The organism is Amycolatopsis sp. NPDC005232 (genome assembly GCF_040607795.1).
Classification (GTDB): Bacteria; Actinomycetota; Actinomycetes; order Mycobacteriales; family Pseudonocardiaceae; genus Amycolatopsis.
Window position 1 is genome coordinate 1 of sequence record NZ_JBEXHL010000038.1, and the last position, 55,678, is coordinate 55,678.

General features: G+C 69.8%; 55 protein-coding genes (1 of these 55 cut by a window edge). 29 read left to right on the forward strand and 26 right to left on the reverse strand.

All coding sequences use genetic code 11. The features are described 5' to 3' along the window. A partial coding sequence (locus ABZU76_RS42830; RefSeq protein ID WP_354881448.1) for an MFS transporter occupies positions 1-1,260 on the reverse strand: 1,260 nt, incomplete at its 3' end. 172 nt (positions 1,261-1,432) lie between these two features. On the opposite strand from ABZU76_RS42830, the gene ABZU76_RS42835 reads away from it, so the two are divergent. Continuing rightward, entirely contained in the window at positions 1,433-2,929 is a 1,497-nt protein-coding gene (locus ABZU76_RS42835; protein WP_354881451.1) for a serine/threonine-protein kinase, read from the forward strand. Positions 2,930-2,933: 4 nt separating this feature from the next. On the opposite strand, the gene ABZU76_RS42840 is transcribed toward ABZU76_RS42835, so the two are convergent. Both ABZU76_RS42840 and ABZU76_RS42845 read right to left on the reverse strand, forming a co-directional pair. Continuing rightward, positions 2,934-3,575, reverse strand: coding sequence for an HAD family hydrolase (locus ABZU76_RS42840; protein WP_354881454.1), 642 nt, complete (start codon positions 3,573-3,575; stop codon positions 2,934-2,936). An 82-nt stretch (positions 3,576-3,657) separates the two neighbouring features. Continuing rightward, positions 3,658-4,578 (reverse strand): SDR family NAD(P)-dependent oxidoreductase, encoded by a 921-nt coding sequence (locus ABZU76_RS42845; RefSeq protein ID WP_354881456.1) that lies wholly within the window; start codon positions 4,576-4,578, stop codon positions 3,658-3,660. Between the two features lie 126 nt (positions 4,579-4,704). On the opposite strand from ABZU76_RS42845, the gene ABZU76_RS42850 reads away from it, so the two are divergent. From ABZU76_RS42850 to ABZU76_RS42870, 5 genes are all read left to right on the forward strand, one after another. Next, positions 4,705-5,265, forward strand: a complete 561-nt coding sequence (locus ABZU76_RS42850; protein WP_354881459.1) for a helix-turn-helix domain-containing protein — start codon at positions 4,705-4,707, stop codon at positions 5,263-5,265. A gap of 231 nt (positions 5,266-5,496) precedes the next feature. Beyond that, on the forward strand, positions 5,497-6,183 hold the full coding sequence (locus ABZU76_RS42855) for a HEAT repeat domain-containing protein (protein WP_354881684.1): 687 nt from the start codon (positions 5,497-5,499) through the stop codon (positions 6,181-6,183). Beyond that, positions 6,170-7,165 (forward strand): HEAT repeat domain-containing protein, encoded by a 996-nt coding sequence (locus tag ABZU76_RS42860; RefSeq protein ID WP_354881462.1) that lies wholly within the window; start codon positions 6,170-6,172, stop codon positions 7,163-7,165. The genes ABZU76_RS42855 and ABZU76_RS42860 overlap by 14 nt, the downstream gene beginning before the upstream one ends. Before the next feature lie 56 nt (positions 7,166-7,221). Further along, entirely contained in the window at positions 7,222-8,418 is a 1,197-nt protein-coding gene (dinB, locus tag ABZU76_RS42865) for a DNA polymerase IV (RefSeq protein WP_354881465.1), read from the forward strand. A gap of 216 nt (positions 8,419-8,634) precedes the next feature. After that, a complete protein-coding gene (locus tag ABZU76_RS42870; RefSeq protein WP_354881468.1) occupies positions 8,635-9,447 on the forward strand; it encodes a hypothetical protein in 813 nt (270 codons plus the stop codon). Between the two features lie 252 nt (positions 9,448-9,699). Here ABZU76_RS42870 and ABZU76_RS42875 read toward each other — a convergent pair whose 3' ends face one another. The 4 genes from ABZU76_RS42875 to ABZU76_RS42890 form a co-directional block, all read right to left on the reverse strand. Then, on the reverse strand, positions 9,700-12,327 hold the full coding sequence (locus ABZU76_RS42875; RefSeq protein WP_354881471.1) for a choice-of-anchor P family protein: 2,628 nt from the start codon (positions 12,325-12,327) through the stop codon (positions 9,700-9,702). Positions 12,328-12,444: 117 nt separating this feature from the next. Beyond that, a complete protein-coding gene (locus ABZU76_RS42880; RefSeq protein ID WP_354881474.1) occupies positions 12,445-13,656 on the reverse strand; it encodes a monodechloroaminopyrrolnitrin synthase PrnB family protein in 1,212 nt (403 codons plus the stop codon). A gap of 22 nt (positions 13,657-13,678) precedes the next feature. Next, positions 13,679-14,089: a DUF742 domain-containing protein gene (locus ABZU76_RS42885; protein ID WP_354881476.1), complete on the reverse strand. Its 411-nt coding sequence runs from the start codon at positions 14,087-14,089 to the stop codon at positions 13,679-13,681. Positions 14,090-14,252: 163 nt separating this feature from the next. Further along, on the reverse strand, positions 14,253-15,653 hold the full coding sequence (locus ABZU76_RS42890) for a sugar porter family MFS transporter (protein WP_354881478.1): 1,401 nt from the start codon (positions 15,651-15,653) through the stop codon (positions 14,253-14,255). Positions 15,654-16,102: 449 nt separating this feature from the next. Between ABZU76_RS42890 and ABZU76_RS42895 the strand changes: the two genes are divergently transcribed. From ABZU76_RS42895 to ABZU76_RS42905, 3 genes are read left to right on the forward strand one after another with little or no spacing between them, the layout of a single operon-like run. Beyond that, positions 16,103-16,402, forward strand: a complete 300-nt coding sequence (locus ABZU76_RS42895) for a type VII secretion target (RefSeq protein WP_354881481.1) — start codon at positions 16,103-16,105, stop codon at positions 16,400-16,402. Continuing rightward, positions 16,399-17,967: an alpha/beta hydrolase gene (locus tag ABZU76_RS42900; protein WP_354881484.1), complete on the forward strand. Its 1,569-nt coding sequence runs from the start codon at positions 16,399-16,401 to the stop codon at positions 17,965-17,967. Before ABZU76_RS42895 ends, ABZU76_RS42900 begins: the two co-directional genes overlap by 4 nt. Then, positions 17,964-18,593 carry a hypothetical protein gene (locus tag ABZU76_RS42905; RefSeq protein ID WP_354881487.1) on the forward strand — a complete coding sequence of 210 codons (630 nt, stop codon included), beginning with the start codon at positions 17,964-17,966 and terminating at the stop codon, positions 18,591-18,593. Before ABZU76_RS42900 ends, ABZU76_RS42905 begins: the two co-directional genes overlap by 4 nt. A 1-nt stretch (position 18,594) precedes the next feature. On the opposite strand, the gene ABZU76_RS42910 is transcribed toward ABZU76_RS42905, so the two are convergent. Beyond that, a complete protein-coding gene (locus tag ABZU76_RS42910; RefSeq protein ID WP_354881490.1) occupies positions 18,595-19,365 on the reverse strand; it encodes an SDR family oxidoreductase in 771 nt (256 codons plus the stop codon). Positions 19,366-19,450: 85 nt separating this feature from the next. Between ABZU76_RS42910 and ABZU76_RS42915 the strand changes: the two genes are divergently transcribed. The 3 genes from ABZU76_RS42915 (at position 19,451) to ABZU76_RS42925 (ending at position 21,354) form a co-directional block, all read left to right on the forward strand. Next, positions 19,451-20,044: a TetR/AcrR family transcriptional regulator gene (locus tag ABZU76_RS42915; protein WP_354881493.1), complete on the forward strand. Its 594-nt coding sequence runs from the start codon at positions 19,451-19,453 to the stop codon at positions 20,042-20,044. A gap of 43 nt (positions 20,045-20,087) precedes the next feature. Continuing rightward, the gene (locus tag ABZU76_RS42920) at positions 20,088-20,402 is read left to right on the forward strand and encodes a metalloregulator ArsR/SmtB family transcription factor (RefSeq protein WP_354881496.1); all 315 of its coding nucleotides are present in this window, start codon (positions 20,088-20,090) and stop codon (positions 20,400-20,402) included. An 85-nt stretch (positions 20,403-20,487) separates the two neighbouring features. Then, positions 20,488-21,354: a TIGR03620 family F420-dependent LLM class oxidoreductase gene (locus ABZU76_RS42925; RefSeq protein ID WP_354881499.1), complete on the forward strand. Its 867-nt coding sequence runs from the start codon at positions 20,488-20,490 to the stop codon at positions 21,352-21,354. Between the two features lie 88 nt (positions 21,355-21,442). On the opposite strand, the gene ABZU76_RS42930 is transcribed toward ABZU76_RS42925, so the two are convergent. Next, the gene (locus tag ABZU76_RS42930) at positions 21,443-22,003 is read right to left on the reverse strand and encodes a YceI family protein (protein WP_354881502.1); all 561 of its coding nucleotides are present in this window, start codon (positions 22,001-22,003) and stop codon (positions 21,443-21,445) included. A 110-nt stretch (positions 22,004-22,113) separates the two neighbouring features. On the opposite strand from ABZU76_RS42930, the gene ABZU76_RS42935 reads away from it, so the two are divergent. The 3 genes from ABZU76_RS42935 (at position 22,114) to ABZU76_RS42945 (ending at position 24,637) form a co-directional block, all read left to right on the forward strand. Further along, on the forward strand, positions 22,114-22,593 hold the full coding sequence (locus ABZU76_RS42935) for a MarR family transcriptional regulator (protein ID WP_354881505.1): 480 nt from the start codon (positions 22,114-22,116) through the stop codon (positions 22,591-22,593). Between the two features lie 28 nt (positions 22,594-22,621). After that, entirely contained in the window at positions 22,622-23,614 is a 993-nt protein-coding gene (locus ABZU76_RS42940) for a glutathione S-transferase C-terminal domain-containing protein (protein WP_354881508.1), read from the forward strand. Positions 23,615-23,722: 108 nt separating this feature from the next. Then, positions 23,723-24,637 carry a DJ-1/PfpI family protein gene (locus ABZU76_RS42945; RefSeq protein ID WP_354881511.1) on the forward strand — a complete coding sequence of 305 codons (915 nt, stop codon included), beginning with the start codon at positions 23,723-23,725 and terminating at the stop codon, positions 24,635-24,637. 70 nt (positions 24,638-24,707) lie between these two features. Here the strand turns inward: ABZU76_RS42945 and ABZU76_RS42950 are convergent, their stop codons facing one another. The 3 genes from ABZU76_RS42950 to ABZU76_RS42960 form a co-directional block, all read right to left on the reverse strand. Continuing rightward, entirely contained in the window at positions 24,708-25,454 is a 747-nt protein-coding gene (locus ABZU76_RS42950; protein ID WP_354881514.1) for an SDR family oxidoreductase, read from the reverse strand. Between the two features lie 108 nt (positions 25,455-25,562). Next, positions 25,563-26,447 (reverse strand): LysR family transcriptional regulator, encoded by an 885-nt coding sequence (locus ABZU76_RS42955; RefSeq protein ID WP_354881517.1) that lies wholly within the window; start codon positions 26,445-26,447, stop codon positions 25,563-25,565. Between the two features lie 394 nt (positions 26,448-26,841). Further along, complete coding sequence (locus ABZU76_RS42960) at positions 26,842-29,934, reverse strand: BTAD domain-containing putative transcriptional regulator (protein WP_354881520.1); 3,093 nt, start codon at positions 29,932-29,934, stop codon at positions 26,842-26,844. A 436-nt stretch (positions 29,935-30,370) separates the two neighbouring features. Between ABZU76_RS42960 and ABZU76_RS42965 the strand changes: the two genes are divergently transcribed. From ABZU76_RS42965 to ABZU76_RS42975, 3 genes are all read left to right on the forward strand, one after another. Continuing rightward, positions 30,371-30,922 carry a hypothetical protein gene (locus ABZU76_RS42965; RefSeq protein ID WP_354881523.1) on the forward strand — a complete coding sequence of 184 codons (552 nt, stop codon included), beginning with the start codon at positions 30,371-30,373 and terminating at the stop codon, positions 30,920-30,922. A 71-nt stretch (positions 30,923-30,993) separates the two neighbouring features. Continuing rightward, positions 30,994-31,551 carry a hypothetical protein gene (locus ABZU76_RS42970; protein ID WP_354881526.1) on the forward strand — a complete coding sequence of 186 codons (558 nt, stop codon included), beginning with the start codon at positions 30,994-30,996 and terminating at the stop codon, positions 31,549-31,551. After that, positions 31,548-32,534: a hypothetical protein gene (locus ABZU76_RS42975; protein WP_354881529.1), complete on the forward strand. Its 987-nt coding sequence runs from the start codon at positions 31,548-31,550 to the stop codon at positions 32,532-32,534. The genes ABZU76_RS42970 and ABZU76_RS42975 overlap by 4 nt, the downstream gene beginning before the upstream one ends. A 10-nt stretch (positions 32,535-32,544) precedes the next feature. Here the strand turns inward: ABZU76_RS42975 and ABZU76_RS42980 are convergent, their stop codons facing one another. The 3 genes from ABZU76_RS42980 to ABZU76_RS42990 are packed head-to-tail and all read right to left on the reverse strand — an operon-like array spanning position 32,545 to position 33,949. After that, complete coding sequence (locus ABZU76_RS42980; RefSeq protein ID WP_220246681.1) at positions 32,545-32,949, reverse strand: VOC family protein; 405 nt, start codon at positions 32,947-32,949, stop codon at positions 32,545-32,547. A gap of 9 nt (positions 32,950-32,958) precedes the next feature. Continuing rightward, complete coding sequence (locus tag ABZU76_RS42985) at positions 32,959-33,408, reverse strand: helix-turn-helix transcriptional regulator (RefSeq protein WP_354881531.1); 450 nt, start codon at positions 33,406-33,408, stop codon at positions 32,959-32,961. A 19-nt stretch (positions 33,409-33,427) separates the two neighbouring features. Beyond that, positions 33,428-33,949 (reverse strand): N-acetyltransferase family protein, encoded by a 522-nt coding sequence (locus ABZU76_RS42990; RefSeq protein WP_354881534.1) that lies wholly within the window; start codon positions 33,947-33,949, stop codon positions 33,428-33,430. 43 nt (positions 33,950-33,992) lie between these two features. On the opposite strand from ABZU76_RS42990, the gene ABZU76_RS42995 reads away from it, so the two are divergent. Beyond that, positions 33,993-34,547 carry an XRE family transcriptional regulator gene (locus tag ABZU76_RS42995; RefSeq protein WP_354881537.1) on the forward strand — a complete coding sequence of 185 codons (555 nt, stop codon included), beginning with the start codon at positions 33,993-33,995 and terminating at the stop codon, positions 34,545-34,547. 45 nt (positions 34,548-34,592) lie between these two features. After that, entirely contained in the window at positions 34,593-35,213 is a 621-nt protein-coding gene (locus ABZU76_RS43000) for a hypothetical protein (protein ID WP_354881540.1), read from the forward strand. 69 nt (positions 35,214-35,282) lie between these two features. Here the strand turns inward: ABZU76_RS43000 and ABZU76_RS43005 are convergent, their stop codons facing one another. From ABZU76_RS43005 to ABZU76_RS43020, 4 genes are all read right to left on the reverse strand, one after another. After that, positions 35,283-36,269, reverse strand: a complete 987-nt coding sequence (locus ABZU76_RS43005) for an LLM class F420-dependent oxidoreductase (protein ID WP_354881543.1) — start codon at positions 36,267-36,269, stop codon at positions 35,283-35,285. Positions 36,270-36,323: 54 nt separating this feature from the next. Further along, on the reverse strand, positions 36,324-37,910 hold the full coding sequence (ligD, locus tag ABZU76_RS43010; protein WP_354881546.1) for a non-homologous end-joining DNA ligase: 1,587 nt from the start codon (positions 37,908-37,910) through the stop codon (positions 36,324-36,326). 37 nt (positions 37,911-37,947) lie between these two features. Then, on the reverse strand, positions 37,948-39,684 hold the full coding sequence (ctaD, locus tag ABZU76_RS43015; RefSeq protein ID WP_354881549.1) for a cytochrome c oxidase subunit I: 1,737 nt from the start codon (positions 39,682-39,684) through the stop codon (positions 37,948-37,950). A gap of 91 nt (positions 39,685-39,775) precedes the next feature. Next, on the reverse strand, positions 39,776-40,300 hold the full coding sequence (locus tag ABZU76_RS43020; RefSeq protein WP_354881552.1) for a MarR family winged helix-turn-helix transcriptional regulator: 525 nt from the start codon (positions 40,298-40,300) through the stop codon (positions 39,776-39,778). A gap of 84 nt (positions 40,301-40,384) precedes the next feature. Between ABZU76_RS43020 and ABZU76_RS43025 the strand changes: the two genes are divergently transcribed. Further along, complete coding sequence (locus tag ABZU76_RS43025; protein WP_354881555.1) at positions 40,385-41,026, forward strand: NAD(P)H-dependent oxidoreductase; 642 nt, start codon at positions 40,385-40,387, stop codon at positions 41,024-41,026. Between the two features lie 142 nt (positions 41,027-41,168). Further along, on the forward strand, positions 41,169-41,645 hold the full coding sequence (locus ABZU76_RS43030) for an MEKHLA domain-containing protein (RefSeq protein WP_354881558.1): 477 nt from the start codon (positions 41,169-41,171) through the stop codon (positions 41,643-41,645). Positions 41,646-41,922: 277 nt separating this feature from the next. Here the strand turns inward: ABZU76_RS43030 and ABZU76_RS43035 are convergent, their stop codons facing one another. After that, entirely contained in the window at positions 41,923-42,453 is a 531-nt protein-coding gene (locus tag ABZU76_RS43035) for a GNAT family N-acetyltransferase (RefSeq protein ID WP_220246692.1), read from the reverse strand. A gap of 152 nt (positions 42,454-42,605) precedes the next feature. Between ABZU76_RS43035 and ABZU76_RS43040 the strand changes: the two genes are divergently transcribed. Both ABZU76_RS43040 and ABZU76_RS43045 read left to right on the forward strand, forming a co-directional pair. Then, on the forward strand, positions 42,606-43,202 hold the full coding sequence (locus tag ABZU76_RS43040; protein WP_354881562.1) for a hypothetical protein: 597 nt from the start codon (positions 42,606-42,608) through the stop codon (positions 43,200-43,202). Positions 43,203-43,221: 19 nt separating this feature from the next. Beyond that, a complete protein-coding gene (locus tag ABZU76_RS43045; RefSeq protein ID WP_354881687.1) occupies positions 43,222-43,578 on the forward strand; it encodes an arsenate reductase family protein in 357 nt (118 codons plus the stop codon). A 220-nt stretch (positions 43,579-43,798) separates the two neighbouring features. Here ABZU76_RS43045 and ABZU76_RS43050 read toward each other — a convergent pair whose 3' ends face one another. Then, the gene (locus ABZU76_RS43050; RefSeq protein WP_354881565.1) at positions 43,799-44,500 is read right to left on the reverse strand and encodes a TetR family transcriptional regulator; all 702 of its coding nucleotides are present in this window, start codon (positions 44,498-44,500) and stop codon (positions 43,799-43,801) included. 98 nt (positions 44,501-44,598) lie between these two features. Between ABZU76_RS43050 and ABZU76_RS43055 the strand changes: the two genes are divergently transcribed. Continuing rightward, positions 44,599-45,741, forward strand: coding sequence for an FAD-dependent monooxygenase (locus ABZU76_RS43055; RefSeq protein WP_354881568.1), 1,143 nt, complete (start codon positions 44,599-44,601; stop codon positions 45,739-45,741). 278 nt (positions 45,742-46,019) lie between these two features. Here the strand turns inward: ABZU76_RS43055 and ABZU76_RS43060 are convergent, their stop codons facing one another. From ABZU76_RS43060 to ABZU76_RS43080, 5 genes are all read right to left on the reverse strand, one after another. Then, a complete protein-coding gene (locus ABZU76_RS43060; protein WP_354881571.1) occupies positions 46,020-47,768 on the reverse strand; it encodes a glycosyltransferase family 2 protein in 1,749 nt (582 codons plus the stop codon). After that, a complete protein-coding gene (locus ABZU76_RS43065; RefSeq protein WP_354881574.1) occupies positions 47,765-48,730 on the reverse strand; it encodes a glycosyl hydrolase family 18 protein in 966 nt (321 codons plus the stop codon). Before ABZU76_RS43065 ends, ABZU76_RS43060 begins: the two co-directional genes overlap by 4 nt. 107 nt (positions 48,731-48,837) lie before the next feature. Beyond that, the gene (locus ABZU76_RS43070) at positions 48,838-49,821 is read right to left on the reverse strand and encodes an NAD-dependent epimerase/dehydratase family protein (protein WP_354881577.1); all 984 of its coding nucleotides are present in this window, start codon (positions 49,819-49,821) and stop codon (positions 48,838-48,840) included. Between the two features lie 29 nt (positions 49,822-49,850). Beyond that, entirely contained in the window at positions 49,851-51,134 is a 1,284-nt protein-coding gene (locus ABZU76_RS43075; protein ID WP_354881580.1) for a nucleotide sugar dehydrogenase, read from the reverse strand. 5 nt (positions 51,135-51,139) lie between these two features. Further along, complete coding sequence (locus ABZU76_RS43080) at positions 51,140-51,832, reverse strand: response regulator transcription factor (protein ID WP_354881583.1); 693 nt, start codon at positions 51,830-51,832, stop codon at positions 51,140-51,142. Positions 51,833-52,012: 180 nt separating this feature from the next. Here ABZU76_RS43080 and ABZU76_RS43085 point away from each other — a divergent pair, with 180 nt between their 5' ends. The 4 genes from ABZU76_RS43085 to ABZU76_RS43100 form a co-directional block, all read left to right on the forward strand. Beyond that, complete coding sequence (locus ABZU76_RS43085) at positions 52,013-53,533, forward strand: polysaccharide deacetylase family protein (RefSeq protein ID WP_354881586.1); 1,521 nt, start codon at positions 52,013-52,015, stop codon at positions 53,531-53,533. Beyond that, entirely contained in the window at positions 53,526-54,377 is an 852-nt protein-coding gene (locus ABZU76_RS43090) for a hypothetical protein (protein ID WP_354881589.1), read from the forward strand. Before ABZU76_RS43085 ends, ABZU76_RS43090 begins: the two co-directional genes overlap by 8 nt. A 103-nt stretch (positions 54,378-54,480) precedes the next feature. Beyond that, on the forward strand, positions 54,481-55,113 hold the full coding sequence (locus ABZU76_RS43095; protein WP_354881592.1) for a HAMP domain-containing sensor histidine kinase: 633 nt from the start codon (positions 54,481-54,483) through the stop codon (positions 55,111-55,113). Next, positions 55,110-55,678 carry the 5' portion of a response regulator transcription factor gene (locus tag ABZU76_RS43100; protein WP_354881595.1) on the forward strand. Its footprint extends 100 nt past the window's final position, so 569 of the gene's 669 nt are visible here — the first part of the coding sequence; it begins with the start codon at positions 55,110-55,112; its stop codon lies beyond the right edge, outside the window. The genes ABZU76_RS43095 and ABZU76_RS43100 overlap by 4 nt, the downstream gene beginning before the upstream one ends.

Consider the following 55,678-nt stretch of genomic DNA (forward strand, 5'->3'; position numbering starts at 1 on the left):
ACGCCGTACGCCGCCCCGGCGCGGGGGGGGGGGCGGGGCGGCGGGGCGGCGTGGGGTACGGCGCGGGGCGGGGCGCGCGCCCCGCCGCTGCCCCCGGGGCGGCCCCCACGCCGCGCGCAGCCACGCCGTGGCGGCGAGGGCGGCGACCGTCGCACCGGCGACGGCCGCGACGGCCACCACGGTCGTGGGCGCGAGCACTTGCGCGAGCGCCCCGGCGGCCGCGATGGCGAGGCCCTGCGACGCCCGCAGCGCTGCGATCGCGACGCCGATCACCTGGCCGCGCTGCTCGGGCGGGGCGGCCAGGCTGTACTGCACCTGCGTGATCAAGTCGTGCGCGGAGAACATTCCGGACAAGGTCCACAAAATCACGATCATGACGAGCCCGGGTGTCCAGGCCGTCGGCAGCAGCACCAGGCTGGTCGCCACGGCGAGCGGCCCCAGTAGCCGTGCCTGACGCACGCGTGGCAGCCGGCTGAGCAGCACCGCGCCGAGCAGCGACCCGACGGGGTTGGCGATGAGCAGCCACGGCAGCACCCCCGTGCCGCCGAGCTGCGCGGCGATCGGCACGGCCAGGCCTTCGGGCACCACGTAGAACCCGCTGCAGCACGCGATCGCCAGCAACGACCGCAGCCGCCGGTCTCGCCCGACCAGCCGGCAGCCCGCGACGAGCGAAGCCCACTGGGAGGCCGCCGCGGGACCCCGCTCGACGACGTCGACCGGGTGCGGCCGCAACCCGCAGCGCAAGGCGAGCGCCGACACCGCGAACGTCACCGCGTCCACCGCCAGCGCGCCCGTCACCCCGAGCCACGCGACCACCGCCGCGCCGGCGCCGAAGCCGATCACGAGCGCCGCCTGGTACGTCGAGGACAACATCGCCTGGCCGACGGGCAACCGGTCCGGCCCGAGGATGTCCGGCAGCACGGCCTGCCGCGCCGCCTGGAACGGCCCCGCCGCCAGCTGCACGACCACCAGCAACGCCGCCGCGACCGGCCACGGCAGCCCGGGAATCGCCATCACGGCCACGAGCACGGCGCGCAGCACGTCGGCCACCACGAGCACCGTGCGGCGCGGGAACCGGTCGGCAAGGCCGCCGAGCGCGCCGCCGAGCAGATCGGGCAGGTAAGTCAACGCGTACGTGAGCGCCGCCCAGCCCGCGGATTCGGTACGGTCGAACACGAGAACCGTGAGCGCGACGCGAGCCAGTTGATCACCGGCGACCGACAGCACGTGCGCGAGCCACAGGGCCCGGAATTCGGTCACGCCGAACACGTTTCGGAATGACGGGGCCTCGGCGCTCATATGATCAGAGTGTCCCGGGTCGGCCACGCGGAGCAACCCCCGCACCCACCGGTGGGTCGTAGGGACGCCCGGGCGAGCGCCGTGAAAAACTTGGCGATCGCCGTCCGTGAACGTCGCACTGAGGGGTTTTTCGTTGACCGAGGAGAGCCGGCAGATCGCCGGTCGCTACCAGCTCGTCGAGCTCATCGGCAGCGGAGCCATGGGCATGGTCTGGCGCGGCGAGGACAAGATCCTCGGCCGCGTCGTCGCGGTGAAAGAACTCCTCATGCCGATGAACCAGGGCGAGGAGAAGGTCGCCGAGGCGAAGAGTCGCGCCATGCGCGAGGCTCGCATCGCCGCACGCCTGCAGCACCCCAACGCCATCTCCGTGTTCAACGTGGTCGAGTACGAAGACCGCCCGTGGCTGATCATGGAGTACCTCCCCTCGCGCAGCCTCTCGGCGAAGCTGCACGACGACGGCCCGCTGACCGTCGACGAGGTCATCCCCATCGCCGTGCAGCTGGCCGGCGTGCTCACCGCCGCGCATCGCGCCGGCATCGTGCACCGCGACGTGAAGCCGGGCAACGTCCTGCTCGGCGAAGACGGCACCGTCAAGGTCACCGACTTCGGCATCTCCCGCGCGGTCGGCGACGTCACGCTGACGGCGACGGGCGAAATCTCCGGTACGCCCGCGTTCCTCGCGCCCGAAGTCGCGCGCGGCGAAGAAGCCATGTTCGCTTCCGACGTCTTCGCCCTCGGCGCCACGCTTTACATGGCGGTGGAGGGCGCGCCGCCGTTCGGCACGGCGGACAACGCGATCGCGTTGCTGTACCGCGTGTCCAGCGGTTCGATCACCCCGCCGAAGCAGGCGGGGAAACTGGAGCCGCTGCTGCTGAAGCTGCTGGAGCTCAAGCCCGAAGACCGGCCGTCGATGGCCGAGGTGCTCACCGAGCTGCGGGAGCTCGACGGCGGCGTCACGCCCGTCGCGTCGGTGCCGATCCCGCTGACGGTGCCCGCGCCGCTCCCGGCCGCTCCGGCTCCGGCCGTCGCTCCGACGACTCCCGCCCCGGCACCCGTCGATCGAAGACGGCGCTCGATGGTCCTCGCCGGCGTCGGCGCGGTGCTCGTGGTGGTCGTCGTCGTGGTGATCGTGCTGGTGAACCGCAACAGCGGCACGACCCCGACCGCCGGTGGCGCGTCGCCGGTGGTCAACTCGTCGTCCGCGAACTCCCCGGCTCCGACCACGAACCCGCCGACGACACCGACAACGCCGACGACACCGCCGCCGAGCAAGCCGTCGCTGCCCAGCACCCCACCGTCTTCGCCGTCGAGCAGTTCGGTCAGCTCGCCGCAGGACATGGTCGCCGCGGTGCAGAACTACTTCAACGTGCTGCCGGGCAACATCGATCAGGGCTACTCGTTGCTGGCCAAGTCGTTCGAGTCGCACGGCAGCACCCAGTCGATCGCGAGCTACAAGTCTTTCTGGGGCGGCATCGCCAGTGTCAGCGTCAGTGACGTGAAACAGGCCGGGCAGAACCAAGTGAGCGCGGTGGTGCACTACGTCAAGAAGTCGGGCCTGACGTCCACTGAAGCCCACACCTACACGATGGTCGACGAGGGCGGCGTCTGGAAGATCGCCCGCGAGGGCTGAGGCCTCACTCCAGCAGCAGCTCGATGGCCCCGGCCGCGTCGGCAACGATGTGGTCCGGGGCCTTTTCGTCCCCACCCCACGCGCGCCCGCGATCGACCCACACCGTGTGCAGCCCCGCGGCCCGGCCGCCGGCGACGTCGGTCTCCTCGCCGTCGCCGACCATCCAGCCGTCGCGCAACGGCGCCTCGCAGCGTGCAGCCGCGATCTCGAACAGCCGTCGGTCCGGCTTGCCGACGCCTTCGTGCTCCGAGATCGCCCACCCGTCCACGAGCCCCGCGACGCCCGCGCACAGCAGGGTGGCGAGCTGCTGTTCGGCGTTGCCGTTGGTCACCACGCCGATCCGCCAGCCCGCCCCCCGCAACCGCGGCAGGCCGGCCAGTACGCCCGGCGCGGCGGGGATCAAGGCCGGGTGCCGCTGCCGGTACGACTCGAGCAGCTCCGCCGCGGTGTCCCGCAAGGCGAACCGGTCGCGCACGTCCTTGAAGAAGACGTCGCGCGGGGCGAGCCCGTCCTGGTCGGCGGATGCGAGCCAGGCGGCGTCGTCGGGCGTCAGGCGGTGTTCCGCGCAGAACTCCCAAGCCCAGCGCCGGAAACCCTCCGCCCGGTCGACGAGGGTGTTGTCGAGGTCGAACAGCACGAGCCGCACCGAACGACCCTAAGCAGACATCGCGCGCACCCGCACGCTGATCCGGCCCGAACGACCCGAGCGGCGCAGGCCGACCGTCGGGTCAGCGCGCGAGCAGCTCCAGCGAGACTTCCCACAGCAGCGTCGCGGCTTCAGGGTTGAGCGCGTGGGCCGCGACGCCGTCGTGTGACGGCGGGACGTGGGGCTCGGCTTCGTTGTTGTCCTCGAAGTAGCGGCCGCCGACGCCGGCCAGCAGGGGAGACGCGGCGAGCAGCACCGAGGTCGACGCGCCCTGCTCGGTGGTCTTCCACGCGTAGGTCCTGGCGATCTCGGCGAATTCGGGGTCGTCGGCCTGGTGGCGCTGCAGGTTGGTGCGGATGCCGCCGGGCATGAGGGCGTTGGCGGTGATCCCGTCGGTGGCCCAGCGCCGCGTGGCCTCGACGGCGAAGAGCACGTTCGCGGACTTCGACTGGCCGTAGGAGGACCACGGGTCGTACTCGCGGCGCTCGAAGTGGATGTCGTCGAAGACGATGCCCGAGCGCAGGTGGGCGCTGGAGCTCACGGACACGATGCGCGCGTCGCCGGCTTGGGCGAGGGCGTCGTGCAGGCCGAGCGCGAGGCCGAAGTGGCCGAGGTGGTTGGTGGCGAACTGGTGCTCCCAGCCTTCCGGCGTCCGGTTGAGTGGTTCGGCCATCACGCCGGCGTTGTTCACGAGGATGTGGAGCGGGCCCTGCCAGTCGCTCGCCAGCTTGGCGACGGAGTCGCGGTCGGCCAGCTCGAGGTGCTTGACGTCGACCGCCGCGTTGCCCGTGGCCGCCGTGATCGCCGCGGCCGTGTGGTGCCCGGCCTCGGTGTTGCGGACGGCCAGCGTGACCCCGGCCCCGGCCTGCGCGAGCGCGCGGGCCGTCTCGACGCCGATGCCGGACGCGCCCCCGGTGACGATCGCGCGGCGGCCGGTGAGGTCGACGCCCGCGCTGACGTCGGCGGCGGTGGATTCCCTGGTGAACGGGGTGGTGATGCGCATGGCGTTCCTGTTCTGGACTCGATTCGGAGGAGCCTCCGCTTGAGTCCGACATTAACCGGAGGACCCTCCGTTCGCAAGTATGCTTGAGTTGACGGGAAGGAAAAGGGGAGAGGTGACCAAGCCGCTGTGACGAAACCACAACGTGCGGACGCACGGCGCAACCGCGACCTCCTGCTCGCGTCCGCGGTGCGGCTGTTCTCCGAGAAGGGCCTCGACGCCACGCTCGACGCGATCGCCAAGGACGCCGGCGTCGGCATCGGCACGCTGTACCGCCACTTCCCGACGCGCGAGGCCCTGATCGAGGCCGCGTACCGCAACGAGCTGGACCAGCTGTGCGACGCCGGCCCCGCGCTCCTGCAGGAGCTGCCGCACTACGAGGCATTGCGCACGTGGATGGACCGCTTCGTGGACTACATGACCACGAAGATCGGCATGTCCGACGCCCTGCGCGCCGTCATCGCCTCCGGTGGCAACCCCTACGCCCACAGCCGCGACCGCCTGAACTCGACCATCGAGCAGCTGGTCTCCCCGTTGATCGCCGCCGGCACCCTCCGCGACGACGTCCTCGTGGACGACGTCCTCATCGGACTCAGCGGCATCGCCCTGGCGGCCGGCCGGCCTTCGCAACGCGAGCAAGCCGGGCGGCTGCTCGACCTGCTGCTGGACGGGCTGCGCTTCCGCGGCTGAGCGGCCGGGCCACGGCACGGTCAGGGGCCGGAGCCGGCTGCCGGCACGCGCTGAGACTGAGCGCGCTCGTGAGGCTGATCGCCGCGAAGATCGCCGATCGGCCGGCCCGATTCCTCGGCTGACCCGGCATGCGCTCACGGTGTTCGGCGCGAGGGGACCGGTCCCGATGGTGAAGTCGCGGGCCGAACTTGACCTTGACATCGTGACAAGGTCTTCACTGGGTTGCAGGAGGTGGTCCCGATCAACACGCCACACAAGAACCCCAACCTGCTCGAAGCACTCAGCGCCGCCAACTCGTCGGTGCGGCTGCAGGCGGCTCTGGCGACCGGCACCGACGCCGACCCCGGGCTCCTCGAGACGCTCGTGGCGCGGTGCGCGGTGGAGCCGGACTTCTTCGTGCGCGACATGCTCACGTGGGCGTTGACGCGGCTGCCGGCGGAGCTCACCGTGCCCAGGCTCGTCGTGGAGCTGCGGTCCGGGCGTGCCCAGGCCCGGAGCCAGGCGCTGCACACCTTGTCCAAGATCGGCGACGCGAGTGTCTGGCCCGAGATCAGCCGGTCGTTGCTGCGCGACGCCGACGACGAGGTCGCGCGGAGTGCGTGGCGGGCGGCCGTCGTGCTCGTGCCCGAGGTGGAAAAACCCGCGCTGGCCGAGGACCTGGCGGCGCAGCTCGGACGCGGGGACCGGAACGTGAAGCTGAGCCTGAGCCGGGCGCTCGTCGCGCTCGGGGACGTGATCGAGCCGATGCTGTTGACGGCGCTGGCGAGTGCCGACCCGGTGGTGCGGGCGCACGCCCGCGCGACGGAGCGGCTGCTGCGCGACCCGGAGGCGGCGTTCGACCCGGCCGTCGACGAGGCTAAGCGGATCGCCGCGCTCGGACCGGAACGTGCGGCGGAGGTGGCCGGTGCTGATCGGTGAGGTGGCGCGCCGCTCGGGGGTGAGTGCCCGGATGCTCCGGCACTACGACACCCTCGGGCTGGTGCGTCCCACCGGCCGCACCGTCGGCGGCTACCGCGAGTACTCCGCCGAGGACATCCGGCGGATCTTCCACGTGGAAAGCCTGCGGTCGCTGGGGTTGTCACTGCGCGAGATCGGCCGAGCGCTGGAGGATCCGGCTTTCGCACCGTCCACATTGGTCGGTGAGCTGATCCGGCGGACCGAAGACCGGCTGAAGCGCGAGCAGGAGCTACTGGAGCGGCTGCGCCGGGTCGACGCGTCGGCGCCGCCGGCCTGGCAGGACGTGTTGCGCCTGGTCGAGCTGCTGCACGGGCTCGACTCGCCGGATGCCGCGCGCCGGCAGCAGGCCGCGCTGGCCCCGGTGGAGGAGATGCCGGCGGAGCTGCTGGCGGAGGCGGTGCTCGCCGAACCCGACCAGAACGTCGCGGGTGCCCTGAGGTGGGCGCTCGCGCGGGCCGGCGGCGACGGGCTGGCGAGCCTGGCGACGGGTGTGCGTTCCGACGACGTCGAAGTCCGGCGGCGCGCCGTCCGGGCGATCGCCTCGCTGCCGGGGGAGGACGCGACGGCGGTGCTTCGTGAAGCGCTCGGGGACTCGGACCCGACGGTGCGCACGCGGGCAGCTTTGGCGTTGGGCGGCCGCGGTTTTCCCGAGGCCGTGCCGACGCTCGTCGCCATGGTGGTGGACGGGCCCAACGACGTCGAGGCGGCCGAGGTCCTGGGCGCGCTGTCTCTGGACGCCTCGTGCGCCGGCCCGATCAAGGCCGCGCTGGCCGACGAGCTCGCCGCCCACACGTCGGATTCGGCCGTGCGGATCCGGCTGACGCAGGCGCTCGCCGAGCTGCCGGCAGCCGAAGATCTCCTTCAGCAGCTGACCAAGGACGGCGACCCGGCCGTCGCCCTCGTCGCCTCGGCACTCGCGCGAATGCAGCGGTCCGACGGCTGATATTAGGCCATTCAGGTGACAAAGGCACCGCTTTTGTCGGTGTTCGATGCGAACATGTGTTCGTGTCGACTGAAGGCCCCATCCTCCACGCCGACCTCGACGCGTTCTACGCGTCGGTCGAGCAGCGCGACGATCCGCGCCTGCGCGGCCGGCCCGTGATCGTCGGGGGCGGGGTGGTGCTGGCGGCGAGTTACGAGGCGAAGCGGCTGGGCGTGCGCACGGCCATGGGCGGTGCGCAGGCTCTGCGGCTGTGCCCGCACGCGGTGGTGGTGCCGCCGCGGATGGCGGCGTACAGCGCGGCGAGCAAGGCCGTGTTCGAGGTCTTTCGCGACACGACGCCGGTCGTGGAGGGACTGTCGATCGACGAGGCGTTCCTCGACGTGGGCGGGCTGCGGCGCATCGCGGGCAGTCCGTCGGAGATCGCGCGGCGGCTGCGGGCCGAGGTGCTGGCGCGCGTCGGGCTGCCGATCACGGTGGGGGTGGCGCGTACGAAGTTCCTCGCGAAGGTGGCCAGTGCGGTGGCGAAACCGGACGGGTTGCTGGTCGTGCCGCCCGACGGGGAGCTGGAGTTCCTGCACCCGCTGCCGGTGGAGCGGCTGTGGGGCGTGGGAAAGGTGACGTCGGAAAAGCTGCACTCACGCGGGATCCGCACCGTGCGGCAGGTGGCGCAGCTGCCGGAGGTGGACCTGGTGTCGATGCTCGGGCGGGGAGCCGGGCACCACCTCCACGCGCTGTCGCACGGTCTGGACCCGCGCCCGGTGCAGGTCGGGCGGCGTCGGCGGTCCATGGGTTCGCAGCGGGCCCTGGGGCGCCGGCGGCGGTCGATGGCGGAGCTGGACGAGCTTCTTGTGTCCATTGTGGACCGTCTGGCCCGGCGGCTGCGGTCGGCGTCGCGGCTCACGCGCACGGTGGTGCTGCGCATGCGGTTCGCCGACTTCACGCGGGCCACGCGGTCGCGGACGCTGGTCGAGGCGACCGACCACACCGAGACGTTGCTGGCCGCGGCGCGGAAGTTGTTGGTGGAGGCCCAATCGCTGGTCTACGACCGGGGGCTCACGCTGCTGGGGATCTCGTTCTCGAACCTGACGCCGCACGGGTCGGTGCAGCTCGTGCTGCCGTTCGAGATCGAGGACGGGGTGGTCCTCGACTCGGCCGTGGACGGGATCCGCGACCGGTTCGGGAGCGCGGCGATCACGCGCGGGTCGTTGCTGGGGCACGACCCCGGGATGTCGGTGCCGCTGTTGCCTGACTGATCTTCACCTGGATTTGCCTGCATCAGGTGAAAAACTCACTGTGGATCAGCGGCGGATGCTCTGAATGGCGCTGTAACGAACGAAGGGCTTCGGGCGACGGAGGGGCAGCTACGTTTTCCCGAGTCTTCCCGAAAATGCCAGAGCGGTACCCCTCGGACGAAATAGTGAGAAAGCATGGACAAGCAAAGACGTCGGCGTGGTATCACCATTCTCTCGATGGTGGCGGCCTCCGCCGCAATGCTGTTCGTGGCGCCCGGCGCGGCGCTCGCGGCCCCGCCCAGCAGCGCGATCGACGTGAGCCCCACGAGCCTGCAGCGCGGTGAGACCTTCACGGTCACCGAGACGCTGTACAACCCGCAGGACTTCGTCGTCACCGGCGCCAAGGCCGCGCTGTACGGCAAAGAGGCGCCGATCACCGACGTCGCCGACGTGGTGTCCTGCAACGTCGCGTGCGGCGTGCTCGGCAGCAGCCTCCGCGCGACCGTCGGCGACCTCGCGCCGAGCCAGAGCGCCACGGTCACCTTCACTCTCAAGGTCAAGGACACCGCTCCGACCGGCTCGATCACCCTGCAGGACCAGTTCGTGGGCGACAACTTCGCCTTCGAAACCCTCGACGGCCCGGCCATCACCGTCACCCCGGCCACCGACTCCGCCGACGTCGCCGTGTCCCTGACCGCCGCCCCCGCGGGCGTCCTCAGCTCGGAGATCACGTACACGATCACCGCCAAGAACGCCGGCCCCGCCACCGCCACCGGCGTCAAGCTCCAGGCGACGCTGGCCAACGGCCTTCAGTACTCGAAGTCCTCCAACTGCACGGCTTCCGGCCGCACTGTCACCTGCAACATCGCGTCCCTGCCCTCGGGCTCCTCGGCCAAGGCGAGCTTCACGGCCCGCGCCGGCCTCCTGACCCTCGGCACGCTCACCACCACGGCCCAGCGCCAGGCGAGCTCCCCGACGGACCCCAACTCGGCCAACGACAAGGCGTCGCGCTCCTGCCACGCCGTCACCAGCTTGCTCATCAGCTGCTGACCGTTCCCCGCGAACCGGCCCGGCACCCTCTTGACGGGTGCCGGGCCGATTCACGTTCTCTGCCTCCTCGCCTAATGCGCCGGTGGACTTTTTTCCTTACTCACCCGATCGGGTTGACAAGACATTTTCCAAGCGGTCTGTCCACCCTGCCGGGATAACAATTCATCCCCGGCCCTATTTCCCTTGTCACGTACGTCCGAATCGGCCGAACGGGTTCCGGGGACCATCAACGACCGCCGGAACCCCTCGCCGTCAGAAGCCCATCCGGCAACCCGACAGCACGACCTCCTGGCCGAGCAGCGTCACCACCCGCACGGCGTACTGCGCGAGCTGGCCGTTCGGTCCAGTGACCGTCTCGTTGAGGTGAACGGTCGCCACGCCGGGGATGCCGATGGTGACCGGCTCGGTGCCGATCGGCTGGCCGTTCAGCGTGCCCACGCGGGAAGACCCGTGCAGGCCCGACTCGTCGGCGACGCAGGACGACTGGATGTCCGTCAGCGAGATCACGCCACCCAGCAGCGACGCGCCCGAGACGAGAGCGCCCGCGTTGGTGCGGCCGGTGGCGGCGTCGAGGGTGCAGTCGGCGTGGAGGGCCTCGACGGAGGCCAGCCCGAGCACGTTCAGCGAAGCCGTGGTGTGGTCGCTGTTCGGCGGGCAGCCGGCGAGCGGCGTCTTGCTGACGTTGATCAGGCCGCTCGCGCTGAGCGACCACGCCTCGGCCCGCACGTACGACACGATCTTGACCACGGCGGTGGCCGCGCCACCGTCGTCGTCGGTCACGGTGACCAGCACGTTGTGCGCGCCGACGCCGGTGAAGGCGTGCGAAGCGGTGCAGGTGCCCGAACCCGGCGTCTCGGCGACGGCGCCCGTGGCCACCGGCGAACCGTCACCGAAGTCGACCGTGCAGGTGTGCGTGTCGTGCCGGCCGATGTCGGTGAACGGCGCGGTGACGCCGATGGACGCGTTGCGCAGCACAAGCTGCCCGTCGGGCGGCGACGAGATGCTCACGTGCGGCGCGACATTCGTCAGCGTCAGCGTGGTGGTCTTCAGCACGGCCGGGTGCAGGCTGTCGTCGGCCGAGAGCGTCAGCGTCCACACACCGTCGTCGTCACAGGTCACCGTGGTGGACAACGCGGCGGGATCCCTGAAGGCACAGGAAGTTCCACTGTCCACACCGGACTGTGGAGCCGCGCTCCAGTGCGTGGCGAGCGTGGGACCGTCCGGATCGGACACCGAACCGACCAGCGAAACCGCCGTGCCCTCCTGACCCGCGTACGGGCCGCCGGCCACCACCACCGGCGGATCGTTCACGATGATCCGCACGATCGCGGTCGCCGCACCACCGTCGTCGTCGGTCACGCGCACGAGCACGTTGTACGTGCCCGAAACCGTGTATGCGTGCGAAGCCGCGCAGGTGCCCGAGCCCGGGGTCTCCGAGACCGAACCCGTGACAAGCGGCGAACCGTCCGCGTAGTCGACGGTGCACGTGTGCGTGTCGTGCTTGCCGACGTCGGTGAACGGTGCGGTCACCGCCACCGCCGCCCCGTGGTTGAACACCGCGTCCGTGGCCGGCGCGGTGACGCTCACGTGCGGGGCCACGTTCGACACGGTCAGGTTCGTCGTGCGCGAGACCGGTGGGTTCACGCCGTCGTCGGCGGTCAGCGTGAGGGTCCACACCCCGTCGTCGTCACACGTCACGGTGGTGCTCGGCGCTGCCGCGTCGCCGAAGGAGCACGTCGCACCGGCGTCGACGCCCGAGCCCGGCGCGACGCTCCAGTGCCGCGTGCCGGCGGGCCCGTCCGGATCGGTGACCGTGCCGGCCAGCGAGATCGCCGTGCCCTCCTGACCCGCGTACGGACCGCCCGGCGCGACGACCGGCGGCGCGTTCACGATCACGTGCGTGCAGTCGGCCACGGTGCCCGGGCCGCCGCCGTCGGTGCCGTGCGCGGTCACGCACAGCTCGTGGCGCCCCGGCGCGAGGTCGCCGGTGGCCACGGAATACGTGACGGACGCCGGACCCGTGCGGGGCAGCCCGGGGTTCACGTTCGTCACGGGGGTCGCGCCGCCGCCGTCGACCGACAGCGTCAGCGCGCTGAGCTGCGAGTCGATCACGCCCGGGAGCACGTTGGGCAGGTTCGCGGGGTCGGGCACGGCGGTGCAGGTGCCGCCGGTGAGGTCGGCGATGGCCTGCAAGCTCGCCGCGTACGAGGTCCCGGCGCAGCTCGCACCCGCGCCGACGGCGAACGTGTAGTACGTAACGCTCGCGGGCACCGAGCTCAGCGGCGGCCGCACGTCACCGCCCGCGATGCCGTCGGAGAGGAAGACCACGACCTTGCGGTTCTCGGTCTGCGCGTTCGTCACGGTCTTCGCGGCGTTGATCCCGGCGACGTAGTCCGTGCCGCTCGGGAAGCTCTTCGCGGTGAACTTGCCGACGCCGCCGATCACGGCCGAGTCGAGCACCTCGTTGATGTCCCGGGTGCCGTTGCCGTTGTCGTCGGCGGTCGGGGTGGTCAGGGGCTGGTCGCCGGCCGCGGGGCGCACGTCGGCCGCCTCGCCGCCGCTGCCGAACACGGCCGCGCCGACGCTGCCGATCACGGTGTTCGGGGCCGCCGCGTCGTTGTTGAGCGCCTTGGCCGCGGCGATCTCGCAGCCCAGCACGGTGGTGTTCGCGCAGCCGGAGCCGGTGCTGCCGGACACGTCGAGCACGTAGGTGAGCCCGGTGTCCTTCACCGCCGCGCCGGTGCCCACCGACGCGGTGCCGGTGACGGTCGCGGGTCCCTGGGGGATCACGGTGTCCTCGGCCGGCCCGGTCACGGTGACCGCGATGCTCGATCCACCCGGCAGGTTCCCGGTCACGGCCGCGGCCGGTATCGCACTCATGGCAAGAGCCGTCACGGCCAGCGTTGCGGCGCCGGCCCACATTCTCGGTCTCAAGGCTTCACTTCCCTTTCGTCGATCGGAATCAACGGTGGGAAAGTCGCCGCCGGACCCGCGTAGTTACTGGGCCGATGCGGTGAGTGACGCAGGGTGGCCGTCACCGGTTCCGGGCGAAACCAGTTCCCGGAGCCGGTCGAGGTCTTTTCGAGCCGACGGTTTTCCGGGCCGGTCGCGGGCCGAACGCAGATCCGCCAGGTACGAAAGACCGGAAACCACGACCTCCAACGGCGGACCGCTCGCGGTGAGTTCCGAAAGCCGTTCCGGTGGCGCCGTTTTCGCGGGTTCGACGAGGAACGGCAAAACAAGCTTGTGGTGGTGGTAGGTGTACGCGGCACCATGGGCGCGGCACAGGGCGATGAACAGTTCCGCGTTGCGGCTCAGGTGCGGGCCGGGTGAACTCTCGGCTTCCCTCAGGAATCGCGTGAGCAGTGATTCCTCGTCACCGATCGCCCGCAGTCGCACCTGGTCCTCCGGGGTCACGTACGGGTACTTCTCCACCACCACGTTCTGGTAGAACGGATCCCGCGTGGTCGCCAGTCCCAGCAGGACGTCGAGTTCATTGATCGCGGAGAAGTCGCCGGCGTTCGCGCCACGGTATTCGGCGTTGCCCACGCGATAGGTTTTGAAGTACGGCCGCACGTTGAAGAAGAATCGCTCCACATCCAACGTCTTCGACAGCGTCCGGTTGAACTGCAGCACGTCTTCCAGCGCCGCCCGCGCCGTCTCCAGCAAATACGCCGAAAGCGGGCTCGACACCCCGATCGGAACAATCCGTCGGATGGCCTCGGCCGCGCGTTGGTAAGCGAAGACGGCCAGCCCGTTGTTGGTCAGGAAAACAGCCTCGTCTTCGAGTGAAGTGAAGGTCTGGAACTGCCCGCCGCTGGCCGGGTTGTACATCGCCTGGTGCGCGAAAACGAACCGCGGCGCCACACCCAGCGAGGACCCGAGCAACGATGCCAGCGACCAGGCGGACGACAGCTCCTCGGCACCCGGCGCAACCGATTCGTGCCTCCGGCAGGCAGCGAGGTGGTAGCCCACCATTCCGAGAAGTTGGTACTTCTCCCGCTCTACCACGGGTAGCGCGCCCTCGTCGAGGATGCGGCCGATCAGGTGGTGGCCTTCGGCGACGATGGCGCGCTTGAGCTCGTCCAGGTCGGGACGGCCGTCGAGGACCTCGCGCCGCTCGGCGAAGTACGCCTCTTCCAGCGCGGTGTTGTACTCGACGAACTCGTTCCTGATCCACCGGTCGAACCGGGCCACGGAAGTCGTCACCGCGCCGAGGATATCCGCGGTGCTACAGCCGGTCGAGCCCGCCGAGCATGCGGTCGAGCGTCTGCGCGCGGGCCTGGGCGTCGTACGCGCCGACCGGCGGGTGGGCGTGGAGCAGCTCCTCGTTGAGCAGTTCGTCCACCAGTTCGCGGGCGGTGCCGATCGAGAGATTGAGGTACGCCGACAGTTCGGCGACCGACACCGTGGACACGCACAGCTCGCACGCGCTGCCGTAGGGCTCCCGCAGCAGGCGGCTCAGCCGGCGGCCCAGCTCAGTGGTCGAGACCAGTGTCTCGAGCGCGAGGTCGTGGCTGACGTGCACGGGCGTGCGGGTGCGCGCGTACGGCCGCACGAGCGACAGGTCGTCGGGTTCGCCGGTGCCTTCGGCGGGATCGGACACGCGGTGCCGGCCCGGTGTCCCGTCCGGCTCGGTCATGCCGCCACCTCCTCGCGCTCTGGTGGCAGTACAGCACCGTGATCACCGCTGTGCCAACTCCGCGCGGCAAATTCTGTCCGAAGTGGACCTGACGCGGACCTGAAAACGACGGCAGCCGGGGTGCGGCGCGAACGCCGCACCCCGGCCGTCCGGGCGGAGGTGATCAGGCCGCTTCGGCCTTGGCGCGCGCCTTGTGGCGCCCGCGCAGGTCGAGCTCGATCTGCTCGAGCGTGCGGCCCTTGGTCTCGGGGACCAGCCACTTGGTGAGACCGAACAGCACGACGTTGATCCCCGCGAACAGGAACATCGAACCGCCGAGCCCCAGCGCTCCCGGATCGGAGATGATCGGGAAGATCGCGCTGATGATGCCGGTGGCGGCCCACAGCACCACGCTGCTGATGCCCATGCCCGCCGCGCGGGCCTTGAGCGGGAACACCTCGGCCATCATGACCCACACGACCGCGCCCCAGCCGAGCTCGTAGCCCACCAGGTAGAGCACCATCGCGACGAGCATCAGGATGCCCTTGGTGGTCACGTCGTGCACCTCGATCACGATGAACCCGGCCGCGACGAGCGTGATAACCATGAGCACGTTGCCGATCAACAGCAGCGGCTTGCGGCCCCAGCGGTCGACGACGAACACCACCCACGCGGTGAACAGGAACTTCGTGATACCCAGCAGCACACCGGACAGCAGCGCCGCCTGCGTGGCGAAGCCGAGGCCGATCAGCATCGTCGGGAAGTACGCGTTGACCGCGTTGACACCGCTGAACTGCTGGCCGACGGCGAGCAGCAGAGCCACGATCAGCATCGGGCGCACCATCGGCGCCCACAGGTCGCGGAAGCGCGTCTTGGCCGATTCCGTGTCGAGGCGGATGACCTCGCGGATGGTGCTGATCTCCTCGTCGACGTTCACCGAGTTGCCGTGCGAGCTCTTGAGCACCGAGCGCGCCTGCTCCTCCTGGCCGTTGGCGAGCAGCCACCGCGGCGTCTCGGGCAGGAAGATCAGGCCCACGAGCAGGATCACGGCCGGCACGACGGCACCGGCGAACATCAGCCGCCAGTTGCCGGACGGGCCGAGGCCGTAGCTCACGAGGAACGCGATCAGGATGCCGAGCACGATGAAGATCTGGTTGAGCGCGCCCATGGCGCCGCGCTGGCGGGCCGGGGCCAGCTCGGACAGGTAGGTCGGCACCGTGGACGAGGAAAATCCGATGCCGACGCCGATCACGAGCCGCGAGATGATCAGCAGCGCGAAGCTCAGCGAGACGCTCGCCGCGATCGTGCCGATGATGACGATGACCGCGGCCACCATGATCGTGCGGCGCCGGCCCAATTTCTCGTTCATCCGCGAGGAGAAGAGAGCACCGACGATCGCGCCGACCGACAGGCTGGCGGTGATCACGCCCTTGTCCCACCCGGTCAGGTTCCAGGTCTTGCCGATGAACGGCAGCACACCCGAAATGACACCGAGGTCGTAACCGAACAGGATGCCGCCGAGGGCACCGAAGAAGTACAACGTGGTCCTGTTGATGGGCCGCCGCGCCGCGGCTGTCTGTGTCATTGCCGAGCCGTCTCTTTCTGGGGCTGGCCGGCCGGTCCGGTTCGCTGGGGGGTGGCCAGCGCCGTCGGGCCGAGCATGGTGGGTCTCGAATAGCCGGGTTTCCTGGCTGGGCGCGCCGGAGTTTCACAGCGCAGGGCTGTGAAACGGCTGGTTCCCCCGCCCGCGACGCCTTTCCTCGTCACGGAACGTTCAGCCGCCAAATCCGCCGGCGCGTTCCGACGAACTTCGCCGTACACATTCACACGCAGCTCATCCGTGGGCAATACACCGGCTGATAACTATTCAGTCACGTGACTGGTGTTCACATATGTGGACGGGGTAAGGGCGAGAGTGCCCAGGTCAGGCGCGGTGGTACAGACAATCCGGATTTCCGGTGTCGTCTCGGAACCGCGCGCATACGCCGTTCGTCGTACGGTGTCGTCTGGTCATCTGGGGAAGACGAGGTACGCATGGGCGCGGGGTTCGAAGTCGTTCCGGCGACGGTGAGTGAGGCGGCGGGCCACGCCCACCGCGCGGCCGCGACCGTGCGTCCGGTGGACCTCGCCGGCCCGCTCAGTGGGATCGCGACCGGGATGCCGGGTGGGACAAGCGCGACCGCGGCGGCGCAGCTGAGCGATGTCTGGCACGAGGCCGTGCCGCAGTGGGCGACCGACGCGGACGCGTACGGCGAACAGCTCGACGACGCCGCGCGCGGTTACCGCGGCACCGAGCAGCAGGCCGCGGACGACGTGAACGGGGCGGGCCGGTGATCACCTGGGGCGATGTGCGGAGCTGGAACGCCGGGGCGATCGGCACGGTGGCCGATCTGCTGAACCAACGCTGCGAGCAACTCCTGGCCGCCGACGGCGACGTCGAAGGCATGTCGCGCCTCGACGGCTGGACCGGTGACGCCGCGACGGCCGCGCGGGCTCGCGGCACCGCGTTGACCACGAGACTCGAACAGCTCGTGGCCGAGGCTTCGGCCGTGCGGCGTGGCGCGCACGAGACGCAGCTGGCCGTGGAACGGATCACCGCCGACGTGCGCGATACCGACGATTTGGCTTCGCACAACGGGTTCGCCATCGACGACGGCGGCTGGGTCACCCCCGTGCCGGGCCCGGGAGCGGCACCCGACGAGCGGATCCGCGTCGAGCTCTCCGACCGGATCGAGCAGATCCTGCGCCAGGCCACCGATGTCGACGCCGATTTCGCGGCCATCCTCACACGCGCAGCGCGCGGCGAGATCACCGACCAAGGCGCCACAACCCTTGCGCAGGCGGCCGACGCCGGCGCCGCGCAGAGCGGCCTGTCCACCATCGGCCCGCCGCAGGGCGGCACGCCCGGCGACAACCGCGCGTGGTGGGACAGCCTGTCGACCACCTCGCAGGGCACGATCCTGCGCGACAACCCGGACCTCGTGCGCAACCTCGACGGCGTCCCCGTCAAGGACCGTGACGCCGCCAACCGCCTTGTCCTGCAACGGGAAATGACCCGTCTCCGCAACGATCCGAGCGACGACGCGAAGGCGAAGCTGCGCGGGCTCACCGACATCGACAATCGCCTGAACGGCACCGGTCCCGGCAAGCCGCAGGCGTACCTGGTCCAGCTCGACACCAGCGGCGACGGCAAAGCCGTGGTCGCCGCGGGAAACCCCGACACCGCAACGGATGTCGCCACGTACGTGCCCGGCACCGGCAGTGAGCTCTCGAAGATCGGCGGCGACCTCGGGCGCTCGGACAAGATGTGGCAGTCGGCGACGATGGCGGGTTCGCCCTCGCCGTCCGTGATCACGTGGGTCGGATACGACGCGCCGGACGAACTGTGGGACGCGGCCGGCGAAAGCTATGCGGACCACGGAAAAGCCGACCTCTCGAACTTCGAGGAAGGCCTGCGCGCCTCGCACGACGGCACGCCGTCGCACAACACCGTGCTCGGCCACAGCTACGGCACCACGGTAGTCGGCCACGCCGCGCGCGACGGTGGCCTCGACGCCGACGAGATCGTGTTCGTCGCGAGCCCGGGCGTCGGCGTCGACCACGCGAACCAGCTGCACCTCGACGGCGTGCCGCAGGACCAGGTGGCGCAGCACGTGCACTCCACCGTCGCCGAGCACGACATGATCAAGATCACCAACGTCGGCGTCGCCGGCCACGACCCGCTGGGCCCGAACCCGGCGGGCTCGGGCTTCGGCGGCCAGGTCTTCGACTCCGCGCCCGGCACCAAGGGGCCGTGGTACGAGGGCGGGCTTTCCGGTGCGGCGCACAGCCAGTACTGGGAGGACAACAACCCCTCGCTGCGCAGCTTCGGCCGCATCATCGCGGGGAAGCCGGGGTGAGCGCCCGCCGCGCGCTCGCCACGCTGACCGTCCTGCTGACCTGTGTCGCCTGCTCCCCCGGAGGTGGGGCCATGGAAACCACGATGACCGAGAAACAAGCCCACGACCGGGTCGAGGACTACGTGCGCGCCGCGTTCGAGGCGTTGCCGGGCACCGCGTCGCGCACCTTGTTCTCGCAGAACCGGTCCGAGTGCACGGACCCGACCGACGACGGCCCGCCAGGGCGCTTCGAGATCTCGGTGACCTACGAGATCACCGGCGTGCAGGTGGCGGCGTTCGGCGAGCACTTCGACGCCGTCGTCACCTGGTGGCGGGCGCATGGCTTCACCGTCGTCACCGATCGGCGGCCGACCGACCAATACGTGTTCGTGCGCAACGCTTCCGACAGCTTCGACATGTCGATCCAGGCCAACGACCTCGGCAAGCTGTACCTCGGGGCGACCTCGCCGTGCGTGTGGCCGAACGGGGTGCCGGAAGCCGCGGGGGAGCCCGCCGAAACCGCCGCGGCCTCGGCGCCGGAGCCCCCCGAACCGGCTCCGAAACCGCAGCCGCGTCCTCGTCGTGCGGCGGTGGACGACGAGGACTTCGGCGAGACGAGCTGGTCGGACGGCGGCACGGCCTTCTGACTCAGGCCGACCGCACGGCCGAGTAGCCGCCGTCGACGCTGAGCGTGGTGCCGTGGATGTTCAGCGCGTCGTCGCCCGCCAGGAACAGCACGGCGTTCGCGATCTCCTCCGGCGTGCTCGCGCGCCGCGACGGGATGGTCGCGAGCATCGGCTGCACGCGCTCCAGCGCCTGATCGGACCCGGCGATGCGCTCGGTGAACGTGGGCCCGGGCGCGACGGTGTTCACGCGCACGCCCGACGGCCCGTACTCGGCGGCCCACGACTTGGTCAGCGAGTGCACTGCGGCTTTAGTGGTGCTGTAAAGCGCCGAGCCGGCCATCCCGTCGAGGCCGTTGATGGAGCCGAGGTTCACGATCGCGCCGCTGCCGCGCGCGGCCATGCCCGGCGCGAGCAGGCCGGTGAGCAGCATCGGCGCCTTGATGTTCACGGCGAGCGCGGCGTCGATGAGCTCTTCGGCCAGATCCGTGGTGGGCGACGGGAAGATCAGCAGGGCGGCGTTGTTGACGAGGATGTCGAGCGCGCCGCCGGCTGCCCGTTCGGCGGCTTCGACGAGCTCGCGCACGGCGGCGCCGGTGGTGAGGTCGGCGCGCAGGAACGTGGCGCGGCCGCCTTCTTCGGCGATGCCGGCGGTCACCTTCTCGCCGCGTTCGGCGTCGCGGCCGCTCACCAGTACGTGGGCGCCCTCGGCGGCGAACGCGCGCGCGATGGCGACGCCGATCCCGCCCGTCGACCCGGTGACGAGTGCGGTGCGGCCTTCGAAACGTGAGGTCACGGTGGAGCTTCCTTTCGTGGAATGGACTGGCGGGTTCAACCGTGCCCGCGCTAGATTGGACCGGCAAGTCCAGAAAGGTGTGCTCGTGACCCAGACACTCACCGCCAAGGGCGCCGCGACCCGGCAGCGCATTGTCGAGGGCGCCGCCGCGGAGATCCGCGAGCGCGGTGTGTTCGACACCACGCTCGACGACGTCCGTGCGCGCACCGGCACCAGCAAAAGCCAGCTGTTCCACTACTTTCCCGAGGGCAAGGAGCAGCTGCTGCTGGCCGTCGCGGAGTTCGAGGCCGAGCAGGTGCTCGGTTCGCAGGAGCCCTACCTCAGTGCCCTGCGCACGTGGGACGCGTGGCAGTCGTGGCGCGACACCGTGGTGGCGCACTACACCGAGCAGGGACAGCTCTGCCCGCTCAACGTCGTGATGTCGCAGATGGGCCGCAACACCCCGGGCGCGCAGGCGGTGTCGACGCAGCTGGTGGAGCGCTGGCTCGCCGAGCTCGCGGCCGGCATCCGCCACCTGCAGGCGGCCGGCGAGGTGGGATCGTCGGTCGACCCTTCGCGTGCGGCGTCGGCTTTGCTGTCCGGGCTGCAGGGCGGGGTGGTAATGCTGCTGTCCACGGGGTCGGCGGAGCATCTGGAGAACGCGCTGGACGTGGCGATCGAGAACCTGCGGCGGAGCTAGTTCGGATCGGGATACCGCGAAACGTGCGCGGTATCCTGGCGGTGTGGAAACAGTCGCGGATCCCGAGGTCGTCCGGGCGTTGCGCGCGCTGGCCAACCCCGTGCGGCTGCAGCTGCTCGCGTGGCTGCGTGAGCCCGCGCAGCACTTCCCGCTGGACGGTGGAGTCCTCGACGTCGGCGTCTGCGTGAGCCACATCCAGGCGAAGGCGGGCTTGGCGCAGTCGACGGTGTCGGCGTACCTCGCGGAGCTGGAGCGCGCGGGCCTGGTGCGGTCCACGCGGGTGGGGAAGTGGACGCACTACCGGCGCGACGAGGAGCGGATCGCTTCGCTGGTTTCGGTGCTGGGTCAGACGTTGTAGGTCTCTGTGGTTCTGGCTCGGGCTTCGTGGTTGCGCTTCATATCGTAATTCTGCGATACTTCGATGTGTGACTCGAGGAGATGGCATGGACGGGCTGGGGAAGTTCGGGATCTGGACGTTCGACTTCGAACACCAGCCCGCCGCATTGATGCGTGATTCGGTGCAGGAGCTGGAAGAGCAGGGCTGGCGCGCGATCTGGGTGCCGGAGCTGCTGGGCCGCGAAGCCCTGACGCACGCGGGTTTCCTGCTCGCTGCGACCCAGTGGATGCACGTCGTCAACGGCATCGCGCAGATCTGGTCCCGCGAGGCCCGCTGGACACAAGGCGCCGCCCACCTGCTCGCCGACGCCTACCCTGGCCGCCACGTCCTCGGCCTCGGCTACGGCGGCGCTCGTTCCGACGTCAAACCGCTGGCCGCCATGGCCGCGTACCTGGACGAGATGGACGCGGTGCAGAGCCCGAACCCTGCTCCCGCGTCGCCGATCCGCCGCATCCTGGCCGCCTACGGACCCAAGATGCTGCAATTGGCGCGCGACCGCGCTTCCGGCGCTCACGCGTACCACGTCACCGTCGACCACACCGCCCAAGCACGCGAGATCCTCGGCCCGGACGCCTTCCTGGGCGTCGAGCACGCCGTCCTCTTCGAACCCGACCCGGCCGTTGCCCGCGCCACCGCGCGCGAACATCTGGCGCGCTACCTGACGTCGACGTACAACGTCGCCAAATTCCGCCGCCTCGGCTACACCGAAGCCGAAATCTCGAACGGCGGCTCCGACCGCCTCATCGACGCCCTCGTCTTCTGGGGCGACGTCGATACGGTCGTGGAGAAGCTCCGCGGCCACCTCGCAGCGGGTGCGGACCACGTCGGGATCCAGGTCATCGGCACCCCGCCGGGCACGTCGGCCATGCCCCACTGGCGCCGCCTCGGCGAAGCCCTGCTGCCGGACAACTGACCCCCAGAAACGCCGACAGGCCGGCTCATCGACCGAAGTCGGTGAGCCGGCCCTGCGCGACCCGGTTACCCGGGGTCTGAGGCGAGGTTCAGGCGTTCTTGATCGCCGAGACCTCGAACTCGAGGGTGACCTTGTCGGACACCAGCACGCCGCCGGTCTCGAGCGCGGCGTTCCAGGTGATGCCGTAGTCCTTGCGGGAGATCGTGGTGGAGCCCTCGAAGCCCACGCGGTCGTTGCCGAACGGGTCCTTCGCCGAGCCCTCGAACTCGAAGGGGATGGTGATGGACTTGGCAACGCCCTTGATGGTGAGGTCGCCGGTCACGTCGAAGCTGGTGTCGCCGGTCTGGGTGATGCCGGTGGACACGAAGGTGATCTGCGGGTACTCGTCCATCGAGAGGAAGTCGTTGCTGCGGATGTGACCGTCGCGGTCGGCGTTGCGGGTGTCGATGCTGTGCGCCTGGATGGTGACCTTGGCGCTCGAGTTCGCCGGGTTCTCACCATCGACGGTGAAGGTGCCGTCGAACTCGTTGAACGCGCCGCGGACCTTCGTCACCATCGCGTGGCGGGCGACGAAGCCGATGCGGCTGTGGGCGGCGTCGATCGTGTATTCGCCGGTCAGCTGGGGGTAAGTGGTGGTCGCGCTGGTCATGAGATCTCTTCCTTCGGGGTTCGCTCCCCCAACCGCTTGGTTGAGGGCTCAACAAGACTCTAGCCCACATAACCTGATTGCGCGAGCAAGTATTCCGGTAGACTGCCCATATGGTGGACAGAGTGCCGTTGAGCAGGGAAGAAGAGGCCGTGTGGCGGCCGTTGACGCGGATCATCACCGTGTTGCCGCGCGTGCTGGAAGACCATTTCGTGAACGAGACCGGCATCTCGATGACCGACTACACCGTGCTCGTGTCCCTGTCCGAGGCCGAGGAGGGGTGGCTGCGGCTGTCCGACCTGGCCAAGGCCACGGCGCTCTCGCTCAGCCGCATCAGCCGCGTCGTCGACAGCCTGGTCAAGCGCGGCCTGGTGGAGAAGGTCAAGTGCGAGAGCGACGGCCGCGCGGCCAACGCGTCGCTCACCGAATCGGGTCGGGCGAAGCTCGCGGGCGCCTACCCCGGGCACCTCGCGCGCGTACGGTCGCACCTGTTCGACCACCTGACCCCCGATGAGATCCGCGGCGCGGGCCCGATCCTCGCGCGGGTCGCCGCGGCGCTGGAGCCGGACGGCGCCCAGCCGTGTCCCGAGTGACCTGCAACCCTTCGACGAAAGTGGTGTCATGACCGCCGACAAGGGCGAGTTCAAGCGCGACCAGAACTACATCCCCGACCGCATCACCGCCGACGGCCGCGACGGCTGGCCTGTGGAGCCCGGCCGCTACCGCCTCGTGATCGCCCGCGCGTGCCCGTGGGCCAACCGCGCGTCGATCGTGCGCCGGCTGCTGGGCCTGGAAGACGTGCTGTCCATGGGCATCTGCGGGCCGACGCACGACCAGCGCAGCTGGACGTTCGACCTCGACCCGGGCGGGCGCGACCCCGTGCTGGGCATCGAGCGCCTGCAGGAGGCTTTCTTCAAGCGCGACCCGCAGTACCCGCGTGGCATCACCGTGCCGGCGATCGTCGACGTGCCGACCGGCCAGGTCGTGACCAACGACTTCAAGCAGATGACGCTCGACCTCTCCCTGGAGTGGCGCGCGTACCACCGCGAAGGCGCGCCGGACCTGTACCCGGAACCCCTGCGCGACGAGATCGACGACGTCGCCGACAAGGTGTTCCGCGACGTGAACAACGGCGTGTACCAGGCCGGTTTCGCCAGTTCCCAGGAGGCGTACGAGAAGGCGTACAACGCGCTCTTCGCCCGTCTCGACTGGCTCTCCGAGCGCCTCGCGAACCAGCGCTACCTCGTCGGTGACACCATCACCGAGGCCGACGTGCGGCTGTTCACCACGCTCGTCCGCTTCGACCCGGTGTACCACGGCCACTTCAAGTGCAACCGCGAGAAGCTCACCGAGATGCCGGTGCTGTGGGCCTACACGCGCGACCTGTTCCAGACCCCCGGTTTCGGTGACACGATCGACTTCGACCAGGTCAAGGAGCACTACTACGTGGTGCACCGCTCCATCAACCCGACGGGCGTCATCCCCGCCGGACCCGACCTGTCGGGCTGGCTGACTCCGCACGGCCGCGAAGAGCTGGGCGGCCGTCCGTTCGGCGACGGCACCCCGCCGGGGCCGCCGATCGAAGGCGAGCAGGTGCCTTCGCTGGCGGCGTGACGAGTTTCGTCATTGCCGGGCCCACGAGGGCAGCACCCTTACCCGAGGTCTCCCGGACCTGCGCCGATGCCGCCGGTCCGGGGGACGCTCGCGGGTAGCGTCGCGCTCATGACGAGGGTGGTGTTCCTGCTCGCACCTCAGGCGTACCTGCTGGACATCGCGGGCGCGGCCGACGTGTTCCTCGCCGCGCGTTCGCTGGGCCTGCCCTACGAGCTGGCCTACTTCGCCGAAGAACCCGACGTGCCCACCGCCGAGGGTCTGCCAGTGCGCGCCTCGACCCGCGTCCCCGTCCTCAGCCGCGACGACATCCTCGTGGTCCCCGGCGGCGCCGGCTTCACTCCGGGCGTCGCCCCGGCCATGCCACGCGGGCTCGACCTGCTGCGCGTCCACCACTCCGCGGGCGGCCTCGTCGCGAGCGTCTGCGCGGGCACCGTCGCCCTCGCCGAGGCGGGCCTGCTCGACGGTCACCGCTGCACCACCCACCACGACCTCCAAGACGACCTCGCCCTGCACTACCCGGCCACCACCGTGGTCCGCGACGTGCTCTACGTCGTCGACGGCCGCGTCGCCTCCTCCGCCGGCATGGCCAGCGGCATCGACCTGGCGCTGCACCTCGTCGCCACCGCCCACGGCCCCGGCGTCGCAGGCCGCATCGCGCGTTCGCTCGTCTTCTACGCACGCCGCAACGGCCAGCAGTCCGTCACCGGCCTGCTCCGCCACCGCAACCACCTGTCCGACCTGGTGCATCGCGTGCAGGACCTGATCGAGACGCGCTACGCGGAACCCCTGCGCCTTTCGTCCCTGGCGCGGGAACTGGGCTGCAGCGAGCGGACCGTGACGCGGCACTTCGTCGACGCGGTGGGGATGACTCCGTTGCGCTATCAGCAAACGCTGCGGTTGGAACACGCCGAGCACTTGCTGGCGGACGGGTCGACTCTCGAGGCTGCAGCTCGCAGTGCCGGCTTTGCGGACTCGCGGTCGCTGCGGTTGTTGCGGAAGTCGAAGGAACTGCAGCACCAGTAGGTTTTGTCCACAACGGAGCTATGGGTGAGCCGTCGCCCGACAAGCGCCAGCTCACCCACCCGAGAAATCCTTACACCGCAACCCGTCCGCCATCCACCGGCAGCACCGCGCCGTGGATGAAGCTCGCGCCGCCGGTCACCAGGAACACGATCGCCGCCGCGATCTCGTCCGGGCCGGCGGGGCGGCCGGCAGGGGCGAGCGACGCGAGCTGATCCAGGCTTTCGCCCATCACGGCCGTGCCTTCGGTGCGTGTCGGGCCCGGGCTGACGGCGTTCACGCGCACGCCGCGCGGGCCGAATTCCGCGGACCACGACTTCGTCAGCAGCTCGAGCGCCGCCTTGCTGGAGCCGTAGAGGCCCATGCCCGCGGCACCGAACTCGGCGACCATGGTGGACACGTTCACGATCGACCCCGCGCCGCGCGTGGCCATCGCCGGCGCGAGGGCCGCGACGAGGAAGTACGGCGCCTTCACGTTCAGCGCGTACACCGCGTCGAAGTCCTGCTCCGACGTGTCCTCGGTGGGGCCGAAGGGGAACACGCCGGCGCTGTTCACCAGCACGTCGACGCGTCCCGTCACCGCGAGGGCGCGAGAAGCGAGGTCCTGCGCCGAGGCCGCGTCGGCGAGGTCGGAAGCCAGGAACGCGGCCTGCCCGCCCTCGGTGACGATCTCCTTCACCACCTGCTCACCACGGCCGGCGTCGCGACCGCTCACCAGCACGTGGGCGCCGAGCTTCGCCAGCGCCACCGCCGTCGCGCGCCCGATGCCGCTCGTCGCGCCCGTGACCAGAGCGGTGGTTCCCGACAGTTCTGCCGTCATTTCAGTCACTTCTCCCGAGTCCGGCCGCGCTGTGGTGCGCAGCCGCCTCGTTCAAGCGAAACAGCCCGGTCAGCCTTCCGACCTGGCGATACAGCTCGCTTATGACCCCTATAAGACGTCCAGTGCCGCCACCAGATGCCCGAGGTCACGCCGGTGCGACGACGCCGCCCACACCGCCCACGTCCGCCGCACGAGTGGAGACCCGATCAGCGGACACCACGCCAGGTGCTCGGGGATGGGCTGCGTCCAGTTCGGCGGCGCGAGCGTGAACGTGCCACCCGCGCTCACGGCTGCGAACTTGAGCTCGGAGATCAGCGAGTGCCCTGCCGTCGGATCGGGGCCGATTTCGAGACCGTGCGAACGGAAGATCGCGGTCACCTCGTCGTACCACGCCGGACTGCCCTCCCTCGGGAACCCGATCCACTCCAGCCCGACCAGCGCGTCGAGCCGGATTCCGTCGGGCCCCGCGAGCTTGCCGGCCTGCTCCTTCGACAGCAGCACCCCGAGCTTCTCCTCCAGCACCGGCATCGCGTCGAGCTCCGGCCCCACCGGTCGCTCGCGCACGAGGCCCAACTCGAGCTCGCCCTTCTGCAACAGCCCGAACTGCCCGGTCGTCGACGCGTGCACCACCTGCACCCTCGTGTCCGGAAACGCGGCGGCCAGATCGGCCAACGCCCGCGCCATCAAATCCGGCGGCAACTCCAACGGCATCCCGACGCGCAACAGAATCCCCGACGCATGCCGCGTCACCGCCGCCACCGCCTGGTCATGCCTCGCCAGCACCGCGCGAGCCTCACCCGCCAACGTCATCCCGGCCTCCGTGGGCTGCACACCCGCGTTGCTGCGGACCAGCAACTGCACCCCCAGCTGCCGCTCCAGCGCCTGCACCGTCTGCGACACCGCCGGCTGGCTCACGTGCAACCGCCGCGCCGCCGCCGACAGCCCACCCTCCTCGACCACGGCGACGAAGGCGCGCATTTCTCGGATCTCCATGGGGTTCATCGCACCATGGGTGTCTATGAGGGGGTGGGTGGCGGTGTCTCGGCGTCCGGGCGTGGTGGGGGTGGTGGAGGATCGTGCCGTCCTTGTGGGACCCCTTGGTGACCCATCTGTCCAACTGTCACATTCCGACCGTCACGCGGCTCAGCCACTTTTGGAACGCGCCGGGTCAGCGGGCCAGCCATCTTCGAAATGGTCACTGATCGGCAGAAGCCGTGTGGTTTCACCTTCATCGGGGGCCGGCCGGGGAAAGGTCGGGGGATTGGTTGAGGAGATCTTGGGTTGGGTAGACCCGCCATCTTCCGGGTAGATGGCGTATCTGGCGGAAAGTGGGTGCTTGGCCGTCGGTGGAGGGCCTACTGCAGGTTCGTGTGGCGACCGGTGAACCTTAGTGTTGCTCGAGAACCCCTGTGACCATGGTGCCCAAGGTATCCATGCTCATCGGTTCCGCATCATCCACATTGATCAAGTGGCCCAACCGCACTGCGTCGGGTGAGCTGTGGTCTGGGCCGCCGCTCAGTTCGTAGGCTGTCTTCAGTAGGTGTGTCGCGTTTTCCGCTTGGCCGATGCGAAGGGCGTGATCTGCAATCCCCACGACCACTTGTGACAAATACATCGCGTCGCCGGCTGTGGTGGTCAGGTCGAAGGCGGCGCGCCGTCGGGCTGCGGCCTTGGCGAGGTTTCCATTGTCCGCGTCCACGAATGCGCGGGACTGAGTCATCATTGCTTGGAACAGGGGATGCAAGGGCAGGTGCTGGACCAAGCTGTCGGCCCGGTCAAAGAACCTGACCGCAGAGCCGGCGTCTCCGCGCCACCGGGCCAGGTCGCCCTTGGCCTGAGCGAGGCCGGCGAGTGCGTCCGGGGAAACTACTACCGCCGCGTCACGGTCGGCGGCGGCGAGGGCGGCGTCGGCGGAAGCGGGATCGCCCATCAGCCAGAAGAGTTGGGCTTGGCGGCCCCAGATGTACAGGACGTCTTCCAGCGTGCCGATTTCCGTGACGACGTCGATGGCTTCGGAGTAGTGGTCGACGGCTCGGTGGAGTTCGCCGTTGCGGGCGATGAGTTCGGCGAGGCTGCTCAGGGCCAGGGAGCGGCCCCAGCGTTCGCCGGTGAGGCGGAACAAGCGCACGGATTCTTCGAGGTCGGCTTCGGTGGCGGCGCGGCCGTGGCTGGTGTTGAACTGCAGGCGGGCGCGGGTGAGGCGGGCGTGGGCGCGGAGCCAGGGGTCTTCGTCGGCCAGGAGGGTGTCCAAAGTGTCCAGACGTGGGGGTGCGCCGGTTGGGGTGCCGGACAACAGTTGTTCGAGCGGGGCCATGAAGCGGAGGGCCGGGTGGGCGCGCGGGCCGCCTTCCGTCAGTTCCATGGCGGTGTGGATCCAGGACTCGGCGGAGCGGTCGTCGGCCAAGCCGGCGGTGGAGAAGAGGACGCAGAGGGCATTGGCGGAGGCGCGGTCTTCGTTGTCCACCTCGCCGGGGACGGCGAGGGCGGCGACGATCAGTTCCATGCCTTCGGCGCGGTGACCGCCCAGGAGCCAGTACCAGCCGGAGGCGACGACGAGGCGGATCGCCGTGGCCGCGTCGCCTGCGGTGATGGCGGAGCGGACGGCGGAGGTGAGGTTGCCGTGGTCAGCGGTGAGGCGGGCGAGCCATTCGAGCTGTTCGGCGCGGCGCAGGTGGGGATCGGCGGCTTCGGCGAGCTGGGCGAACCAGGTGGCGTGGGCGCGTCGCAACAGCTCGGGTTCGGCAGCTTCGGTGAGGCGCTCCAGGGCGTAGGCCTTGATGGTTTCGAGCATGGTGTAGCGCGGTTCGGGCGTGTCCGAAACGACGAGGAGAGACTTGTCGACAAGGGCTGTGAGCAGGTCAGGAGCGTCCTCGGTGCCACAGACCGCAACGGCTGCTTCGGAGGTGGCGCCGCCGGAGAAGACGGCGAGGCGGCGCAGCAGGGTGCGCTCGGCGTCGGACAGGAGTTCCCAGCTCCAGTCGACCACGGCGCGCAAGGTGCGGTGCCGGGGGAGCGCGGTGCGGCTGCCGGCGGTCAGGAGACGGAAGCGGTCGTCGAGGCGGGCGGCCAGTTGGGCGATGGTGAGGGAGCGCAGGCGCGCGGCGGCCAGTTCGACGGCGAGGGGCATGCCGTCGAGGGCGCGGCAGATGCTGGTGACGGCGTCGACGGTCGACGCGTTCACCTCGAAGCCCGGGCGTACCGCCGCGGCGCGGTCCGCGAGGAGGCGCACGGAAGCGCAGGCCATGGCGTCGGCGACGCTCGCGTCCTGCGGTGGCAGGGCAAGCGGCTCCACCGGCCACAACGCTTCCCCCGTGACGGCGAGCGGTTCGCGGCTCGTCGCGACGATGCGCAAGCGGGGGCATTCGCCGAGGAGCCGTTCGGCCAGCTCGGCGGCGGCGTCGATGACGTGCTCGCAGTTGTCGAGCACCAGCAGCGCTTCGCGGTCGCGCAGGGCGCCGACGGCCCGGTCGACGGGCGTGCCGCCGGCGGTCAGGCCGAGCTGGCCCTGTTCGCGCAGGCCGAGAGTGGTCAGGACGGTCTGCGCGACGTCGGCGCCGTCGGCGATGGGGGCGAGCTCGACGAGCCAGACGTCGCCGCGCGTGCGATCGAGGAGCGTGCGGGCGGTTTCGGTGGCCAGGCGCGTTTTCCCGGCGCCGCCCGGGCCGGTCAGCGTGGTGAGGCGGTATTCGGCGACGAGCTTGGCAACCTGGGCGACGTCGGCGTCGCGGCCGACGAAGCTCGTGAGGCCGGCGCGCAGGTTGTTGCGCTGCTCGTCGTGACTGTCCACAGGGGAATCGCGCAGGATTGCCGTGTGCAGCGCGGAAAGCTGCGCCGACGGGTCCGTGCCGAGCTCTTCCGCGAGGGCTTTGCGGACGCGTTCGTAGGCCGTCAGCGCGTCGGCAGGCCGCCCGGCGGCGCACAGGGCGCGCATGAGCGCGGCCGCGAGGCGTTCGCGTAACGGGTGTTCCGACAGGAGCGTGGTGAGCTCCGCGACCAGCTCCTCGCCGCCGCCCAACCGCAACGCTGCCTCGGCGTGGTCCTCCGCCGCGCCCAACCGCAGCTCGGTGAGCCGGGCGAGCGGGGCTTGGAAATAGGTGCTGTCGGCTTGACCGGGACCCCGCCACAGATCCAGCGCCTCCCGCAGCAACGTGACGGTCTCCGCATCGCCCACCTGCCGCGCCTTCGCGACCAGCTCCTCGAACCGCGTCGCGTCCACACTCACCGACAGCCGGTACCCCGTGGGCGTCGACTCCAGCGTCACCCCGGCCTTGCGCAGCCGCGAAACGAGCGCCTGCAACGCGTTGGCAGTCGCCGGCGGGTGCTCACCCCACACCGCGTCGACCAGCCGGGCCGCCGACACCTCCCGGCCGGGCTCCAGCGCCAGCGCACTGAGCAGCGCCCGCAGCCGCGCGCCCGCGACCTCGACGGGCGCGCCGTCGTCCGTCCGGACCTCCAGAGGGCCGAGCAAGCTGATCCGCACCGCTCGATTCTGCCCGGTCCACGGCGGCGGCACCTCGGGGAGATCCCCGGAGTTCAACCGCGCGTTGCGCCTTGCCGCGCGGAATCGCTCGGACGGTGGTGATCGGCTGTCGATGGGCGGGATCCGTGGCTGATTCGGCTCTTGGAGAACTCGCCCAGTAGCCCCGGTTTCGCCGCTCAACGGCGACTGAACCGAAGTTGTCCACATCCACCCCGAGTTGTGGACAACTTCGCCCTCCGACTGGGTTGACCACGGGTTTTGTCGGGGGTGGCCGATAGACTGGACAAGGGCACGCCCCCCAGGGAGGGCGGGGGTCTGTCTGGCGGTGGAGGGGGCCAAGGGCGCACAGTTCGGCGGCTGGGTGCTGCGCCAGCCTCGGCGAGAATTACGCTCGCGATGTGGGTAACTTACGTTCGGTGAGCTTTCGAGGACGACGATGAGTTACCCGCCGCAGCCGGGTGGGCAGTGGCCCCAGCAGCCATACCCCCAGCAGCCGTACCCGCAGCAACAGCGGGCCCAACCCGGCTACCCACCACCCGGCTACCCGCAGCAGCCCAAGAAGCGGAGCCTCCTCTGGCTCTGGATCACCCTTGGCGTCGTCGTGGTGCTGGCGGCCGGCGTTGCGCTCACGGGCTTCGTCGCGCCCGGGTTCTTCCTGAACAAGAACCACCCGGTCGGCGCCGCTCGCACTCTGCCTGAGCCGCAGTTCATGAACGAGCTTCTCGGCAAGCTCAACGCCCACGACCTCGCCGGAGCCGCCGCGTATGTGTGCGAGTCGGCGGACGAGAGTCCGGCCTCGCTGGTGCACGGGCATTTCGCGGACCCGAACGTGGGGCACTACCGCGTCCGGGAGGTCGAGCCGCTGCACGAGATCACGCAGTTCGTGGGCGTCGACTCGGACTTCCCGGGAAACCCGACGCCCTACCGCGCCACGTTCATGCTGCGGCAGGGGCCCGACGGCGGGTTCTGCCTCTTCGGCGTCATCTGACCGGCGGCGACACTCCACGGCAAGCCGCGTCGTTCCCGGAGGTTGGCGCGGTTCGTACCTACAGTGGCCGGGTGACTACGCCAGCGCAGCACAAGCGCGAGCAGGCGACGGCGCGCGTCGCCCGGGTGCAGGAGACCATCCGGGCGCGGCTGGGTGCCCTGCCGGAAGCCGGGGATGAGCGGACGCGTGCCCTCGACAGCCTGGTCGACGCTGCGGAGGACCTGCTGCGCACGGAGCACGAGGTGGAGATCGCGACCGAGCAGGTGCGCGCGGCGAAGCTGGAGGCGCAGCGGGCCGGCGCGCAGCGGCTGTCGCTGTACCTGGCGGCGGCGCCTGTCGCGGTGGGGATGGTCGCCGGCGCGCTGATGCTGTTCGGCGGCATCAGCGCGGTGTGGATCCTGTTTGCGCTGCCGCTGCTCGGCGCCGGGCTGCGGATCGCGCTCGGGCCGCTCGGGCCGACGCCGCTGATGGTCGGCCGGCGGCTGCGCGCCGCGTACACGGGGGCGGCCGCGGCGGGGCTCACGGCCGCGTCGCTGCTGGTCCCGGGCGCCGTGCAGACGATCCTGGTGGTGCTCGCCGCGGTCGCGACCGCGGGCACTGTCGTGTTCCTGGTGCAGGAGGTCCGATGACCTACTCCGAGTACTACCCCGACACCGAGTACTACCCCGAAGGCGAGGAGGAAACGGACAGCGAGTTCGACGCGCTGTCCGAAACCGTCGACGGCATGCAGGAAACCGTCGTCGACCTCGAGTCGCGCACCGGGCGCGAGCTGACCGAGCTGCGCGAGACGTTCGAGTCCTTCTCCGACGCCCAGGTCCGCCACGAGTCCCGCCTCGACCTCGCCACGCGCCAGCTCGAACGGCTGCGCCAGCGCCTGCAGCTGCTCGAACGCGCGGTGCGCGTGTCGGAGAAGGTGCCGGTGGTGGACCTCGACGACGTCGGGCCCGCGTTGCGCAAGCTCGCCGCCGATGCCGAACGTCGCCACGCGCTGGCCGCGCAGCTGATGACGGCCAACCAGCGCCGGCCGTACGAAGAGGACATTGCGCGGCTGCCGCAGGCACGCGAAGCGTTGGCAGAGAGCGAAAACGCGCTCATCAACGTGCTCGCCATCCTCTCGGCCACCCAGCACGGCGACGAAAATCGTGGCAGCGCCGAGTCACGACTGTCCGAAGTGGTCGCCCGTCGCCGCGGTGTCCTCGATCGTCAGCTGCCCGCCGCGGTCAAGGACGTCGAAGCCGCGAAGCAGGTGCTCGACGCCGACGACGTCACGCGCACCCGCGTGCTGCCGCAGATCGAGAAGTCCGAACGCGACTGGGAAGAGCTGCACTCCAAGCTGCGCGAACGCATCACCGACGCGATCGGCTCCAGCGCACTGCTGCCCGTGTGGTTCACGCACGCGTTCGGCGTCGCCCCGCCGTCCGGTGCGGCGGGGGACCGGTGGATCCGCGCGGCGACGTCGGCGCTGGCCTACCGCGTGACCCACGGCGTAGCCGACCAGGCGCTGCCGCTGGGCGAGCCCCCGGCCGACGACACCGACTGGACCCAGCCCCAGTGGTCCTGGCGCGCCCGGCTCGAGCAGGACATCGAGGACCTCGACATCAGTGGAGACTGATCGGGTCTGACTAGGCCTGGGCGATCCGCACGAGGTTCCCCGCCGGGTCGCGCACGGCGGCGTCGCGCACGCCCCAGAACTGGTCGGCCGGCTCCTGCAGCACCTCGGCGCCGGGCGCGGCGGCGACCTTGGCGAACGTCTCGTCGAGGTTGTCCGTGCGCAGGTTGATCGCGCCGAGCTCCCCCTTGGCGAGCAACGCGGCCACGGTGTCGCCGTCGGCCTTGGACCGGCCGGCGTGCGGCTGCGACAGCACGATCTCGATCTCGGGCTGGGTGTCGGTGGTGAGGGTGACCCAGCGGAAGCCGTCGTTGGCGACCTCGTTGCGCACCTTGAACCCCAGCGTGTCTCTGTAGAACGCGACGGCCGCGTCGGGATCGTCGACGATCACGTGCACGGCGGCGATGGAAACAGTCATGCCGTGAGGTTATGCGGGCGCGCCGACGGACGCTTCTCCAAAACTGCTCTGCTGCGGCGCGCCGCCGGTCTTGCGCGGCCGCGTCGCCACCATCGTCTGGCACGGCGGCACCGCGGCTACGTGCTCGTGGTCGCGCGCGCGGTAGGCCGAGGGCGTGTCGCCGACTAGCTCCGTGAACCGCGCGGAAAACGACCCGAGGCTGGTACACCCGACGGCGAAGCACGCTTCGGTGACGGTGAGACCGTTGCGCAGCAGCGTCTTGGCGCGTTCGATGCGGCGGGTCATCAGGTAGGAGTACGGCGTCTCCGAGTACGCCTCGCGGAAGCGGCGGCTGAAGTGCGCCGTCGACATCAGCGCCGTGCGGGCGAGCGCGGGCACGTCGAGGGGTTCGGCGTACTCGCGGTCCATCCGGTCACGGGCCCGGCGCAATCTGCGCAGCTCGTCGAGGTCGGCGCTCATGGGCTCCATTCTGCACTGCTCAGCGTGGTTCCTCCGGCGATTGGTCCGAATCGGGCACGAGCGAGCGCTGCGCCCACGCCACGTCCCGCCATGCTCCGTGTTTCCACCCGATGCGCCGGTACGTGCCCACGGGCTCGAACCCCAGCGCCGTGTGCAGGCCGACGCTGGGCTCGTTCGGCAGCGTCATCCCCGCGACGGCCGTCCGGAACCCGCGCTCGGCGAGGCGTGCGAAGAGCGCTTCGTACAGCGCGCGGCCGCCACCCGTGCGTCGTCGCCCCAGCTCCAGGTACACGCTCACCTCGCACGACCAGCGGTACGCGGCGCGCTCCTTGAACGTCCCGCCGTACGCGTACCCGGTCACGCGTCCGTCGATCTCCAGCACCAACCACGCGTGCGTCTTCGCGACGCGCCTGATGCGCTCCGCCATTTCCACGCTGGTCGGCGGCTCCGTCTCGAACGTGATCGTCGTGTCGAGCACGTATGGCGCGTAGATCTCCGCGCACGCTTCGGCGTCGCGCTCGTCGGCGTCTCGGATCAGCATGGTTCACTATAGTAGCGGTTATTGGCTGTTATAGTGTCACCTTGTGACGGACCCCCTGTCAGCCTCCCTGGCCTCGACCCTGCGCGACGCCCGCCTCGCCCACGACCTCTCCGCCGGCACGCTGGCAGAACGCTCGGGCGTCTCGCGCGCCATGATCGGCAAAATCGAACGCGGTGAAGCCCAGCCCACGGCCGTGTTGCTCAGCCGCCTCGCGTCCGCTCTCGGCCTGACCTTGTCGGAACTCATCGCCCGCGCCGAGACCAGCTCCGACCGTCGCCTCATGCGCTTCTCCGAGCAGCCGACGTGGACTGATCCGGTCACGGGGTACGTGCGCCGCGCCGTCTCACCGCCGGGCTCCACGGAACTCGTCGAGGTCTCTCTCCCGGCCGGCGCTTCGGTCGGCTTCCCGGAGGATTCGTACGCGTTCGCGGACCACCGGATCTGGGTCTTGTCGGGCCACCTCCGCTTCGTCGAAGGCACCACCGTGCACGAACTCGACGCGGGGGATTGTCTGCACCTCGGCCGCCCGGTGCCGTGCACCTACGTGAACCCGACTGCGGACGTTTGCCGATATCTGGTGGTGCTGACGAAACGGTGACCGCGGACGTCTCGCCCGATAAGGTCTGCGTTCTTGGGGGGAAACATGACCGATGTGAAGATCCGCCGGCCCATCGGCGCGGGCGAAGCCCTAGCCGTCGCCGGCGGCCTGCTTTCCGGCGCTTTCGCGGCGTTCGCCTACTACAACGAAGTCCTCCGCCTCCTCGCCCACGCCTTCGTGCTGTGGATCGCGCTGGTGGTCGCCGTCTCCGCAGGCCGCGGCCCGCGCCGCGCGTACGTGCGCACCGTCGCCGCCCTCCTGCCCGCCGTGGTGGCGTTCTACGTCGGCAAGAAAGTCATGTACGGCCTCAAATACCCGGGCATGCCGTACGCGATCGACACCCAGACCCTGCTGCTGTGGTGCTTCCTGGCCGTCCTCGCGGGCACCCTCGGCCTGGCCTTCCGCTTCGTCGGCGCCCCCACCCGCGCCGGCACCCTCGCCACGGCGGCCGCCGTCGGCCTCCTCTTCGCGGACGCCGTCCGCGAATGGTCTCGCCTCGGCTCCCCCGCCCTGGCCGCGGCGACCCTGCTCGCTCTCGGCGTGGTGCTGGGCCTGGGGGTGCGTTCGCGGCGGCAGCTGGGGTTCGTGGCGTTGTGGGTGGTGCCGTTTGCCTTGGCTGCCACGGTGTTGGTGGCACTGCCCGACGTTCTCGAATCGTTGGTCTGACTGTCCCGTGTCCGGCGGCCACAAAACCGGCCGGCACCCGAAAGGGCACCGGCCGGCAATCGAAAACCCTCAGACCAACTCCGGAATCACCTTCGACGCGAAAAGCTCGAGGCCCGACCGGTCGTACGCCGCCTCCACGAAGTAGGAGATCGCGTACGTCATCCCGAGATCTTCCATCTCCTTCAGCCGCTCCACGATCTGCTCCGGCGTGCCCACCAGCGGGCCGTTCTCGAAGCTGGTGACGGTGGACTCCAGCACATCCGCCGGCAGATACCGCTCGTAGTGCGAACGGATCCACGCCAGCCGGTCCTGCACGTCCTTCTCGGTTTCGCCGATCACGACGTTGTAGTTGGCCGAGCGGACGATCGAACCGAAGTCCGTGCCGAGGTCCTTGCAGTGGCCCTCCAGCACCGACGACTTGTGCTTGAAGCCCTCGACGTCGCCGACGAAGTTGGTGTACTGGGCGTACTTCGCGGCCGTGCGGAGGGTCTTCTTCTCGCCGCCGCCGGCGATCCACAGGGGGATTCCGCCGTCCTGCAAGGGAAGGGGGCGGGAGATGGCGCCGTCGACCTGGTAGTGCTTGCCGTCGAGGGTGGCTTTGCCCTCGGTCCACAGCTGGCGCATGATCTCGACGCCCTCGTCGAGCATGCCGAGGCGCTCACCGGCGCTGGGGAAGCCGTAGCCGTACGCGCGCCACTCGTGCTCGTACCAGCCGCCGCCGATGCCCATCTCCACGCGGCCGCCGGAGATCACGTCGATGGTGGCCGCGACCTTCGCGAGGTACGCGGGGTTGCGGTACGCCATGCAGGTGCACATCTGCCCCAGCCGCACGCGCGAAGTCGCGGCGCCGTAGGCCGCCATGAGGCTCCACGCCTCGTGGGTGGCTTCGTCGCTCGGCACGGGCACGGTGTGGAAGTGGTCGTAGACCCAGATCGACTCGAACGGTCCCGCGTCGGCGAAGCGGGCGAGGTCGAGCATGGTGGTCCAGTGGTCGGCCGGGTCGATATCGACGAGGTCGTGACGCCAGCCCTGGGGAACGAACATTCCGAATCGCATGGGCCCGACCCTAGGCCTGGAGCGCACTCCAGGTCCTGCTGAACCGGTGATAACTCACAGTTTCGGCAGCTGCTGCTCCACACCCAGCAACGTCGCGAACGGATCACCGACGGTCTCGACTCGTTCGAGGACTGTCCGAATCGTCCAGTGGTCGGGAGTGAGAACCGGATCGTCGAGCTCTTCCCACCGCAGCGGCACGGAAACCGGCGCACCCGGCCGCGGGCGGACGCTGTAGGGCGCGACGAGCGTTTTGTTCAGCACGTTCTGCGTGTAGTCCAGCCGCGCCTTGCCCCCGCGGCGGTCCTTGTGCCACGCCCAGCTCACCAAATCGGGCAGCGTGCGCCCGATCGTCTTCGACACGGTCTCGGCCCACTTGCGCGTTTCCGCATACGTGTAGCGCGGTTCCACCGGCACCCACACCTGGATCCCGCGCTGTCCCGTGACTTTCGGCAGCCCGACGAGCCCGAGGTGCTCCAAAGCGGTGCGGTGCAAGCGCGCGAGGGCGAGCACGTCGTCGAACGACGTCTCCGGGCCGGGGTCGATGTCGAACAACGTCCACGTGGGGTGCTCGACGTCCTCGATCCGCGACGTCCACGCGTGCAGCTCGAGCGCGCCGAAGTTCGCCAGCCACGCCAGGTCGGCGACGCCTTCGGGCACGAGGTACTGCTGCACGTCGTCGGGATCGGCCTCCTCGTAGTGCCAGCGGTGCAGCCACTTCGGCGCGTGGTCGGGCACTTCCTTGTGCCAGAACCCGGGTTTCTCGATGCCGCCGGGGAACCGGTGTGTGTTGAGCGCACGGTTGGCGAGGTAGGGCAGCATCGTCGGGCCGATGCGCGTGTAGTACCGGATGAGGTCGCGTTTGGTGATCGGGTCCTCGCCGTCACGGCCGGGGACGAGCACCTTGTCGAGGTTGGTCAGCGCCAGCTTCTGCCCGGCGACCGCCCAGCTGCCGCGCGCGTCCAGCTCGTCGAGCGCTTTCAACTCCGAGGAAGACGCGGGGGTGAACTCGGGCGTGAGCCGCACCTCCGCCTCGGCCGCGGGAAGGTCGCTGCGCCAGAGTGCCGGGGGAGCGGCCTTGATCTCGTCGTTGGTGAGGCCGCTCTTCACGGACTGCGGGTGGTCTTCGGCGTCCCAGCCGGCGGTGGCGTGGTCGTCCTGCTTGTGCAGCAGCAGCCACTGCTTCCCGTCGCCGTCGCGGCTGGGGTGGATGAGCACGAAGCGGCCGGCGAGCTTCTCGCCGAACAGGTCGAAGTGCAGGTTGCCGTCGGCGAGCGCCTGCTCGGGATCGTCGGTGTCGACGGGCTCCCAGGTGCCGCGGTCCCACACGATCACGTCGCCGCCGCCGTACTCGCCGTGCGGGATCACGCCCTCGAAATCGGCGTATTCGAGCGGGTGGTCCTCCACGTGCACGGCCATGCGCCGCACCTTCGGGTCGAGCGTCGGGCCCTTCGGCACGGCCCAGCTGATGAGCACGCCGCCCAGCTCCAGGCGCAGGTCGTAGTGCCGGCGGCGGGCACGGTGGCGCTGCACGACGAAGCGGTTTCCCGGCGTGGTGGCCGCGTCGCCGCCCGCGGGCTCGGCGGTGCGCTGGAAGTCGCGCATCTCGCGGTACTTCTTGAGCCGCTCCGCCGCAGAGTCCATGGTCCGCCCTCCTCAAGGCAGCGTAGGACACTTTCGATCAGCGGTCCTCCTCGTTCTCCGCCGCGGACTCGCTCGCGAGCGCCCGGTGGCGCCCGCCGCGGCGGACGTGGCCCTCCTCGCGCAGGCGCTCCACCATGTGCGGGTAGTGCAGCTCGAACGCCGGCCGTTCGGAGCGGATGCGGGGCAGCTCGAGGAAGTTGTGCCGCGGCGGCGGGCAGGTCGTCGCCCATTCCAGGGAGTTGCCGTAGCCCCACGGGTCGTCGGTGTCGACGCGAGCGCCGAAGCGGTAGCTCTTCACCACGTTCCAAATGAACGGCAGCACCGACGCCCCCAGGATGAACGACCCGATCGTGGAGATGGTCTGCATGAGGGTGAACCCGTCGGTGGGCAGGTAGTCGGCGTAGCGGCGGGGCATGCCGGCGTCGCCGAGCCAGTGCTGGATGAGGAACGTGGTGTGGAAGCCGATGAAGGTCGTCCAGAAGTGCCACTTGGCCAGCGGCTCGTCGAGCATGCGGCCGGTGATCTTGGGGAACCAGAAGTAGATGCCGGCGAACGTGGCGAACACGATCGTCCCGAACAGCACGTAGTGGAAGTGGGCGACGACGAAGTAGCTGTCGTGCACGTGGAAATCGAGCGGGGGCGCGGCGAGGATGACGCCGGTGAGCCCGCCGAGCAGGAACGTGACGAGGAAACCGATCGACCACAGCATCGGCGACTCGAACGTCAGCTGCCCCTTCCACATCGTGCCGATCCAGTTGAAGAACTTGATCCCCGTGGGCACGGCGATGAGGAACGTCATGAACGAGAAGAACGGCAGCAGCACGGCGCCGGTCGCGAACATGTGGTGTGCCCAGACGGTCGCGGACAGGCCGGTGATCGCGATCGTCGCGAACACCATCGTCCGGTAGCCGAAGAGCGGTTTCCGGCTGAAGACGGGAATGATCTCCGTGACGATGCCGAAGTACGGCAGCGCGACGATGTAGACCTCCGGGTGGCCGAAGAACCAGAACAAGTGCTGCCACAGGATCGCGCCGCCGTTGGCCGGGTCGAAGACGTGCGCACCGATGTGTCTGTCGGCGAGCAGCCCGAACAGCGCGGCCGTGAGGATCGGGAACGCGAGCAGGATCAGCACGCCGGTGAGCAGGATGTTCCAGGTGAAGATGGGCATCCGCCACATCGTCATGCCGGGGCAGCGCAACGTGACGATCGTCGTCACCATGTTCACCGCGCCCAGGATCGTGCCGAGCCCCGAGATGATCAGCCCGGTGATCCACAGGTCGCCGCCGATGCCCGGCGAGTGGATGGCGTTGGACAGCGGCGTGTACGCGGTCCAACCGAATTCGGGCGGGCCGCCGGGTGTGAGGTAGCTGCTGATCACGATCAGCCCGCCGAACAAGTACAGCCAGTAGGAGAACGCGTTCAGCCGCGGGAACGCCACGTCGGGCGACCCGATGTGCAGCGGCACGATGAAATTGGCGAAGCCGAAGAGGTTCGGGGTCGCGTACAGCAGCAGCATGATCGTGCCGTGCATGGTGAACAGCTGGTTGTACTGCTCGGGTGACAGGAACTGCATGCCGGGCTGAGCGAGTTCCGTGCGCATCAGCAGCGCGGTGAGGCCGCCGATGAGGAAGAACGCGAACGAAGTCGAGAGGTAGAGGACACCGATCGTCTTGTGGTCCGTCGTGCGGGCGATCTTCAGGATCTGCCCGCCCTTCGGCCCGCGCCACGCCGGTCGTAGCGGAACCGGAACGGGCCTGGTCACGGTGTCGGCCATCGATCCTCCCCTCAGGGCGTACCCATTGTGGGCGAGATCACGAGGAGGGGGTGGGGCCGGTTTTTCAACGCGCTTTCCGGTGCGCCGAGGGCTAGCTCTGCAGCGGCTGGTCGTCGTCCGCGACGCAGGCCTGCACGTGGGTGCGGACGGAATCGTCGGCGGCGACGCAGGCTTCGGTCTCCGTGGTGGCGGTGGCCTGCTGGAGGAGGCTGTAGAGCTGTTCGCGCTGCTCGACGCTCAGGGCGCAGAGCACCTCGTCCTCGACGGTGGCCATGGCGAACTCGGCCTTGGCCAGCTTCTTCGCCCCGACGTCGGTGAGCTCCACCACGTGCCGGCGGCGGTCCTCGGGGGAGCGGCGGCGCTCGATGAGGTTGTCGGCCTCGAGGTCGTTGAGCAGGCCGACGAGGTTGGTGCTGTCGATGCCGAGGGTGGCGGCCAGGGCCTGCTGGGTGCTGCTGCCGTGGTCACGCAGCACGGTGAGCGTGAGCAGGTGGCGGGGGCGCAGGTTCATGGGCGTCAGCACCGATTCCGCCCGCGTCCGCACGCGCCGCGAGAGGTGGTCGAGCAGTGCGCCGCACCGGTGGGGCGGCTGGTTCACGACCGGGAGCGAGGCCATGAGTCCAGTATACGAGAACTCACGAGTCGTCCATGTGCTATAAATGGTTTGTCCTACACAAACGATCTATGGACGGCGAACGAGATGCCTCACCTTCTCCACATCGACTCCAGCATCAACGGCGACCGCTCGGTCAGCCGAGCGCTCAGCGCCCGCGCTGCCGCCGCGTGGCGGGCCGCCCACCCCGACGGCACCGTCACCTACCGCGACCTGGGCGCCAACCCGGTCCCGCACCTCGACGCCGCGTCAGGTCTTGCCCGCGTCGTGCCTGCCGAGCAGCGCACGCCGGATCAGAACGAGTCGTGGAAGCTCACCGAGGAGCTCGTCGGCGAGGTCCGCGAGGCGTCCACGGTGCTGCTCGGCCTGCCCCTGTACAACTACGGCGCCCCGAGCGTCGTGAAGGCCTGGGTCGACCACCTGATCGCCCCCGGTCTCGCCTTCGACCCGGCCACGGGCACCGGCCTGCTCGACGGCCGCGAGTTCCTCGTCCTCGCCTCCCGCGGCGGTGGCTACGGCGAGGGCACCCCGCGCTTCGGCTGGGACCACGCCGAGTCCTGGCTCCCGCACGGTCTGGCGATCACCGGCATCGAGCCGCGGTTCATCGCCGCGGAGCTGACGCTGGCGGACACCAACCCGGCGATGGCCAACCTGCGTGATCTGGCGGCCGAGAGCATGGCGGCGGCGGAGCGGGAGATCGACGAGCTCTGGACTCCGGTGAACGCGTAGTCCATCGGACTCTTGGGTCGGACGGCTCGCCACGGTCCCGAGGGGGAGGCCGTGGCGAGTTTTTCTTCGGCCCGGAGTCCATAGTGGACCTGGCGATCACCCGTGGTGCGACGGTCTTTGGCGGCAGGCGTACCTTGACGCCATGTCGCAGGGTGCTGGGTTGTCCGACTCCGGGTCGTCACCGCTGGACGCCGCTTTCGCCCGGCTGCTCGTGGACAGCTACCGCCGCGTAGTCGGCAAACCACTGATCGACGCCAGGTCGGACGCCGCCCGCCACCTCTACGAGGACGCCCCCTTCGGCCTCCTGGCCCACGACTCCGCCGACGACCCCCGCTTCACCTACGCCAACCTCGTCGCCCAGCACGCGTTCGAACTCGGCTGGACCGAGTTCCGCGGCATGCCCTCACGCCTCTCAGCCGAGCAGGACCGGCAGGAGGACCGTGAGGCCCTCGTTGAGGCCGTCACCACCCACGGCTTCGTCAGCGGCTACCGCGGTCGGCGCATCGCCAAGTCGGGCCGTCGCTTCTGGATCGAAGACGTGACGATGTGGAACCTCGTCGACGACACCGGTGTGAAACAGGGACAGGCCGCCATTTTCGCGCGCTACACGGCCGGCTGACCCTGCTTCGCGGTCCGTCCTATCCGCCCGCTCGTGGACGCTTTTTCCTTGCTGTTCGCCCGGAATTCACCGGCGCGAGCGGGGGAGGGCACGCCCCGGCGGTTGGCGCGCGGGAATGCCGCCGCGCTGTTCGGCTGGCGCGCGGGAACGCCGCCGCGCTGTCGGGCCGGCATGCGGGAGCACTGTCGCCCCTTCGGCGTGGCGCCGGCACATGAGCGCGTTGCCACTCTGTCTGGTGGGCGCGTCTGTCGGGTGGGCGCGCGCGAGCGCCGGCCCGCTAGATGATGTCGCTGTGGCGGATGCGGTACACCTGCAGCCGCAGGTCGTAGTACTTCGACGTTTCGCCGACCCACTGCATGCCGAGACGCTTGGCCGTCGCGATGGCGCGCGTGTTGGAGGGCCGCGCCACGGCGAAGAGCTCCTCGGTGTCCTGCGTGAACGCCCACTCGATCAGCGCCCGCGCCGATTCCGTCGCGTAACCCTTGCCCCAGGCGTCCGGGTGCAGCTGCCAGCTCAGCTCCAGGTCCTCCTGGAACGGCGGCAGCAGCCGGATCCCGAGCCCGCCCACGACAGCACCGTCCGACGTGCGCGCCACCGCCCAGCGCCCGCGCGGCGGGGCCAGGTTCGGCTGGGCTTCCTGCCACGCTTGCAGCACCGAGCGCATCGCCGCGACGTCGGTGACGCGGTCCATCGCGGGCGTCAGCCAGTGAGTGACCTCGTCCGTGCCGTAGATGCGGAACGCGGCGTCGGCGTCGTCGATCGACCAGTCCCGGATCACGAGGCGGTCGGTGGCCAGAGGCATGTCCATGGATGAACGGTACGCCGAAACGACCCTCCACCGGCGGGTGATCCGTGGCACCCGTCGCGACCCGTGGGGCATTGGCCCTCGGGACTTCGTCCTAGTGGCCTCCTGACTCCATCGTCATAGCTTCCTCACAACCTCCTGCCACGCTCACAAACGTGCGTTCATCCATCTCCTTCTTCGTCGCCGGCGCCGCGTTCGTCCTGCTCAGCGCCTGCTCCGGCTCGCCCGCCGCCCCGCAGGTCGCCACGCTCGACACGGGCAGCGCGTCCGCAGGCTCCCCCGCCTCGTCGGCCACCACGACCGACTCCGACGCCGGCCGCCCGCAACTGCGCCTCGACAGCTCCACTGAGGAGACACAGTCCTACTGGGACGCCTACGACTCCTGCCTCCGCACCAACGGCCACGCCGTCCTCGATGGACGACACTCCGGCCCGGTCGGCGACCCGAACAGCCCGCCCGCCCTCGACATGAACGACGACAGCCCACAGTCGAAGAAAGCCGAGGAGGCCTGCAAAGCAAAGCTGCCGCTGCAGCCGCCCGAGCTTTCCCCGCGGACCAACCCGAAGTTCAACGACCAGTTCCACGACATGGTCAAGTGCATGACCGACAAGGGCGCCCACGTGCACGTGGCCCCCGACACCAGCGTCGACGCCGACGGCCTCACCTGGCAGATCGACGACGGCTCGTCCGACACCTACGACAACCTCGACAAGCTCGCCGACCAGTGCCAGAAGCAGGCGTTCGCGAAGTAGGCCGCGTACGGTGACCCTCGTGGAAATCTGGGTCAACCCGCGTTGCTCGAAGTGCCGCGCCGCCGTGTCGCTGCTCGACGAGGCAGGCGCCACCTACACCGTGCGCCGGTACCTCGAGGACCCGCCGACGCCGGCAGAGCTCGAGGCCGTGCTGGACCGGCTCGGGCTCGACCCGTGGGACATCACACGCACCGGCGAGAAGGTCGCGATCGAACTCGGCCTGAAGTCGTGGCCGCGCACGCCCGCCGACCGCGCCCGCTGGATCGAGGCGCTGGCGGCGAACCCGGCGCTCATCCAGCGCCCGATTATCACGGCCGACGACGGCACCACAGTCGTCGCCCGTGACGAGGAGACGGTCCGGTCCGTCCTGGGCTGACGCCTCGCCCCGCGTGGGTGTCGGTGGTCTGCTTCGTCCATTCGCCTCCTGGTGTGTTCGGGGTGCGGTTTTCGCGGTGCTGTTCTCTCGAAGCTGCTGTCCCAGAGCTGTCGTGCCGGTGCCGTCGTGTGCCGTGCTGTCTCGTGCTCGTGGATGTGTGTTCGTTGATATCTGCTGCGTCGCTGGTGTCTCAAAAGTATCTTAAAGCGTCTCAATATTGCTAGACCTTCAGGTGGCGGTAGACCGTCGCCCGGGAAACGCCCAGCTCGTCGGCGATCTTCGTGGCCGGGAAGCCCTGGTCGTGCAGCTTGCGGCACATCACGAGCAGGTTGCCGGTCATCACGGTCGGCCGGCCCCGCCCGACGTGGCGTTGTGAGTCGCCGAAGAGGCGGTGGACGCCGTCGAGCACGGCGGCGCGCAACTCGTCGACACGGTGGTCGGCGTAGAGGACCACCGGGTCGCTCAGCATGGCGATGGCCTGCGCGGCGCGGACGTTGGCGGCGAAGTCCGGGTCAGGGCCGGCCACGATCAGGTTCGCCCGCAGCATGCCGTCGCGGAAGCGGTCGAACACCGACTGGGACGCGGTCAGCCCCAGATCACGCAGGTTGAGCCGCAGCAGGTAGCGGTGGCGCAGCCAGACGTCGAGCAGGCCTTCGACCATCGCGTCGCGGGCGGTGTCGGCATCCGTCGTCAGGGCCTGAGCCGCGTCGACGGTGGCTTCCAGGTCGACCAGCATCGGCTCGGCCATCGCGGTGATGATCTCGGCCTTGCCCGGGAAGTGGTACAGAACCGCGGTTTTTGTGACACCGACGCGTTCGGCGATTTCCCGCACGGAGGTCGCGTGGTAGCCGTTCGAGGCGAACAAGTCCATGGCGACCTGCAGGATGCGCGCGCGGGTGTCGGGCGGCAGGACTTCGTTCATGCTGTCGAATCTACCTCCTTGCCTGACCGGTGGACAGGCGTGTACCGTCGATCCTGACCGTTGGTCAGGGGGACCGCGGCAGGAGGGGATGGCAGATCATGACCACGAAGACAGTGCTGATCTCCGGTGCGGGAGTCGCCGGGCCCACGCTCGCCTACTGGCTGGCGCGTGCGGGGTACCGGCCGACCGTGGTGGAGCGCGCGGCGGGCCTGCGCTCGAGCGGCAGCCCGGTGGACGTCCGCGGGCCGGCCGCCGAGGTCGCGCGGAAGATGGGCCTCACCGAGCAGCTGCGGGAGGCGGCCACCTCGGTCCGGAGCATGAAGTTCGTGAACGACCGGGGGAAGAGCGTCGGGCGGGTGGCGATGGGCGACGGTGGTGGCACCGACGTCGAGCTGACGCGCACCGACCTCGCGCGCATCCTCTACGAGGCGAGCGCCGGCGACGCGGAATACGTGTTCCACGACTCGGTGGCCGGGCTCGCACAGGACGAGGGCGGGGTCGACGTCACCTTCGAACACGGCTCGCCGCGGCGGTTCGACCTCGTGGTGGGCACTGACGGGCTGCACTCCGGCGTGCGCCGGCTGGCGTTCGGCCCGGAGCGGGAGTTCGTGGAGCACATGGGTGTGTACGTCGCGACCATGCCGCTCGACGCGCCGGTGCCCGACCGGAGCGAGATCGTCATGTACAACTCGCCGGGCCGTGCGGTGGCGGTGCACCCGTCGCGGGAGCGCGGGATCGTGGCGTTCATGTTCCGCCACGCCGCGGTGCCGGGCTTCGACTACCGAGACACGGAGCAGCACAAGCGGTTGCTGGAGACCTCGTACGGCGGGGCGGGATGGCGGGTGCCGGAGCTGCTCGACCAGGTGCGTGCTGCCGGCGACCTGTACCTCGATTCGGTTTCGCGTGTGCGGTTGCCGAGCTGGGCCGTGGGCCGGGTGGTGCTGGCGGGTGATGCGGCGTCGTGTGTCTCGCTGTTCGGTGACGGGTCCACGCTGGCGATGTCCGGCGCGCACACTTTGGCCACCGAACTGGCCGCGAGCCCGGGGGATCCGGCGGCGGCGTTCCGGCGTTATGAGACGACGCACCGGAAACTGGTGAATCCGAGGCAGCGCAACGTTCCTGTGGCGGCCGCCATGCTGATTCCCGCCACCCGCGCGGGAATGGCGGTGCGCAACTTCGGGACGCGGTTGGCGCCGTTGGTCAACGCGGCGCAGAAGCTGGCCTTGGCGAAGAGCGCGTGACTGGGTGCAAACTTGGCCGCCCGGGGCCGGCAGGTGGCCAGCCGGGGCACCCGCAGGCATGGCTTGCGGTGCCGCGCGGCTTGGCGGTGGGCTGGCAGGTGGGTTGAGTTCCCTGCCCAGTTGGCCACCAAGCGGCGCAGACGCTGAGCTGGTTTGCGCTGCGGCGTGGGCCTTGCCGGTGTTCTGGTAGGTCGGTGAGGTTGCGCGTCTTGGTGGTGGCGGTGCGTTGCCGTTGCGCGGGGTGTGGGGCTGGCCGAGGGCCGCTGCGGTGGGAGAGGTCAGCCGACCTTTTCGCGTGGGAAGGGGTCGGGGGGCCAGTCCGGGGGCCACTCGGGTGGCCAGGCCGGTTCGGTCTCGGACGTGGGGGACGGGTCGGAGGGCGTTGGAGGTAGCGACGGGAGGGTTCGGCTGGGGCCGTTGCTGTGGGAGGGGATTGTGGGGCCCGAGCCGTTGTGCTGGGTGGGGAGGTTGCGAGGGAAGGGGGACGGGAGAAGGCGAGTGCCGTCACCGGAACCGAGGCCGGTACCCGCAGCCGGGCCGGGGACTGCGGCCAAGCCGGTACCCCCAGGCACTTCGGTGCCCCCTGGCACTCGGGCACTCGCGGCAGCGCCCTGGCCCGAACTCGCACTCGCACCCACTTCGGTGCCCCCTGGCACTCGGGCACTCGCGGCAGCACCCAGGCCCGAACCCACGCCGGAGCCCACACCCACACCCGCGCGGGTGTGGATTGTGGCGAGGTGCGGGGTCGCGGAGATGTCGGTGCCGCGGCGGGTGGGGCTTTGCCAGCGGCCAGTGCCGTCGCGCCAGGCTTGGGGGAGGGTCCAGAGGGCGATGCAGGCGTCGACGCAGCGGAGGGGGAGATAGAGGGGCGCCATGAGCAGGTAGCGGGCGCGGCGTTCCGTCAGGACGACGGCGAGGGTGAGGAGGAGGTCCGGCACGAGGATGCCGAACGCGATGGTCGGGAGGTTGACGTAGTGGCCGATCGCCAAGGTCACGTCGCCGGCGATCGGTACGGACAGGAAGCCGGGAATGAGGGCCAGCAACAGAAGCACGACCATCAGCGGCAGTAAGGCCATGAAGAGGCTGGCCAGGACCAGTTCCAGCACGTACAGCCCCAACATGAAGCTGAACAGGTCGGCGTGCGGCCGGAAGCGGCGGACGCTTTGCCAGAAGCCGAGGGCCCAGCGGCGCGTCTGGCGGACGTAGTCGCGCAAGGCGTCTGGGTCCTGGGTGACGGCGATGGCCTTCAAGGAAAAACCGACTTTGCCGAGGCGTTTGCGGTAGACCTCGAACGTCATGTTGAAGTCCTCGATCACCAAACCCGGGGGGTTGATGTCGATGAGCGGCAAGGTTTCCGCGCGGTACAGGCTGGCGAAGCCGGGGACGATGAGGGTCGCGTTGGTGCGGCGCCAGGTCTGGCCGAACTTGAGGAGGCGTTGCAGCAGCGCGTAGATGCGTGCGCGGTGCGCGGTGAACAGGAAAGCCAGGAAGCCGCGGCGGGAGGTGGACCAGTCGGTGGCGGCGCAGCCGGCCACGGCGACCACGTCGGGGTCGTCGAACTGCGGGAGGGCGGCGTCGAAGTAGCCCGGGTCGAGGCGGGTGTCGGCGTCCAGCAGCAGCACGGCGTCGTAGCGGGTGGCGAGGGAGAAGTGGCGCACGCCTTCCTCAAGCGCGCCTGCCTTGCCGACGTTGCTGGGCGTCTCGGTGACGTTCACGCCGCACGCCAGGGCGAGCTCGACGGTGCGGTCGGTGGAGCCGTCGGACACGACGTGGACGTTCGACGCCGGCACGAGGCGGGTGAGGGCGGCCAGCGACTCGCCGATCACCACCTCCTCGTTGTGCGCGGCCATGAGCACGGCGACGCGCGAGCGGTGCACGCGGGCGGGCCGCGCGCGAGGCAACGGTGACGGCCGCGGCGGCTGCGATGGCCGCATCCGGTTTTCGAGCGCGCGCGCCAGACCGGCGGTGCCCCACAGGGTGAAGTTCACCCCGAAGACGAAGATTGCCAGCAGCCACAGGGGGATCATCGCTCCTCCGCCGGAGTCCAGTAGGTGTCGAGTTTCGACCAGACGAGGTCGTCCTCCGTGCCGAAGAGCCAGAGGTACACCCCGCCGATCCCGAATTGCCGGGCCTGGGAGAACTTGATCGACGCACTGTAGGCGTTCTCGAACCACACGTCGTGCCGCAACCCGGCGGCATCGATGTAGGAGAAGTGGGGCGATTCGCTGAACCCGTCCCACTCGACGGGCACCCCGAACTCCCGCGACCGCCCGTAGGCCTGCACCCACGTGACCGGCACGGCGGTGTGACCCACCCAGTCGTAGCCGTACATCGGCACGCCCAGCACGATCTTCGACCGCGGGATCTGCGACGTCGCATACGTCAGCACGTCGCGAACCCAGCCCTCGGGCGCGATCGGGCCTGGCGCCGACGTCTGCCAGTGGTAGTCGTACGCCATCAACCGCACCTGGTCGACGGCGCGGCCCAGCGCGGCGTAGTCCTGCGCTCGATTGCGCTCGTCGTAGCCCGCGTCGGTGGTCTTCGCGAACACGTCCACCGACAGGCGTTTCTCGTTGGCGTGCAACGCATCCGCCAGCTGCGTGATGAACGCCGTGAACGCGGCGCGGTCGCTCGAGCGCAGCTCCTCGTAGTCGATGTCCACGCCCGAGAAATCCCCTTGCACGACCAGTGCCACGATGTCCGAGATGTGCCGCGCGGTCGCCGCGGGATCGTGCAGGATCGTCTGCACGATCTGCGGGTGCCAGCGCCCCTCGGTGACGTTCGCGATCGTCGGCGTGATCTCCACTCCCGTGGCGCGCAGCCGCGCGAGATCGTCCGTGCGCTTCGACTGCGCGACGAGCCGGCCCTGGGCGTCGAGGCCGTAGAGCCACGGCGACGCCTCGGTGACCTGCGACTCGTGCGCCTGCACCGTCGAGGTTCCTCCGGCCAGGTTCCAGTAGGGGAGCGACGCGATCGTGTGCGGCTGCACGGCCGCGCGCGCTCCTCCGTCTCGCAACAACGTCAACACCAGCAGCTCACACAGGAGAAGCAAGGCGACCCGGACTCGGTGACGCGACCGGGAAGTCCGGTGCGTCATCAACGGGCGACGGCGGTCCGCAACTGCGTCCGCCGGTCCTCGATGACCGCGTCGATGGTCTCCCGCAGGCTGTGCACAGCGCGGAACCCGACCTGCTGCGCCGCGCGCGCGCAGTTCGGCACCCGCCGCTGCATGTCCTCGTAACCTGCGCCGTACGCCTCCTGGTACGGAACTCGAACGATCGTGCTGTCGGACGCGGTCGCCGCGATCACCAGCTCCGCCAGCTCTTCGATGCTCACCTGCTCGGGGCTGCCGAGGTTGTAGACGCTGCCGTGCGCCGACTCGTCGTCCAGCAGCGCCACGAGCGCGGGCACCACGTCGAGCACGTGACAGAAGCACCGCGTCTGCCGGCCCGTGCCGAACACCGTCAGCGGCTGCCCGGTCAGCGCCTGGTCCACGAATCGTGGCACCACCATGCCGTAGCGGCCGCGCTGGCGCGGGCCGACGGTGTTGAACAGCCGCACCAGCACCGTCCGCACGCCGAGCTCACTGCCGTAGAGGTAGGTGAACGTCTCGTCGAGGGCCTTCGCCTCGGCGTAGGACCAGCGGTTCTTCAACGGCGACCCGACCACGCGGTCGTCGTCCTCCTTCAGCCCGATCGAGGTGTTCTTGCCGTACACCTCGCTGGTCGACGTGACGAGGATGCGTGCGTCGTGGCGCAGCGCCGCGTCGAGCACGACCTCGGTGCCCAACAGGTTGGTACGCAGGCTGTCGAGGGTCTTCTGCATGATCGTGAACACGCCGACGGCCGCGGCCAGGTGGTAGATCTGCTCGACCCCCTCCATGCACGACTCGACGGCGGCCTGATCGCACACGGAACCGCGCACGATCCGCAACCGCGGGTCGCCGGCGACGGCCGCGAGGTTCTGCGCGGTGCCGGTGCTGAAGTCGTCCAGCACCACCACCTCGCGGTTCTCGCCGAGCAGCCGCTCGGTCAGGTGGGAACCGATGAAGCCGGCCCCGCCGGTCACCAAGCACCGCATGAGGTACGCCCTTTCTCGCGGGGAATTGTTCAGACCAGTTCGCGGTGGGTGGCCGCGTCGAACGTGTAGGTGGCGTCGAGCACCAAGGGGCAGTGCTCGATCCAGTCGTAGGACTGTCCGGGGTGGACGGTGTGGATCAGCACGAGGTCGAAGTCCGTGCCGTGCGGGTCGGGGTTGTTCTGATACGAGCGCTCGCCCAGCTTCAGCTCTGGCACGAGCGGGTCGTGGTACTCGACCTTCGCCCCGCCGGCCGCCAGCCGCTCGATGATCTCCAGCGCCGACGACTCACGCAGGTCGCGCACACCCGGCTTGTACGTCACGCCCACCACCACGATCCGCGCGCCCGCGACCCCGCGGCCGGCAGCCGAGAGCGTGGCCGTGACGCGGTCGGCCACCTGGCCGGGCCGGTGCGCGATCGACGTCATGGCCTGGCTGATCAACGGCGCGTCGCCGTGGGCCTCGCGAAGCTGCCACAGCAGGTAGTGCGGGTCGCACGGGATGCAGTGCCCGCCGACGCCGGGGCCGGGGTAGAAACTCATGAACCCGTACGGTTTCGTGGCGGCCGCGCGCGTCACCTCGATCGGGTCGAGCTCCAGCGTCGAGCAGATGCCGGCGAACTCGTTGGCCAGTGCGATGTTCACCGCGCGGAACGAGTTCTCGTACAGCTTCGTCAGCTCTGCCGCTTCGGCCGAGGAGACTTCGTGCAGGAGCGACGTCAGCTTCTGCAGCACGCGCCGCGCGTGGCCGGTGCACGCCGGCGTGCAGCCGCCGACGACGCGAGGAGTGCTCTGCTGCGTGTGCTCGGCGACCCCGGGGTCGATGCGCTCGGGGCTGAACGCCACGAACACGTCATCGCCGACCACGAGACCCCGGTCCCGCAACGGTTCCACGAGCATCTCGCGCGTGGTTCCCACGTAGCTGGTGGACGTGAGGATGAGCGTCTGGCCCGGCCGGGCGTGCTCGACCACCGACCGGCACGCCGCCCGCAGCGGGCCCAGATCCGGTGTCAGGTAACGGTCCAGCGGCGTCGGGACGCAGATGATCACGGCGTCGGCCTCGGCCAGCCGAGCGGGGTCGCCGGTGAGGTCGAACCGGCCGTCCCTGCGGGCCACGACAAGGCGCGTGAGGTCGGCCTCGACGAGGTCGGGCTCGCCGGCCAGGATCGACTCGCGCCGGTCGGCGCTCGTGTCGAGACCGAGCACCTGCGCACCGTCGGCGTGCAGGCCCAACGCGGTCGGCAGACCCACGTAGCCCATGCCGACGATGGCGACGGAGATGAGGCCCTCGGTCTCGCTGAGGGAGGATTCGGCCATGAGTGTCAAGGGGTTTCCCCTTTCCATAACGGCGCCTCGCCGTGAGGCTCGATGCCGGCAGCTCGGGCGATCTTGACGACTTCCAGTCCGCTGTGGACTTTCAGCTTGCGGAACAGGTTGCGGGTGTGTGTGCGCACGGTGTTGCGGGAAAGCTGGAGCCGAGCCGCGATCTGGTCGCTGCGGTCGCCGTCGACCATCGCCACCAGCACTTCGCGTTCACGCTCGCTCAGCACGTCGAGAGGGCTCGAAGACGGCCGGTGCCGGGTGGCGCCGTCGCGGCGCAACCGGTCGAACAGCGCGGCCAGCAGCTCCGGCGGGTACCACGCGTGCCCGGCGCGAGCGCCGCGCACGCGGTCCAGCAGGTCTTCGAGCGAACTTTCCTTGGGGATCCAGGTGTCGATCCCCGCGTGGGCAGCGCACACCGCGAGATCTCGGTCCCGGCTCGCGGTGAGGGCGACGAAGCGGGCCGTCGGCGCCGCATCGCGCCAGGTTCGGATCCGGTCACGCACGTCGGTGAGCGACTCCAGCTCCACGGTCACCACGTCCGGCTGCTGTGCGATGAGCGCGGAGCGCAGCGTCGGGTCGGAGGTGGCGCGCGTGCCGACCACCCTGATCCAGGGCACCGTCGCGAGGCTCGACGTCAGCACGTCGGCCACCATGCGGTGGTCCTCGATCAGGAATAGGCGGGTGATGTCCACGCCGCACAGCAAACAGGCCCCGAAACGGGTTGTCCTCAGCCAGCTGTGCGAAAGACGGCTCATGCAGATGACGGAGATCCGGCATTTGCGGTAGACGGGCTCGTCCCTTCGGGGGATCCGGGTGCCGGGTGTTGACCCTACGGTCAGCTGAGGTATCCCCGATCATTTTGGTGGCCACCCATGGAAAGAAGTACGCGGAAACACCGCAAAGCCCGCAAGGGATTGGACTTCCGGCGGGCACGCACGCGGCTCGCGGTCTGCGCCGCCGCGCTGCTGTGCGTGCTGCCCGCGTTGGCGGTGGGGAGTTCCACGGCGAGTGCGTCGCTGGCGCGGCCGCTCGGCGTGGTGCTGACCTTCGACGACGGCAACTCGGATCAGATGACCGCGCTGCCGATCCTGCAGAAGTACAACATGAAGGGCACGTTCTACATCATCAGCGGTTCGGTCGGCGCGCCCAATTACCTGACGCAGGCCGACCTGAACACGATCAAGAACGCCGGGCACGAGATCGGTGGTCACACGGTGACGCACCCCGACCTCACCACGGTGCCGGCTGACGAGGCGAAGCGGCAGATCTGCAACGGCCGCGCCTCACTGGCGGCGATGGGCTTTTCCGTGACCAGCTTCGCGTACCCATACGCAGCGTTGAACACCTCGGTGAAGAACAACGTGAAGGCGTGCGGCTTCAACAGCGCCCGTGGTCTTGGTGACCTGGCTTCGGCGCACGGTTGCGCCGGCTGTCCGGCGGCCGACACGACCAAGCCCGCCGACGCGTTCGAGATCAAGGCGCTCGACGAGGACGACAACACCTGGACCCTGGCCCAGATGCAGAGCGCGGTCACCGCGGCCGAGCGCAACGGCGGCCTGCTCACCTTCACCTTCCACCACGTCTGCGACGGCGCCGGGTGTGACGAACTGTCCATCTCCACTTCGCGGTTGGACCAGTTCCTCTCGTGGCTGAGCGGGCGCACGAGCGTGGGCACGACGGTGAAGACCATGCAGCAGGCGATCGGTGGCGCCACGAAGCCGGTCGTGACGGCACCGGCGTCGACGAACACCGGCCTGGTGAACACGTCGCTCGAAACCTCGACCAGCGGCACCGGGTTCCCCGACTGCTACATGCCGGGCGGCTACGGCGGCAACACGCCGACGTGGACGAGAACCACGGACAAGCACACGGGTACGTACGCGCAAAAGCTCGACGTCTCCAACTACACCGACGGCGACGCGAAGCTCTTGCCGGCGTTCGACCTCGGAGCCTGTACCCCGACGATCACCGCGGGCAACACCTACACGGTCGGCGTCTGGTACAAGTCGACGGCGATCACGCAGTTCGCGCTGTACTACCGCAACACCCAGGGCTTCTGGACGTACTGGACGTCCGGCCCGTGGCTCGCGGCGGCGTCGAACTGGACGCAGGGCACGTTCACCACTCCGGCAGCGCCCGCGGGTGCGACCGGGCTGAGCTTCGGACTCTCGCTCATCGCGAACGGTTCGGTGACGACGGACGACTACTCGTTCGCCGCGGGTACCGGCTCGGCAGCGGCGGCCGCCATCCAGGCGTCCACCACGGGTCCGCAGCGGTTCAGCGTGACGAGCCGCAACTCCTCGAAGGCCGGCTCGTTCGGCCGCAACGCGAAGCCGCTCATCCCGGCAACGCGACCTGGGCAGGTCATCGCTCCTGTGGAGCCCGGTGACTGACGCCCGTTCCCCGTCGCTGCCCGGCGCTCGCCGCCGGGCAGCGACCCGGATCAGGTACGCGGTGTGGGGTCTGGCGGCCGTATTGACCACCGCGTCCTGCACCGGCGCGCCCGTCCACTCCCCTGGGGCGGGCGCGCCGGCGAACTCGCCCTCGGCCGCACCGGTCGTCCCGCCTTCGGCGCCTTCGGCCTACCCCTGGCACACGAACATCGTGGCGACGACGTTCTGGGTCGGCGAGATCTTCGACCCGAACGCCGAGGACGGCAGCCAAGTGGAGTCCGCCTACGACGACCGGTGGCTCGACCACTTCGGCGGCTGCGACGGAGTGGTCACGCGCGGGAACTGCGAGACCGAACCGCGCACGGCGGCCAACGGATTCTTTCCCACGCGCATGACACCGCGGGAGAATCCGTTCTACCTCGACGTCCCCTATGACGATGTGGGAGACGAGGTGGCAAATCGCCAACGCGCCGCCGTGGTTCCGTGGGCATCTGACGAACGCTATTCCGCGCGAGTTTCCGACCCTGGCTTCAGTCTCCTGAAAAATCGCTGGGTACGCATCCGCCACTCGGGCAAGGTCTGTTACGGACAGATCCAGGACGCGGGCCCGGGCCGGTACGACGACGCGAAGTACGTGTTCGGCACCGACGACGCCCGGCCGGCCAATGATCGTTTCAACGGAGCCGGAATGGACGTCTCACCTGCGTTGAACGGATGCCTCGGATTCGGCGAGCTCGACGGCGAGAACGATCGGATCGACTGGCAGTTCGTCGACGACTCCGCGGTGCCGCCGGGGCCCTGGAAGATCATCGTCACCACGAGCGGTGTCACGCACCAGAGCTGATTCCCGCCTATTCTCCGACTCCTGGGTTATGCGCCAGTAACGTCGCCAAGATCGCGGACGACTCCCTTCGGTCGGGGAAAAGGTAAAGGCGAGGGAAAAAGCCATGGAAACCGTGCCGGAACGCCGGGCGGCCACCGGGCGCCGCAGCGAGGATCGCACCGTTCAAGCTCTGTGGGGAGTGTTGCACGATCTCGGCCACGAGATCACGACGTTGGCCTACCTGGTCGAGTCGGAGCTCAAGGACGTGGCCGGCGTGGAGCTGATCGGTGAGCAGGTTTCGCGGTTGCGCACTCTGGTCTCCCACGCGCTGGCAGCCGAGACGCACGAGGAGATCGTGCCGCTGCGACCGTTGCTGGCGCAGCTGGTGAAACTGGCCGATCGGGTCAGTGAGCCTTCGGTGGTGCTCGCGGACGGAGCGGCCGCTGCCGTCCGCGTGGACGGCACGGTGCTGTGGCGGATCCTCGCCAACGTGCTGGGCAACGCGGTACGCGCCGCGGGGCCCGACGGTCATGTACACGTGGAGCTCACGGCGAACTCGCCGGTCACCGTGTCGATCACGGACGACGGGCCCGGGTTCGGGCGCATCCCGCCGGGTACGGCGTCGCTCGGCCTGGTCACGGTCGCGCACCTCGCCGAGGCGTCGGGTGCGCAGGCCCTGGTCGGTCCGGGTGAACCGGAGGGCACGTGCGTGCGGATCGTCTTCCCCAGCCACCTGAGTGAAGGGGAGCACGAATGACGAGCATCGTCCTGGGTGACGACCATAAGGTCTTTCTCGAAGCATTGGCCGGGCTGCTGGAACGGCACGGGATGCGGGTGGTGGGCACCGCCCTTACGCTCGCGCAAGTGGTGGAGACCGTGCGCGAAACGCGCCCGGACGTCTGCCTGCTCGACCGCAACTTCGGGGCCGGCCCCGTGGAAGACGGCGTCGCGGCGACGCTCGCGGCGAGCCCGGGCACCAAGGTCATCATGCTCACCGCCAGCCCCGGCAACGGCGCGGTCGCCGACGCCCTCCGCTCAGGCGCGGCCGGCTACGTGCACAAGACGTGCGGCGTGGAACACCTCATCAACGCCATCGACCGCGTGATCGCCGGCGAAACCCTCGTCGACGTCCCCGTGCGCACCTCGGCGCCCACCCCGGACCGCTCGCGGGAGGTCGACCTGCGCGAACGCTTCCTCACCGGCCGCGAACGCCAGTGCCTCGCGATGCTCATCGACGGCGACACGACGGAGACGATGGCGCGCCGCCTTGGCGTGTCCACGGCGACGGTGCGCAGCCACGTGCAGGGGGTACTGGTGAAACT

Bases quoted from the DNA above. Each gene is read 5' to 3' on its own strand.
- ABZU76_RS42980 (WP_220246681.1), bottom strand. From the start codon at position 32,949: ATGACTGTTTCCATCGCCGCCGTGCACGTGATCGTCGACGATCCCGAC.
- ABZU76_RS43075 (WP_354881580.1), bottom strand. From the start codon at position 51,134: ATGGCCGAATCCTCCCTCAGCGAGACCGAGGGCCTCATCTCCGTCGCC.
- ABZU76_RS42930 (WP_354881502.1), bottom strand. From the start codon at position 22,003: ATGACCAGCGCGACCACCACTTACCCCCAGCTGACCGGCGAATACACG.
- ABZU76_RS42925 (WP_354881499.1), top strand. From the start codon at position 20,488: ATGGACGGGCTGGGGAAGTTCGGGATCTGGACGTTCGACTTCGAACAC.
- ABZU76_RS42955 (WP_354881517.1), bottom strand. From the start codon at position 26,447: ATGGAGATCCGAGAAATGCGCGCCTTCGTCGCCGTGGTCGAGGAGGGT.
- ABZU76_RS42945 (WP_354881511.1), top strand. From the start codon at position 23,723: ATGACGAGGGTGGTGTTCCTGCTCGCACCTCAGGCGTACCTGCTGGAC.
- ABZU76_RS43000 (WP_354881540.1), top strand. From the start codon at position 34,593: ATGACCGATGTGAAGATCCGCCGGCCCATCGGCGCGGGCGAAGCCCTA.
- ABZU76_RS43055 (WP_354881568.1), top strand. From the start codon at position 44,599: ATGACCACGAAGACAGTGCTGATCTCCGGTGCGGGAGTCGCCGGGCCC.
- ABZU76_RS42875 (WP_354881471.1), bottom strand. From the start codon at position 12,327: ATGAGTGCGATACCGGCCGCGGCCGTGACCGGGAACCTGCCGGGTGGA.
- ABZU76_RS42845 (WP_354881456.1), bottom strand. From the start codon at position 4,578: ATGCGCATCACCACCCCGTTCACCAGGGAATCCACCGCCGCCGACGTC.
- ABZU76_RS42885 (WP_354881476.1), bottom strand. From the start codon at position 14,089: ATGACCGAGCCGGACGGGACACCGGGCCGGCACCGCGTGTCCGATCCC.
- ABZU76_RS42890 (WP_354881478.1), bottom strand. From the start codon at position 15,653: ATGACACAGACAGCCGCGGCGCGGCGGCCCATCAACAGGACCACGTTG.
- ABZU76_RS43030 (WP_354881558.1), top strand. From the start codon at position 41,169: ATGTCGCAGGGTGCTGGGTTGTCCGACTCCGGGTCGTCACCGCTGGAC.
- ctaD (WP_354881549.1), bottom strand. From the start codon at position 39,684: ATGGCCGACACCGTGACCAGGCCCGTTCCGGTTCCGCTACGACCGGCG.
- ABZU76_RS42975 (WP_354881529.1), top strand. From the start codon at position 31,548: ATGACCTACTCCGAGTACTACCCCGACACCGAGTACTACCCCGAAGGC.
- ABZU76_RS43020 (WP_354881552.1), bottom strand. From the start codon at position 40,300: ATGGCCTCGCTCCCGGTCGTGAACCAGCCGCCCCACCGGTGCGGCGCA.
- ABZU76_RS42965 (WP_354881523.1), top strand. From the start codon at position 30,371: ATGAGTTACCCGCCGCAGCCGGGTGGGCAGTGGCCCCAGCAGCCATAC.
- ABZU76_RS42935 (WP_354881505.1), top strand. From the start codon at position 22,114: ATGGTGGACAGAGTGCCGTTGAGCAGGGAAGAAGAGGCCGTGTGGCGG.
- ABZU76_RS43035 (WP_220246692.1), bottom strand. From the start codon at position 42,453: ATGGACATGCCTCTGGCCACCGACCGCCTCGTGATCCGGGACTGGTCG.
- ABZU76_RS43025 (WP_354881555.1), top strand. From the start codon at position 40,385: ATGCCTCACCTTCTCCACATCGACTCCAGCATCAACGGCGACCGCTCG.
- ABZU76_RS43070 (WP_354881577.1), bottom strand. From the start codon at position 49,821: ATGCGGTGCTTGGTGACCGGCGGGGCCGGCTTCATCGGTTCCCACCTG.
- ABZU76_RS42870 (WP_354881468.1), top strand. From the start codon at position 8,635: ATGGTGGCGGCCTCCGCCGCAATGCTGTTCGTGGCGCCCGGCGCGGCG.
- ABZU76_RS42895 (WP_354881481.1), top strand. From the start codon at position 16,103: ATGGGCGCGGGGTTCGAAGTCGTTCCGGCGACGGTGAGTGAGGCGGCG.
- ABZU76_RS42985 (WP_354881531.1), bottom strand. From the start codon at position 33,408: ATGAGCGCCGACCTCGACGAGCTGCGCAGATTGCGCCGGGCCCGTGAC.
- ABZU76_RS43060 (WP_354881571.1), bottom strand. From the start codon at position 47,768: ATGATCCCCCTGTGGCTGCTGGCAATCTTCGTCTTCGGGGTGAACTTC.
- ABZU76_RS43050 (WP_354881565.1), bottom strand. From the start codon at position 44,500: ATGAACGAAGTCCTGCCGCCCGACACCCGCGCGCGCATCCTGCAGGTC.
- ABZU76_RS43005 (WP_354881543.1), bottom strand. From the start codon at position 36,269: ATGCGATTCGGAATGTTCGTTCCCCAGGGCTGGCGTCACGACCTCGTC.
- ligD (WP_354881546.1), bottom strand. From the start codon at position 37,910: ATGGACTCTGCGGCGGAGCGGCTCAAGAAGTACCGCGAGATGCGCGAC.
- ABZU76_RS42990 (WP_354881534.1), bottom strand. From the start codon at position 33,949: ATGCTGATCCGAGACGCCGACGAGCGCGACGCCGAAGCGTGCGCGGAG.
- ABZU76_RS43085 (WP_354881586.1), top strand. From the start codon at position 52,013: ATGGAAAGAAGTACGCGGAAACACCGCAAAGCCCGCAAGGGATTGGAC.
- ABZU76_RS42950 (WP_354881514.1), bottom strand. From the start codon at position 25,454: ATGACGGCAGAACTGTCGGGAACCACCGCTCTGGTCACGGGCGCGACG.
- ABZU76_RS42940 (WP_354881508.1), top strand. From the start codon at position 22,622: ATGACCGCCGACAAGGGCGAGTTCAAGCGCGACCAGAACTACATCCCC.
- ABZU76_RS43095 (WP_354881592.1), top strand. From the start codon at position 54,481: ATGGAAACCGTGCCGGAACGCCGGGCGGCCACCGGGCGCCGCAGCGAG.